We start from the raw sequence: 51,758 nt of genomic DNA on the forward strand, positions 1-51,758 counted from the left end.
GCGTCGTGGCGGCGCGCCGCCACGTTTCCCTGCGCCGGCTGGTCACGCCGGGACCGGACGCGGCGCAACTGCAGCGCATCGTCGGGATGGCGGCGCACGCGCCCGACCATGGGCTGCTGCTGCCGTGGCGCTTCATCCTGATCCCGCAAGAGCGGCGCGACGCGCTGGGCGAGGTGTTCGCCGGGGCGCTGCTGCAGCGCGACCCGGCGGCCGCCCCCGAGGCACTGGAGGCGGCGCGCGCCAAGGCCTTCCACGCGCCATGCCTGCTGGTGGCGCTGGCGCGCGACAACCCGGACGCCACCACCATTCCCAAGAACGAAAAGCTGGTCTCGCTCGGCTGCGCGATCCAGAACGTGCTGGTCGGCGCGCAGGCGCTCGGCTTTGCCAGCGGCCTGGCCAGCGGCGCCGCCATGGACAGCGCCGGCATGCGGCGCCTGCTGCGGCTGGAAGCGCACGAGCAGGCGGTGTGCTTTATCGGCGTCGGCACCGCGGCCTCAAACAAGGCGCCGCGCGCGCGTCCGTCGGCGGCGCAGTACTTCTCCACTCTCTGACCAATCGGCGCGCGGTTTGGCACGCAGCGGCTTCGTCGCTGGAAGACGCCAGGCGGCGCATCCCGGGCGATGTGCTTAGTTTGCGTAGGGAAGTTAAGGTGCGGGCCGGCGATAATGCCCGAGCAATATCCGCTGCCGTTTGGCTAGCGGCCGGAAAGCACCTGGCCGAGCGACGCCGCAGCGGGCGCGTATTGCTGCATGCCCCAGCCTGCGCCGGCGGCCACCAGCGCCGTCAACAGGAACGGGATCGCGGTATGGCGCAGCGCAGCCACCATCCAGTGGCGCTGGTCGAGCAAACGCAAACGCCGGTACAGGCCGGCGGCGAGCAGGGCGTCGACCAGGATCTCGGCGAACAACACCGGGGCCGACCAGATCACGAACAGCGACGACAGCGCAATGCCGAGCACCAGCAGCAGCACGGCCAGCGGCAGTGCGGCTTCTTCAGCTTGCCCGATGGCTTCGAGCGGCTTCTCGGCGATGGCGCCGATGCCACTGTCGCTTGCACTGAAGTCGACGTTCGCACTGGCGCCGCCGCCATCGAAACTGCCGCCGCCGCCGCTGAATCCGGCCGGCCCGTGTGCTGTCCCGGTGTCCCCGCCAGTGCCGCCGGATGTGGCGACGTCGAGATAATCCGCCGCGCTGGTGTGAAGCCACAGCCACAGCAGCAGCAGGAACACGACATACGCCACCCCGACCGACAGCAGATAGCGCAGCGCCATCGTGTCCATGCCAGCGGCGAGCAACGCCACCGATGCGCCGAAGCCGGCCAGTGCGGTCAGCGACACCAGGATGAACATCTGGATGCGCGGAAAACCTTCGCGCAGCAGGCGAGCACGCATATCGTGCACGGCCATGGCGCGGGTCAGCGCACGCGGCGCGGAACCAGACCCGGCCCGGGAACGGCTAAGCGGTTTGCGCATCGCGCATCCTCCCAGGAAGAAATGATTGAACAATTCTCCCATGCAATGCGTTCAAAAAACCACCTGCAGCACGGTCCGAAGGAAAAAAACCGCGACGACGGCCGCCGCGCAATTCCGCTCCGTCGCACGGGGCTGCCGGTCTTTGCTCGCATACGCGCGTCCCGCTTGAATACCATCACCCATATCGCCGGCTGGCGCGAACGCATCTTCTCTTCGCTGCTGTCGGTGGTGCTGCTGGTTGGCGCGCTCTCGACGAACTGAGCGTGCCGGGGTGGGGCGACGCGCCGCTCAAGGCCTCGCCGGCGGCCGCGATCAACTACAGCACCGTGAGCGTGATCCTGGCGCTGACCTGCAGCACGCTGCTGCGGCCTGGCGCGTTCGCTGGGCGAACTCGAGCTGGCTTTGGCCGCGGTGGCGCGCCTGGCGCAGGCGATGGTGGGCGGCGCCTCGGCCAAGGCCGAGATGATGACGCGCACCCGGGCCGGCGAGGCGTTCTGGGTGGAGCTCGAAGTAATGCCCTTCATACGCAGCGGCGAAAGTGACAGCCACCGGGTGGTGGTCAGCCGCGACATCAGCGAAAGGCGCACGGCGCAGCAGTCGATTCACCGGCTGGCGTTCTAGGACGTGCTGACCGGGCTGCTCAACCGGCGCTTGCTGATGGAGCGCCTCGGCGCCGTCGCCGTTACCTGAGTAGCCGCCCCGGACGCATGGTCAGCGCCTGCCAGGCGTGGCGCAGCGTCGCCAGCAGCGTCACCAGCGCCACCCCGCACAGCGCCAGCCACGGCATCGCCTGCACCAGCGGCGCATGCTCGACGAAGCCGGCCTGGTAGCGGGCGATGGCGATGAAGGCCAGCGGCAGGCCGAGCACGGCGGCCACGGCTATCAGCATGCCCAGTTCGCGTCCCAGCAGCGCGGCGATGCGGGCGCGCCCGGCGCCATACAGTTTGCGCAGCACGATCTCGCGCGCGCGCCGCTGCACGATCGAGCCCGACAGCGCATACATGCCGAAGGCGGTGATCGCCAGCGCAATCAGGGTTGCGAGCAGTAGCAGCCGCGCCAGGCGGGTGTCGTCGGCATAGTTCGCGCCCAAGACCTCGCCGGCGCGCTCGGTGTGCATGATCGCGTCCGGGAAATAGCGGTTCCACAGCGCCGCCACGGCGCGTTCGGCGTCGCGCACCGCGGTCGTGCTGCGCACGCTCAGCACGCTGGCCCAGTCGGTATTGAGCACGTACAGCGTGGCGCGCGGTTCGTCGCGCAGCGAACGGAAGCGCAGTTCCGGCGCGATGCCGAGCACCCGGTACGGCACCAGCTTGCCGTCCTCGCCCGGATGCAGCAGTGTCTGTCCGACCGCGGCCGAGGGCGTGGCGAAACCGAGCTGGCGCGCGGCGATGGCGTTGATCACGACCGGTCCAATGGCATTTTCCCCGTCCAGGCGCGGATCGAACAGGCGTCCCGCCACCGGCTTCAGCTTGTACACCTCGAAGAAATTGGTGTCGATCATCTTGGTTTCGGCCGAGACGCTGGCGCCGCCGTCGCGCTTGATGTCCTGGATCAGGCCATTGCCGGTGCGCCCGACCACGTGCTCGGACAGCACTAGGCTGTGCACGCCCGGCTGCTGGCCGAGTTCCGCCATGAAGCCGCGCACCGCCTCGTTCTTCTTGCCGCGTTGCGGCAGGTCGACGATCAGGAGCGGCGCGGCGTCGAAGCCGGGCGAGGCGTTGACCGCGAAGCGGGTCTGCAGCGCGATGGCCATGGCCAGGCTGGCCAGGCCGACCGCCGTCGCGATCTGCAGCACGGTGAGCGCCTTGCGCAACCGGGCGCCGGCGCGCGATTCGGTGTTGGCGCGCCCGGCCAGGGCCTGGGCCGGACGCACCCGCAGCGCGGTCCAGGCCGGCTGCAGGCCGGCCACCAGGCCCAGCACGACGCCGATGAGCAGCGCCGCGGCCACGTTGGCCGGCGCGAACAGGTGCTCCAGCTTGCGGTTGACCAGCTCGGCGAACAGCGGCAGCGCCAGCCAGGCCAGCAGCAGGCCCAGCACCGTGGCCAGCAGCGCCACCAGCAGCGACTCGGCCAAAAACTGCAGCACGATCTGGCGCGCGCTCGCGCCCAGCACTTTGCGCATGCCGATTTCTCGCTGGCGCCGCAGCACCCGCACGGTGGCCAGGTTGACGTAGTTGATGGCGCCGATGGCCAGGATCAGCAGCGCTACCAGCGCCAGTCCGGTGACGGTGGCGCGGTCGCCCCGGTCGCCTGGCGGCGAGACCGGGTTGCGCGCCACGTCGCGGTCGAAATACGCTTCGCGCAGCGGCGACAGCGCCAGGTCCATCACCCGGCGCCCGCCCAGGCGCGCGCGCACGTCGGGCGGCACGCCCTGGACCGCAGGGGCGGTATCGAGGGTGCGCTGCAGCGCCGCCGCCACCTGCGGCACGGCGTCCGGGTTGTCGATGCGCAGCAGCAGGCGGCCCCAGGCGCCGCGTTCGCCGGTCTGCAGCTCGCTGCGCATCACGGGATCGTTCAGCACCGAGTTCACGCCATACAGGGCCTCGAACGGAATCGTGGTGTTGGCCGGGGTGTCCGGCACGATGGCCGCCACGCGCAGCGCCTTGTCGCCGATCTGCACCGTGCGGCCGAGTGCGCGCGGCGTGCCGAACAGGCGCTGCGCGGTCGTCAGGGTCAGCACCAGGCCCTCGGGCCGGTTCAATGCCGCGTCGAGGTCGCCCTCGAGCGCGCGCAATCCGAGCACCTCGGCGAAGCGCGGCAGCACCAGCAGGCTCGGCATCTTGTGCAGGGTGCTGCCGACTTTCACGGTAGGGACGTCGGCGCGGAAGAAGGCGGTGGCGTCGACCACGCCCGGGGTCTTCAAGGCGGTCGCGCGCAGCAGCAGCGGGGCCTGGTCGAACCAGGGCGCCACCGGGTCGACGTTGAAGCGCTGCTTGACCACGTAGATCTGCTCTACCCGCGGCACGTGGGCATCGTAGCGCCACGAATACTGCACGTAGCCGAGCAGCAGCAGGCAGGCGGCGAAGGCGACCGACAGGCCGAGGATGGCGATGGCGCTGTAGCCGGGCTGGCGCACCAGGTGGCGCAGGCCGATGCGGAAGTCGTCGGGTCTCATGGCGCCACCTGCGCCAGGGCCGCGGTGGCGCTCGGGGCCGCGCTCGGGGCCACGGCGTCGGCGACGATGCGGCCGTCGAGCAGGCGCACCGTGCGTCCGGCCTGGGCGGCGTGCCCGGGTGAGTGGGTGACCATCACCACGGTGGTGCCTTCGTCGTTGATCTGGCGCAGCAGGCGCATTACCTCGTTGCCGTGCGCGGTGTCGAGGTTGCCGGTCGGTTCGTCGGCCAGCAGCAGGGCGGGGCGCGCCACCAGCGCGCGCGCGATCGCCACCCGCTGCTGCTGGCCGCCCGACAGCTGTGATGGGCGGTGCCCGGCGCGGTGGCCGACGCCGAGCTTGTCGAGCATCGCCGCCACCCGCGCGCGCGCGATCGCCACCCGCTGCTGCTGGCCGCCCGACAGCTGTGATGGGCGGTGCCCGGCGCGGTGGCCGACGCCGAGCTTGTCGAGCATCGCCGCCACCCGCGCGCGCCGCTGCTGGCGCGGCACGTTGGCATGGCTCAGCGCCAGTTCGACGTTCTCGGCCACGCTCAGCTCTTCCAGCAGGTTGAAGTCCTGGAAGATGAAACCGATGCGCCCGCGCCGCAGCTCGTTGAGCTTCATCTCGCTCCAGCCGGCGATGTCCTGGCCGTCGAACCAGTACTGGCCGCTGTCGCCGGTCTCGAACATGCCCAGCACCGACAGCAGGGTCGACTTGCCGCACCCGGAAGGGCCGGTGACGGCAACGTATTCGCCGGCCGCGATCTCCAGCGAAACGCGGTCGAGGGCGGTCGTCCTGACCTCGCCCGCAGTGAATGACTTGTTGAGGCTGACAAGCTTGAGCATGCTATCTCCTTTGTTATTGGAATACGAAGCGGACGGGCTGCTGGGCTGAAAGCTGAATCGACGCATCTTTCAAATGTGTCTAGCTAGATTAGCATGTTCCTTCTTCGTGATAGCAAGTCAAATTACCTGTCTATAGAAATGAATATGCCTTTTTGAAGTAATAATGCATTCCACATAAATTCCGCGATTCCGCCAGCTAGTTGTTGCTCAGCGCGCGTTGTACTGCTCGTCGCTGACCTTTTCCAGCCATTCGACGCCCTTGCCGTCGGCCATGCCGGTCACGGCCAGGTGGGTCATGCGCGTGCCCGGCGCGGCGCCGTGCCAGTGCTTGATGCCGGGCGGGCACCAGACCGTGTCGCCGGCGTGGATCTCTTGTACCGGCTTGCCCCATTCCTGCACCAGCCCGGTGCCGGCAGTTACCAGCAGGCGCTGGCCCGACGGATGGGTATGCCAGGCCGACCGCGCGCCCGGCTCGAAGCTGACGTAGGCGCCGGAGGCCTGGCTGCGCTCATTGCTCGGCCACAGCATCTCGACTTTTACCCGGCCGGTAAAGTTGGCCTCCGGCCCGGCGCTGGACGCCTGGCTGCCGGCGCGCACCACCTGCTGCGCCTCCTTGCGTTCGGCGGCATCGGCGCCGCCGGCGGCCAGCAGGGTGGCCGCGGCCAGGGCCTGGGTGAGAGGAGTTTTCATGGGTTTCCTTTCATGGATCGTTGGTGACGGGACCATTCTAGGCGCGCACGATTACCCCGATAAGCTGCTAAGATCGGGATGTTCCTATGATCCGGATTCATGAATGCGCCAAGATTTCAACGACCTGATCGCCTTCCTGACCGTGGCGCGCGAAGGCAGTTTCACGCGCGCCGCGGCCCAGCTGGGACTGTCGCAATCGGCCCTCAGCCACACCGTGCGCAAGCTGGAAGCGCGCCTCGGCATCCGCCTCCTGACCCGCACCACGCGCAGCGTGTCCCCGACCGAGGCCGGCATGCGGCTGCTGCAAACGGTGGCGCCGCACGTCGACGGCATCGAGGCCGGGCTGGCGGCGCTGGGCGAGTTCCGCGACCGGCCGGCCGGCACGGTGCGCATCACCACCGCCGAGCACGCGGCCAACTGCGTGCTGTGGCCCAAGCTCAAACCCTTCCTGGCCGCCTACCCGGACATCAAGGTCGAGCTGACCATCGACTATGGCCTGACCGACATCGTGGCCGAACGCTACGACCTGGGCGTGCGCCTGGGCGACCAGGTGGCCAAGGACATGATCGCGGTGCGCATCGGTCCCGACCTGCGCATGCTGGTGGTCGGCGCGCCGGCCTATTTCGCCGCGCATCCGGCGCCGCGCACGCCGCACGATCTGGTGCGCCACAACTGCATCAACCTGCGCCTGCCGACGCGCGGCGGCTTGTATGCCTGGGAGTTCGAGAAGGAAGGGCAGGCCCTGAACGTGCGCGTCGACGGCCAGCTGACCTTCAACAGCACCACGCCGCGCCTGCGCGCCGCGCTCGACGGCATGGGCGTGGCGCTGCTGCCGGCCGACATGGTGCAGGAATATATCGAGGCCGGACGCCTGGTGCAGGTGCTGGCCGACTGGTCGCCGACCTTTCCCGGGTACCACGTGTACTACCCGAGCCGGCACCACGCCTCGCCGGCGTTTTCGCTGCTGGTCGATGCGCTGCGTTACGAAGCCCCGCGTAAAGCAAGTCAGGAAGCAAGGCGGCGCTAGCGCTGGTCAGCGGCGCGTCGCCAGCCGGCACAGGATCGGGCTGGCGCACACCAGCGCCGCCGACAGTATCACGTCGTGCTTAGCCTGAGCGACGCGCGCAGGCCCGGATAGTTGTCTTCCAACACCAGCGCGCCGCCGTGCAGGCGCGCCACCGCCGACACCACGCTCAGGCCCAGGCCCACGCCCGGCGTGCCGCGGCTGGCGTCCATGCGGTAGAAGCGCTCGATCACGCGCGTGCGTTCGTGTTCGGGGATGCCGGGGCCGTTGTCGGTCACCACGATCTCGACGGTCTGGGCATTGACCCGGCGCGCCCGGATCGCGATCGCGCCGCGCACCGGCGCATACTTCAGCGCGTTGTCCACCATATTGCCCAGCGCCTGGGCCAGCAGCACCGGGTCGCCCACGGTCGGCAGGCTGGCCGGGCCGTCGAAGCCGAGCGTGATGTCCTTCAGCTCGGCCACCGGCGCGTAGAACTCGGTGACTTCGGCGGCCAGCGCCGCCAGGTCGACCGCCACGAAACCGCCGCGCCGGCTGCCGCTGTCGATCTCGCTGAGCCGCAGCAGGGCGTTGAAGATGCCCATCACGCGGTCGACGTCGTCGATGGCGGCGTCGATCTCGGCGAAGGTTTCCTCGCTCGGGGGCCGCGCCACCGACAGTTCTTCCAGCCGCGCGCGCAGTTCGGACAGGGGCGTCCTCAGGTCGTGCGCGATCGCGTTCGAGACGTCCTGCACCCCGGTCACCAGGTGCTCGATCTGGTCCAGCATGCGGTTCACGGTGCGCGTCAGCTGCTGCAGTTCGTCGCCGTCGTGCGGCTCGGCCAGGCGGTGCGAGAGTTTGCCCTCGATGATCGAGGCGCTGGTCTGGCTGATCGATTGCACCCGCGCCAGCAGCGCACGCCGGATCAGCACTCCGCCCAGCGCCGCGCTCAGCAGCACCGCCAGTCCGCAGCCCAGCAGGCCGTAGGCGAACAGGCGCTCGAGTTTCTGGAAGCGGTCCAGGTTGCTGGCCACCAGCAGCAGGTAGCCGTCTTCCAGCGTGGTGCGCACCAGCTCGACGTTGCGCTCGACGCCGTCGACCCGGATCGTCACCTGGCACAGGCCGTCACGGTTGGGCACGCCCTCGGGCCACTCCGGCAGGTTGCCGGCCAGGCGGGTGCCGTCGGGCGCCATGAACAGCATGATTTTGCGCACGCCGTCGTTGACGCCGTGCACCTGGCTGTCGATGGCCGCCGCCAGCGCCGGCGGGCCCTGGCGTTCGAACAGGTTCGACAGGTGGTGGGCATCGGCGCGGATCAGCTCGGTACGTACCTGCTGGATATTCGTGTGCCACACGTACCACAGGGGCGCGGCGAACATGCCCAGCACCAAGAGGGTGACGATGGCGTAGCCGATGGCGATGGTGCGCGCCGAAAAGCCGGGCAGACGCAACAGTCGCAACAAAAATGGACGGCGCACCGGCGCCGCCTTGGCATCCAGAACGGCGCTCATGGCTGGTCGGTCAGCATGTAGCCGGCATTGCGCACGGTGCGCAGCAGCGGCATGGCGAAGCCGGCGTCGATCTTCTGGCGCAGCTTGCTGATGTGGACGTCGATGACGTTGGTTTGCGGGTCGAAGTGATAGTCCCAGACGTTTTCCAGCAGCATGGTGCGCGTCACCACCTGGTTGGCGTGACGCAGCAGGTACACCAGCAGCTTGAATTCGCGCGGCTGCAGCGCCACCGGTTTTCCGGCGCGGGTGACGCGGTGCGCCAGCATGTCCACGGTCAGGTCGCCCAGCGTCATCACCGTGTCCACGCTCTGCACCTGCGAGCGGCGCAGCAGCGCGTCCAGGCGCGCCAGCAGTTCGCCGAAGGCGAACGGCTTGGTCAGGTAATCGTCGCCGCCGGCGCGCAGTCCGCGGATGCGGTCGTCGACGCCGTCCAGCGCCGACAGGATCAGGATCGGGATCCGGTTGCCCTGCTGGCGCAGGGCTTCGATGATCGACAGGCCGTCGATGCCGCCCGGCAGCATGCGGTCCATCACGATCGCGTCGTACGGCTCGCTGACCGCGTGGACCATGCCGTCGCGGCCGTTGTCGGCATGGCGCACCGTGTGGCCGGCTTCGCTCAAGCCCTTGGTGACGAAGCGCGCCACACGCTCATTGTCTTCGACGAGTAACAGTTTCAAGGCATCCTCAAGGCGTTACCGGCATTCTATCCTCGGCTGGGGCTTGCTTGCCTTCCGGTTGGTCCGACGCATCCGGCGCATCCGGATGGACCGGCGGCTTGCTGCGCCCCGCGATCAAGACGTAGAACAGCGGAATCAGGAAGGTGGCCAGGAAGGTTGCCGTCATCATGCCGCCGATCACGCCGATGCCCAGCGCGTTCTGGCTGCCCGAGCCGGCGCCGCTGGACAACGCCAGCGGGGTCACGCCCAGCACGAAGGCCATCGAGGTCATGATGATCGGGCGCAGCCGCACCTTGGCCGCTTCCAGCGCCGCCTCGACCACGCCCATGCCCTGCATCTGCAGTTCGCGCGCGAACTCGACGATCAGGATCGCGTTCTTGGCCGACAGGCCGATGGTGGTGAGCAAGCCCACCTGGAAGAACACGTCGTTTTCCATGCCGAACAGGGTGGCGGCGGCCAGGGCGCCGAGCACACCGATCGGCACCACCATGATCACCGAGATCGGGATCGCCCAGCTTTCGTACAGCGCCGCCAGGCACAGGAACACCACCAGGATCGACAGCGCGTACAGCAGCGGGGCCTGGGCGCCGGCCTGCGACTCCTGCAGCGAGATGCCGCTCCATTCGAAGCCGATGCCTTGCGGCAGCTGGCCGACCAGGCGTTCCATGATTTCCATCGCTTCGCCGGTACTGTAGCCGGGCGCCGGCTGGCCCTGGATCTCGGCCGACTCGATGCCGTTGTAGCGCGCCATCGCCGGCGAGCCCCAGGCCCAGCGCGCCGTGGCGAAGCTGGAGAACGGCACCATTTCTCCGGCGCCGTTGCGGGCGTACAGGTGGCGGAGGTCGTCCGGGTTCATGCGGAACGGGGCGTCGGCCTGGACGTAGACGCGCTTGATGCGGTTGTCGGTATCCAGGAAGTTGTTGATGTAGCGCGAGCCCCAGGCGATCGAGAAGGTCTGGTCGACTTCGGTCAGGTTGACGCCCAGCGCCGCCGCCTTTTCGCGGTCGATCTCGATCTTGTAGGTGGCGTTGTCGGACTGGCCGGAAAAGCGCACCCGCTGCAGCGCCGGTTCGTTGCGGGCCAATTCCAGCAGGCGTTCGCGCGCCTCGGCCAGCGCCGTGTGGCCGAGGCCGCCGCGGTCCTGCAGCTGCAGGTTGAAGCCGGTGGCCGAACCGAGGCCGCGGATCGACGGCGGCTCGACGGTATTGATCACCGCGCCCTGGTAGTTGGCGTAGCGCGCCGAGACCCGGCTGGCCAGCGCGGAAACACTGAGATCGTCAGACTTGCGCTCGTCCCAGGATTTGAGGCGCACGAACAGGCGGCCCTGGTTCTGGCCGCGTTGCGGCTGCGAAGCGCCGTTGGTCATGAAGGTGGCGTCGACCATCGCCTTCTCGTCATTCAGCAGGTACTGGCTGATCTCCTCCAGCACGCGCCCGGTGGCTTCCTGGGTGCTGCCGGCCGGGGTCTGCACCTGGACGAACATATAGCCCTGGTCTTCCTTGGGCAGGAAGCCGCTCGGCAAACGCACGAACAGCAGCGCGACGATGCCGACCATCGCCAGGTAGACCAGCATCCACAGGCCGCGCCGGCCGAGGATGCGGGTGACGCCGCCCAGGTAGCGGTCGCGGGTGCGGTCGAAGCCGCGGTTGAACCAGCCGAAGAAACCTTTCTTTTCGTGATGGTTCGGGTCCACCGGTTTGAGCATGGTGGCGCACAGCGCCGGGGTCAGGGTCAGGGCGATGAAGGCCGACAGCAGCATCGAGGCCACCACCGTCAGCGAGAATTCGCGGTAGATCGCGCCCACCGTGCCGCTGGAAAACGCCACCGGCACGAACACCGCCGACAGCACCAGCGCCACGCCGACCAGCGCGCTGGTGATCTGGCCCATGGCCTTGACGGTCGCTTCTTTCGGCGGCAAGCCGTCTTCCTGCATCACGCGCTCGACGTTCTCGACCACCACGATGGCATCGTCGACCAGCAGGCCGATCGACAGCACCAGCCCGAACATCGACAGCGTGTTCACGGTGAAGCCGAGCGCCGACATGATGCCGAAGGTGCCGAGCAGCACCACCGGCACCGTGATCGACGGAATCAGGGTGGCGCGGAAATTCTGCAGGAACAGGTACATGACCAGGAACACCAGCACGATGCCCTCGATCAGGGTATGCGCCACGCCTTCGATCGAGACTTCGATGAACGGGGTCACGTCGTTCGGGTACACGGTGCGCAGGCCGGGCGGGAAGAATTCGCCCAGCTCGGCCAGGCGCGCGCGGACGCGTTCGGCGGTGTCGAGCGCATTGGCGTTGGGCGCCAGCTGGATGCCCAGGCCCGAAGCCGACTTGCCGTTGTAGCGCACGTCGACGTTGTAGTTTTCCGGACCCAGGGCGACGCGGGCGACGTCCTTGACGCGCACCGACGAGCTGTCCGGCTGCACCTTCAGCAGGATCCGGTTGAACTGTTCAGGCGTGCGCAGCATCGTTGCCTGGTTGATGGTGGCGCTCAGCGCCTGGCCTTGCACCGCCGGCGTGCCGCCCAGCTGGCCGCCGGAAATCTGGACGTTCTGGGCGCGGATCGCATCGGCCACGTCGATCGGGGTCAGCTGGTATTTGGTGAGCTTGACCGGATCGAGCCAGATACGCATCGCGTACTGCGTGCCGAACAGGTTCATGCTGCCGACGCCGGGGATGCGGCTGAGCGGATCCTGGATGTTCGAGGCCACGTAGTTGGCGATATCGAACTTGGTCATGCTGTCGTCGTCCGAGACGAACGCCGCCACCATCAGGAAGTCGCTGGTCGACTTGGTCACGCGCAGGCCGGATTGCTGGACTTCGCTCGGCAGGCGCGGCACGGCCGACTGCAGCTTGTTCTGGACCTGCACCTGGGCGATGTCCGGGTCGGTGCCGGCGGCGAAGGTCAGCGAGGTGGTCGACTGGCCGGTATCGTCGCTGGTCGACTGCATGTAGAGCAGGTTGTCGATCGCCGTCATCTGCTGCTCGATCACCTGGATCACGGTGTTCTGCATGGTCTCGGCCGAGGCGCCCGGGAAGGTGGCCTGGATCTGGACCGACGGCGGCGACACCGGCGGATACTGTTCGACCGGCATCTTCCACAAGGCGATGCCACCGATCAGCATGATGAGAAGCGAGATCACGATCGCGAAGATCGGACGCTGGATGAAGAACTTTGGCATTGTCGCTTATCCCTGCTGGGCTCCGGCGTTGGCGCCGTTCCGGGCATCGGCGGCAGTGGCCGGGGCCGCCGGCGCGGCCGGATTCTGCGCCGCCTCCGGTCGTACCTTGACTGCGATGCCGGGCTTGAGTTTCTGCACGCCGCTGACCACCACGCGTTCGCCGTCCTTCAGGCCTTCGCTGATCAGCCAGTAGCCGTCGACCAGCTGGCCGGTCTTGACGGGGCGCACGATCGTCTTGTTGTCGGCGCCGACCAGCATCACGGTGGCGCTGCCCTGGGGCGTGCGCGTCACGGCCGGGACCGGCACGCGCATCACGTCCTGGCGCACGCCCTGGCTGACGCTGGCGCGCACGAACATGCCGGGCAACAACAGATGCTCGGGATTCGGGAAGCGCGCGCGCAGGGTCACCGAGCCGGTGGCCTGGTCGACCGTGACGCCGCTGTATTCCAGCGTGCCGCTGCGGGTGTAGGTGGTGCCGTCTTCCAGCTGCAGTTTCACCTGCACGGCCTGGCCGTCCGCGCCGTCCATGCGGATGCGGCCGGCGGCGATCTCGCGGCGCAGGGCCAGGCCCTCGGCGCTCGACTGCTGCAGGTCGACGTACATCGGGTCGATCTGCTGGATGGTGGTCATCAGGGTGGCCGAACCACCCTGGACGTAGGCGCCCTGGGTCACCGCCGACACGCTCGAGCGGCCGGTGATCGGCGCGATCACGTTGGTGTAGCCGAGGTTGATGCGCGCGCTTTCCACCGCGGCCTTGGCGGCGGCGACTTCGGCGGCGGCTTCCAGTTGGGCGGCTTCGGCGTTTTCGAATTCCTGCTTGCTGACGGCGTTCTCGCGCACCAGCACGCGGTTGCGGTTGAGTAATGCCGCGTTGCTGCGCAGCGTGGCCTGGGCCCGCTGCAGCTGGGCTTCGGCGCTGGCCAGGGCGGTGCGGTAGGGGGCAGGGTCGATCAGGTACAGCGGCTGGCCCTTGCGCACGTCGGCGCCCTCGACGAAACGGCGCTCCTGGACGATGCCGTCGACCCGCGCCCGCACTTCGGCCAGCAGGAATGGCGCTGTGCGTCCCGGCAGCTCAATGCTGAGCGGCACGTTGGCGGCGCGCATCGTCAGCACGCTGACTTCGGGAATGGCGGGGGCGGCGGGTTTCGGATCGGAACCGCAAGCGGCCAGCAGCAGGGCAGCCAGGGTGGCGCCGGCGGCCAGCGAGCGGCGGCGCGGAAGGGGTGTCGAGGGCATGTTAATGGAGTCCGGTTTGCGAGGTTGGGAACGTATTCTTCCCTACCTTGGACTATGCCCGTCGCCAGCTTAAAAGTGGGTGAGAGATTGATTAATTTTCGTTAATGTTGAGCGCGGGTTAAGCAGGAGCGCGGCAGTTTCAATGAACGCACGCCTGTCTCTGGCGCTGACGGCGTCATTGCAACAGCAGAAATTTATTTATGTTTGTTAATTTAGTTTTGTTAATATTTGCAAGGCCGAGCTCGCTTCGCGGTGTGCAGAATTTTGTTCGACGTGATGGCGATGGGACTGCATTGTGCAATGCAAAATTGATGCGCTGCGTCATATAGCTGAGCGATAGATTTCCCCGTCAAACACTTTACGGATGAGCGATAGCTTTTCGTAAAAAGCCCGTTTATAGCTGAGCTATAGAAGCTGCCTATCCTGGCGTATGGATGAGCGATAGCATTGTGCATGAATGCACAGTCCGGGTCTGAGCTGACCGTTTGACAACGGCCAGCTGTATGCTGAATCCTTGTTTATCCGACGGTTTCTCCTCGTGCAAAGGCGAGCAGGTCAGCATTCACCCGATCCTTGTGCGTTTCAGTCAAGCCATGTGGCGCGCCTCGGTATTCGACCAGCTTCGCGCCCTGGATCAGCTTGCCGGAGGCACGTCCGCCGACGTCGATCGGCACCACCTGGTCGTCGTCGCCATGGATGATCAGGGTCGGCTTGTCGAACTTTTTCAAGTCTTCACGGAAATCCGTTTCCGAAAATGCGGCGATCGAATCGTAGGTGTTCTTGTGTCCGCCCAGCATCCCCTGCAGGAACCATGACTGCACCAGCCCCGGCGACGGCGTGGCGCCGGGCCGGTTGAAGCCGTAGAACGGCCCCGACGGCACGTCCAGGAACAGCTGGGCGCGGTTGGCATGCTGCTGGGCGCGCAGGTCGTCGAATACCTGGCGCGGCACGCCACCCGGATTGTCGGGCCGCTGCACCATCAGCGGCGGCACCGCACTGATCAGGGCCAGGCGCGCGATGCGTCCGGTGCCGTGGCAGCCGACATAGCGCGCCACTTCGCCGCCGCCGGTGGAAAAGCCGACCAGGAACACGTCGTTCAGGTCGAGCAGTTCCATCAATTGCGCCAGGTCGTCGGCGTAGTGGTCCATGTCGTTGCCGTCCCACGGCTGGCTGGAGCGCATGTGGCCACGGCGGTCGTGCGCCACTGCGCGGTAGCCGTTGTTGGCCATGTGGAACATCTGCGATTCCCAGCTGTCGGCGCCCAGCGGCCAGCCATGGCAGAACACCACCGGCCGGCCGCGGCCCCAGTCCTTGAAATAGATCTCGACGCCGTCGCGGGTGGTGAAGGTGCTGGCGCTGCGGCGCGCGCCCACCTGCAGCGTTTCGTGGGCCAGGGCGCCGGGCTGGATATCGTTGGCCATCATGTTTCCTTTCATTCATGAAAGGCCGTGGCGCAGCGGCCGCATGGGGCGCCGGCATGCGCCATCCCGCCAGCGCCCGCGCCGCCCGGCAGGGTTGCCGGACACCTCGATTGTCGATCAACGATGTGTAGCCGATGTCGATCCGATCAATATCGCTCGGCGCCGATGAGCGGGCAAATGTGCTATGGCGGCCACGATTTCGCAGCCGCCATCGACGTTGAATGCACAAACGCCATCTTCTGGCTACGTGTTATTGCTTAGCTGTGGCAGGCAGGCTACGCAACAAGTTCTCGTGTGGAAACTCTTCACGTACAATCGCTTCATCACACATTTCTGCAAATATAGTTTCGCGAATGCAGACCGTCAGAACATTGCCTCGCCGCCTGCTGCCCCGCGGTCTGGCCGGCTATATGGCGCTTGCCACCTCGGTCCTGTGCGCCATCCTCACGATCGTCCTGGTCACCCTGGTACAGAACGAGGCGCGCGACCACGTCGAACAGAGCATCGGTTTCGGCCTGGGCGAACTGGCCCAGCAGGCGGCCGACAAGCTCGACCGCGGCATGTACGAGCGCTATCGCGAAGTCAACCTGCTGGCGCGCCGCATCGGCGACCTCGGCCCCAACCCTACCTTCGAGTCGCAGCGCCGCATGCTGGAAGACGCCCACCGCAGCTACGGCTACTACAGCTGGCTCGGGCTTGCCGGCCTGGACGGCACGGTGCAGGTGTCGGCGCGCGGTCTGTTGCAGGGCTCCAATGTATCCGCACGCCCGTGGTTCAAAAATGCCTTGAAAGGCACCCACATCGGCGACGTGCACGAGGCCGCGCTGCTGGCCAAGCTGCTGCCGGCGCCCGGCGGCGAACCGCTGCGATTCGTCGACGTCGCCTTCCCGGTCGATGGCCCTGACGGCAAGCCGCGCGCGGTGCTGGGCGCCCACCTGTCCTGGCAGTGGGCGCGCGACGTCGAACGCTCGGTGATCCAGCCGCTGCAGGTCGGGCGCGCGGTGGATGCGCTGATCGTGGACGCCAACGGCCTGGTGCTGCTCGGGCCGCAGGGCTTGCAGGGCGAGACGGTCGACACCCACAGCCTGCGCCAGGCGCGCAGCGGGCGCGGCATCGGCTATGTTTTAGAGAAATGGAATGACGGCAAGGAATACCTGGTCGGCTACAGCCAGACCGCCGGCTATTCCGATTATCCCGGCATGGGCTGGACCGTGCTGCTGCGCCAGGAAGCCGCCAACGCCTACGCGCCGGTGCATCGCATGGGCCAGTACGCGCTGTGGACCGGTGTCGGCCTGGCGGTGTTGTTCTCGATCGCCGGCGCCCTGGTGGCGAACTGGATCACCCATCCGATCAAGAGCCTGCAGGAATATGCCGACCAGATCCGCAGCGGCCAGGTAGCGCCGCTGGTGCCGCACGAGCGCGCCTACGACGAGGTGCGCAGCCTGGCCAGCGCCCTGAACATGATGATGGGCGAGATGATGGGGCGCAGCCGCGAGCTGGAAGAGCTGAACCGGACGCTCGAGCACCGGGTGCACGAGCGCACTCACGAGCTGGCCTCGGCGCTGGCCACCGTGCAGCAGAACGCCCAGCACATCAACACCATCATCGAGACCGCCCACGACGCCTTCATCGGCATGGACCTGGACGGCATCGTCACCGACTGGAACACCCAGTCCGAGCGCATGTTCGGCTGGCGCCGCCATGAAGCGATCGGCCGCCCGCTGGCCGAGCTGGTGGTGCCGGCGCGCTATCACGATTCGCTGCGGCGCGCGATCCGCGAATTCCGCACCACTGGCCACACCGGAGCGCTGAACCGCCGCGTCGAGCGCACCGTGTCCAACCGCAAAGGCGAGGAGTTCGCGATCGAAATGACGACCGGCATCGCCGGCATCGGCGAGCGCACCTTCTTCAGCATCTTCTTGCACGACATTTCGCTGCGCAAACGCGTGGACCAGATGAAGAACGAACTGGTGGCCACCGTGTCGCACGAGCTGCGCACCCCCTTGACCTCGATGCGCGCCTCGCTCGGCCTGCTCAAGAGCGGTGCGGCGGGGCCGATCGACGGCGAGATCCAGGAACTGGTCGACATTGCCCATCGCCATTGCGAACGCCTGGTGCGGCTGGTGGGCGACATGCTGGACGTGGAAAAGATCGAATCGGGCCGCCTGTCGGCGCACCCGAGGCCGCAGCCGCTGTATCCGATCGTGGACGACGCGGTGGGCGCGATGCGCGGCCAGGCCCAGGACGCCCGGGTCGGCCTGCACAGCGGCTGCGCGCCGGGGCTGGAAACGGTGGACGCTTGCGTCGACCGCGACCGCATCACTCAGGTCCTGATGAACCTGGTGTCGAACGCGATCAAGTTCGCGCCGCCGCAAAGCGCGGTGGAAGTGACGCTGGCGCAGCACGGACAGGCCCTGCGCATCACGGTGGCCGACCGCGGTCCGGGCATCCCGCCCGCTTTCCGCGAGCGCATCTTCCAGCGCTTCGCCCAGGCCGACGCCGGGGCCGACCGCAAGGCCAGCTCGGGGCTGGGGCTGGCGATCAGCCGCCAGATCGTGGTCGAGCACGGCGGGGAATTGTGGTTCGAGGACCGGGTGGGAGGCGGGACGGCGTTCCATGTGGATCTGCCGCCGCAGGTGTGATGCGCAGGTGTGATGGTGGGCGCCGCTTGCGGCGCCGCTAACGTAGCGCGCGAGGCTGGACGCGGCGCGCCGCTTCTACCCCTCCAGCAAGCCCTTCGCCGCCTCCAGCAGCACTTCCGGACTGAACGGCTTGACCATGTAGTAGTCCGCCCCCGCCGCCATGCCGGCGGCGATGTCGCTCTGCTGGCCGCAGGCCGACAGCAGCACGATCTTCACGCCCGCCGTGCGTGGATCGTCCTTGATCTGGCGGCATAGCGCCAGCCCGCTGATGCCTTCGCCCAGCCACACGTCCAGGATCAGGAGATCCGGCGCCTTCTCGTGCAGCAAGGCCAGCGCCGATTCGGCGCTGGCAGCCTGTGCCACCTCGCCCAGCGCGCGCAGGCTGAGGCGGATCAGCAGGCGCAGGTCCTGCTGGTCGTCGACCACCAGAATCCGGTTCAACTTGCCGGTCATCACGTCCTGCGTCATCGCGCCGCACCGCCTTCCGTTGCCGGCAGCCACAGCGCCACCTGGCTGCCGCCGCCCGGCGTCGAGTCGATCTCGACCACGCCGCCGTGCAGGTCGACGATCTCGCGCACGATGGTCATGCCAAGGCCGTTGCCGGCGACGTCGGGCAGGGCGCCGGCGCGCCAGAAGGCGTCATAGACCTGCTCGCGCTGTTCCGGCGTCATGCCGATGCCCTGGTCGCGCACGGTCGCCAGCACGCCCGGACGGCCGTCGCGCGAGTCGAGCGAGAGCGCGATCGCGACCCGGCTCTCGGGCGCTGAATAAGCCAGCGCGTTGCTGACGATATTGTGCAGCGCCTGCTGGATGCGCAGCGGGTCGGCGAACACGCGCGGCAGCGCCGGGCCCGGCTGCAGGTCGAGGCGCGCGGCCTGGGCCCGGTCTTCCAGCGCGGCGTGCATCTTGGCCAGCACCTCGCGCAGGTCGAGCGCGGCCGGGTGCAGCTGGCTCGAGCCGCCGGAGTCGATGCGCGCCAGGTCGAGCATCTGGTTCACCAGGCTGATCAGGCGGGTAGCCTGGCGGTGGATGATGTCCATCAGCTCGCGCCCGGTGGCGGCGTCGAAGTCGCGCTTGAGCAGCAGTTCCGAAAAGCCGAGGATGCTGGCCATCGGGGTGCGCAGCTCGTGGCTGGCGGTGCGGAAATAATTGTGGCGGCGCTCGTTGGCGGCGCGCATCCGTTCCTGCTCGGCGCGGTAGGGTGCGACGTCGTGCACCGCCACCGCCAGGTGGGTGCGGCCGTCGAGCGGCATGGCGGCGATCGTGATCTCGGCCGCGAACAGGGTGCCGTCGGCGCGCCGGCCGCTGCCGTCGTGGCGCTTCACCGGGGCCGGCTCGAAGCCGATCAGGCTGGCCGCCGGCTGGCGCGCCAGCACGGTGCAGGGAGCGCCGAACATGCGCTCAGCCGCTTCGTTGCAGGACACGATGGCGCCGCTGTCGTCGAGCAGCAGCACGCCGTCCGGCAGGTGGTCGAGCAGGGCGCGCACCGCGTGCTCGCTGCGGCGCTGGCGCTCGGCCGCAATGCCCAGTTCGATGGCGGCGACTTCGTTGCCGACGATGCCGGCCAGGTCGCGCAGCAGGACGCGTTCCTCGTCGTTGAATTCGCGCGGCACGCGGTCGAGGATGCACAGGGTGCCGATGCGGTGGCCGTCGCCGGCCGCGATCGGCGAACCGGCATAGAAGCGCACCGGGTTGTCGCCCTGCACCATCGGGGTGTGGGCGAAGCGTGCGTCTTCGCAGGCATCGCGCACCACCATCACGTCGTCCTGCAGGATGGCATGGGCGCAGAACGAGGCGGCGCGCGGGGTTTCGGGAAGCGTCATGCCGACGCGCGACTTGAACCACTGGCGCTCGGCGTCGATCAGGCTGACCAGCGCCGTCGATACCCCGAACAGGCGCGCCGCCAGGCGCGTGATGCGGTCGAAACGGGCGTCGGGCGGCGTGTCGAGCAGGTTCAGGTCGAGCAGGACCTGGAGGCGCTGCGCTTCGTTGTCGGGTAGTGGAGCAACTGCGGGAGCGGCGGCGGCGGCTGAAGCGGCAGGCTCGGCAATGGCGGTCGCGGGCTGGATGGCATGCGCGGTCATGGTTTGTCTCGTCGGGTGGCGCCTTGGGCGTTGTGTTGAACCGGTCTCAGGCCGCCTTCGGCAGCGCCGACGTGACCGCCGCGCGCAAAGCCGCCAGCGGCGCCGGCTTGGTGAAGAAAGTCACGTCGGCGGGCAGGCCCATCGACAGTACGGTTGGTTGGTCCAGGCCGCTGATCACGACCAGCGGCAAGGTGGCGGTGGCCGGGTCGCCGCGCAGGGCGCGGATCATGCCGAAGCCGTCCAGGCCGGGCATGTGCAGGTCGCTCAGCAGCACGTCGGGACGGGCATGGCCGACCTGGGCCAGCGCTTCGATGCCGTTGCTGGCCTTGCGCACGGCGATGTTCATGTCCCAGGTCGAGATTTCAAGTTCGTACAGACGCAGCAGCATGGGGTCGTCGTCGACGATCAGGACCGAGCGCGGCGCTTCGACGGCGGGCGCAAGCGTGGTGGCGACGATGGACGCGACAGGCGTGGCGGCCTCGGGCACGGCGGCGATGGCCGCGCTGGAAAAGGCGGCCGCGGCGGCGGCGACGACGGCGGCGCGCAACGCGGCGCTGGAAGCGGAACCGGCCCCTGCGGCGGCGCCGTGCCCGGCCAGCGCGTTGCGCCGGCCTTCGAGCAGGCACTCGACCGAGTCGTTGGCGATGCGGCGGTGGCCGCCGGCGGTCTTCCAGGCCCGCAGCGTGCCGTTCTCGACCCACATCTGGACGGTGCGGTGCGAGACGCCGATGCGCGCGGCCGCCTGGCGGGTGGTGCAGAACGCGGCGCGGTCGTAGCCGGGCTGTTCCACTGCTTCGTGATCGGCAATTTTCATATTTACCGATTTTACTGTTTCACATTTGCCTGTCAAGGCAAACCCGCAGCGCCAAGAAATTACTGTCGAGCAAGCGCCGAGCGGCGCGGTTTTTGTGGCGCGGGCGGTACACCCGCGCTCGCCAGACTGCCCGATCAGCCCGCTACCGGCAGGTAGACGGTAACTTCGGTGCCGACCCCGACCGCCGATTCGACGACGATGCGGCCGCCATGCAAGTCGATGATTTCTTTCAGGATTGTCATGCCCAGGCCGCTGCCGGGCACGCTCGAGTCGCGGTCGGCGCGGTAGAACGCGTCGAACACCTGGCTCTGCTGGGCGGGCGTCATGCCGTAGCCGCGGTCGCGCACCCGGATCGCGATCTCGCGCCGGCCCTCGCCGGTTTCCAGGCCGGCCGCCAGCACGATCGGGGTATCCGGGGCCGAATACTTGATGCTGTTGCTGAGGATATTGGTCAGCGCCTGCTGCAGCTTCTGGACGTCGGCCGTCAGGCGCGGCAAGCCTTCGGCCAGCTCGACGCTGACGCGGTGCGCCTGGCCCAGGCCTTCCAGCCCGGACAGGGTCCTGGCCACCAGCGCCTGCAGCGTCACCGGGGCGATCTTGAGCTGTTCCTTGCCGCCGGCCTCGATGCGCGCCAGGTCCAGCAGCTGGTTGACCAGCTCGACCAGGCGGCTGGTTTCGCGGTGGATGATCTCGACCAGCTCGCGCTGGGTAGCCGGATCGAAGTCGCGTTTGAGCAACAGTTCCGAAAAGCCCAGCACGCTCGACATTGGCGTGCGCAGCTCGTGGGTGGCGGTGGCGAAATGGTGCCGGCTGCGCTCTTCCAGCGCGCGCCGCGCCGAGATGTCGCGCACGGTGGCGGCGAACATCGGGCGCCCGGCCCACAGCAGGGCGCAATACGACAGTTCGATCGGGAACGGGGCGCCGTCCAGGCGCCGCGCGCCGGTCTCGCACGGCGCGCCCTCGGGCAGGCGGCCGTGGGCGCGCAGGCGCGCCGGGTCTTCCTCGAGCAGCGTATGCACCGGCCGCCCGATCAGGGCGCCGGCGCCGGCGTCGGCGCCGAAGATGTCGGCCGCCGCGCGGTTGGCGGCGACGATGGCGCCGTCGGCGTCGAGCATCAGCACGCCGTCGGCCAGGTTGGCCACCAGCGCCCGTTCCCAGCCCGAGGGCATGGCCCCGGCCGGGCCCAGCACCGGGCGGCCGGTGGCGCCGGCGCGCAATTCCTCGCCGGCGATCGCGGCCAGGTCGCGCAGCGCGCGCAGCTGGCCTTCGTCGAAGCGGCGCACCGCGCTGTCGATCACGCACAGGGCGCCGACCCGGCTGCCGTCGGGCGCGGCCAGCGGGATGCCGGCGTACGAGCGCACGTGCGGCGCGCCCTGCACGAACGGGTTGTCGCGGAAACGCGGGTCGAGCAGGGTGTCCTCGATCGTCAGGCCGTGTTCGTCCTGGATGGTGTAGGTGCAGAAGGAATCGGCGCGCGAGGTTTCCTGCAGGTCGAGGCCGGCGCGCGACTTGAACCACTGGCGCTCGGCGTCGACCAGCGCGATCAGCGACACCGGCACGTCCAGCAGGCGGCAGGCCAGGCGGGTGATGCGATCGAAGCGTTCCTCGGGCGGAGTGTCGAGCAGGTGCAGCGCCTGCAGGGCGCGCAGACGCACAGTTTCGGGCTGCAAGATCGCGGGCTGCAACATCGCAGGCTGCAATACCGCAGCTTGCGCGACGGCTGGCTGCAGGGGCAGGGGAGAGGCGGTACGGTGCGTGCTGTCCGGCTCGTTGTTCATGTTGTTTTTATCCTGATTGCTGCTCGCCTGCCTCCGCGCCGGCTCCGAAGATCTGTTCCACGGTCTTGCGCAGTTCGGCGAACCGCACCGGCTTGGAAAACACCGGAATGTCTTCCGGCAAGCCCATCGAAGCGATGGTAGCGCGGTCGAGGCCGCTGATCACGACGATCGCCATCTTGCCATAACGCGGATCGGCGCGAAGCGTGCGTACCATGCGGAAACCATCCATCCCCGGCATGTTCAAGTCGCTGATCAACAGGTGGGGACGCGCCTCGCCGATCCGGATCAGGGCGTCGAAACCGTCGCGCGCCTTGATCAGCTCGGCGTCCAGGCCCCAGCCCGAGATTTCCAGCTCGTACAGGCGCAGCAGGGTGGCGTCGTCGTCGGCCATCACGATGCGGCGGCCGGCGGCGGCTTCCGGCTCGGGCGCCGCCGCAGCCGGCGCGTTGGCCGACACCGCCTGGTTGCGCTGCGCCACCAGCCGGTGCACCGACGACAGCAGGATGCGGCGGTGGCCGCCCGCGGTCTTCCACGCCTGCAAGACGCCGCTCTCGACCCACAGCTGCACCGTCCGGTGCGATACGCCCAGCAGGCTGGCGGCCTCCTTGGTGGAGCAGACTTCGGAAGAAGCGGGGTCGGATTGCTGTGCCGAGGGCGAATTACTGTGCGATGTCATGGATGTTCGTGTGCATAGGTAAATAGCCCTAGCGCCATGCCGGATTGGTCATGGCGCACGATGCATTACGCGATCCGGCAAGCGGCAGCGCGGGTGAATACAGCTGGGCAAGTCAACAATCTATCAAATTATCACGTTTCGCGATAGTGAAAGGTGGTAACTAATTTCTGGATTGTAACTTACGGTCGCTGATCGTGGCGCACTATTGCACGGTCACGGTAATCGTGACCTGTCCCGACGCCCCCGGCGCCAGGGTTCCGGTGAAGCCCCACTCGACCTTGCCGTTGGCGCCGGGTTCCGGTTTTGCCGACACCGAGCAGGTCGCCAGGCCCGCCGGCAGCGCGCCGCAGCTGCTGTCGGCGTAGGTGGTGAAGGCCGGTGTGCTGTCGCTGATCTTCAGGTCGTTGAGCGTGGTGGTGCCGGTGTTTTCGTACCTGATGGTGTAGACGATGGTCGCGCCCGGGGTGGCGTTGGCCTTGTCCGCGGTCTTGCTCAGCTTGAAATCGTCGCACGACTGGCCGATGCCTTCCACCGTCACCACCATCTGGCCCAGGCCGATGCCCAGCAGTTTCAACAGCGGATCGGCGACGCCGCTCAGCACCGGCGCGATCACCGGCGTGATGGTCTTGGTGACCAGGGTCTTGACCAGCGGTTCGACCACGCCCTGCAGCAGGCCGAGCAGGGGCATGCTGTCGATCTGCAGGTTGTTGACCAGGCTGTTGGCGGCGTTGGTGACGAACACGGCGCTGGTGCTGACGGTGCGGGTCTGCGGGAAGCTGCCCGACATCGTCACGCTGCGCGAGAACGGCGCATCGCCGCGCACGATGCTCTTGACCTTGAGCGGGATGTTGACCGACGCCAGGCCCAGCGCCAGGGTGGCCTGCAGCTGGCCGATGGTGCCGAAGCCGACGTCCGAATCCAGGATGCGCTTCGAGCGGTTGAAGAATACGCTGTCGTCGATGCTGCCGATGTAGATGTCGGCCACGCCCGGCGCCACCTGCAGGGTGACGCTCTTGGCCACCGCGTCCACGGCGCCCAGGCTGCCTTCGCCGCGCGCCACGTCCACGTAGACGTCGAGCTTGCCGATCGCGATCGAGGCCGATTGCAGCAGGCCGAGGCCGACCAGGGTGTCGGTGACCGGGGCCAGCGTGACCAGGTCGAGCTTGAGCTTGACGCGGATCGCCGCCGAATGGAAGGTCGAGCCGGTCGGGCCGCAGACATACGACGGCGGTTCGATCGCCTGGGCGTACAGCTGCAGGCTGTTGACCACGCCGGCTGCGCCGAGCAGGCCGCCCGAGATCCCGATCGGGGCCGGGGTGGTCAGCACGTTGCTGCGGTTGTACAGCTGCACCAGGCCGGTCAGCATGTCGAGCGCGTTCACGGTGGTGGTGCCCAGGCTGCCGGTGTCGACGGTCAGTTTCAGCAGGTCGCCCAGGCGCACGGTGCCGCCGGCGCCGTTCAGCGCCGAGGCCAGGCCGGACAACGCCGAGGCCAGCTGCGGCTTGGCCTCGGCCTGGGCCTCGAGCGACAGCGCGGTGGCGATCTGGGCCAGGGTGACGTTGGCGCCCAGCGCTTGCGACGGGCTCGACAGGTTGAGCTGGGTCTGCAGGATCTTGAGCGTGTTCAGCAGGTTCAGGTTGCCGCCCGCCAGCGCGTTCCAGTCCAGCGCATTGAGCGAGACGCCGGTGCCGAGCAGGCCGCCCAGCAGCGGGCCGAGCAGGGCGCTCTGGCTGGTGTCGACGCTGGCCAGGCGCGGGCCGGCGGTGATGCAGGCGCCGGTCGTGGTGCAGGCCGCCTGCGACGGCGCGGCGCCGAACAGGCCGGCCGCCAGCAGCAGGCAGGTGATGATGAAATGGTTCAGCCAGACCAGGCGCGGGAGATGATGTTTCATGTCGAATCCAGTGTGTTCTGTTTTATTTCAGTGCATCGCCCGACAGCAGGCCCTGCAGCGTGTTTTCGTCGAACTTCATGCGCACCCGGGCGAACACGCCCTTGGCGGTGGCGTCGGCGCCGGCCAGGTCGCGCTCCTTGAAGCCCATGAAGTTGTAGCCGGCCGAGACCCACATGTTCTTCTGCAGCTGGTAGCCCGCTTCGACGCCGGCGGCGTACTGGCGCCCGCGCGTGTCGCGGTCGAGCAGCACCTGGGCGGTGGCGCCGATGTCCCAGTCTTCGTTGATCTCGTAGGTGGCGCGGCCGGCCACCAGGTGGCTGACGGTGCGGCTCGACAGGCCGCCCGAACGGTCCGTCGCCAGCTTGGCGGCGTAGCGTGCGCTCAGGATCGTGTCGCGGCGCGGCTGCCAGTTGGCGTTGACCGACACGGCGTGCACGGCACGTTTCAGGTCGGCGATACCATCGTCGCGCTCGAGCTTGTACTCGTACTTGGCCAGGCCGTTCACGCCGATCGACTCCAGCGCGCGGTAGGCGACGCCGCTTTGCAGCACTTCGGTCACGCGCATGGCGCGGGTCGAATTCGAACGATTGGCGGCCAGGGTGTTCTTGCCAAGGAAGGTCCAGCTTTCGTCGATCTTGTACGCCAGGCCCAGGGTGCTCAGCACGCCGTCGCTGTCTTCGGCGTGGCGCAGTTCGAGGCGGGCGTTGCCGCTCCAGCGCGGGTGGCGGTTGACTTCGATGGCGCCGGTGACGGCGATCGCTTCGTTGGCGCTCGAGCCCGACAGCACTTTCACGCGTTCGAGGCTGGTGTTGGCGCGCACGCCCTGGCCCAGGGTCCACAGGTTGCGCAGGCCGAGGGCTGCCTCGGCCTGGCGCTCGCCGGTAATCGATCCAGCCGGGGAGGTGCCGCCGGCGCGGTATTCGGAGAACACGCGGCCGTCCTGCATGTAGTCGGTGTCGACGCCGATCACGGTGGCCTGGCGTTCCTGGCCCTGGTTCAGGGCGTAGGTCGAGCCCAGGCTGCTGATCAGCTCATGGCGGCCATAGATGCGGCTGCCGCCGGCGAAGCGGTAGTCGCCGCCCAGCGCCAGCATGCGGCGGCCGCTGTCCTTGACGTCCTGCTCGGCTTCGACGAACACGCCGGCCTGCGGCAGGCCCGGGATCTGCATCGCGACCTTGGCGCGCACGCTGGTCAGGTCCGGGTTGGCCAGCACGACGGGGTTGCCATTGACTTCACCAGCCTGCTCCCTGGCGTGGCGCACGCCGGCTTCCACCTGGATGCCGTTGGCGAAGGTGTAGCCGCCGAACACTTGCACACCGTTACGCTTGGCATCGGTGGCCAGGTCGGCCGTGTGCAGCGCTTCCAGGCCAGCGCTGGTGCGCTCGTCGAAGCGGTAGCGCACGCGGGCGCCGCCTTCGGTGCGGCCTTTCGGCAGGGTGCTCGACTGGTTGTCGAACCCGGCGTCGGCGCGGCCGAAGTAGGCGTGGCTTTCCAGGGCGCCATCGTTGCGGGTGGCGTCGATGCGGGCGGCGCGGCCGGTCTTTTCCAGCCTTTCCATCTGCGCCGCTTCCACGATCACGACCGTCTTCTCGTCCGGCTTGACGGTGGCGTTGATGCTGGCCAGGCGGCTCAGGGCGGCCGGGTTGCGGTCTTCGACCACGGCGGCGCCGACTTCGACGGCCTCGTTGATCTTGTACTGGGCGGCGGCGCCGCCGACCCAGAAGCGCGGGCTGCCCTGGTCGACTTCATAGCTGATGCGCAGGCTGACCGGGTTCAGGTCCGGGTCCAGGCTGGCCACCGGAGCGCGCAGCAGGATGCGGCCGGTGAGCGGCTCGATGTCGTAGTCGACGTAGCGCACCAGGGCGCGGCGCGACAGCATCAGGCCGGTCTGGTTGCGGTCGCGCACGACGATTTCGACGCGCTCGCTGTTGATGACCATCATGCCGCCACCGGTGAGGAAGGGGCCCGAGGTGCCGTTGGCGGCGATTTCTTCCACCATCTGGCGCGTGCTGTCGTAGCTCAGGAACGACTCGAAGGTCAGGCCGCCAATGTCGGCGTGCTGGCGCAGGCCGGTCAGGTTGCGGGTGTAGGCGCCCAGGTTGCGCGCCGGGGTGGCCGACGGCGGCACGAAATCGCCGTACATGACCCACGAACGGTCGCGCTCGGCGCGCACGAACAGGCGGCTGGTCGACTGCGCCTCGAAGCCGCGGCGCGATTCGTCGCCGTAGGTCGGGTAGTAGGCCAGCGGGTCGATGTCGCGGAACAGTTTCGGTTCGGTGTCCTTGTCCGAGTCGTACGCCATGGTGAGCAGGGTGTTGTCGCCGACCTGGCCCTTGGCGAACATGGCGGCGCGGGCGCCGGTGGCCAGGCCCTGCTTGTCGTCGCTCTCGGCCATCTGGCGCAGGCGGTCTTCGAAACCGTCGAAGTCGCGGCGCGGATTGGCGGTGTTGCCGCGCGCACGGTTGAAGCTCACCGCGCCTTCGATCACGCCGGCGGCCACCAGCGGACGCAGGTCGGGCACGAAGCGCAGCACGCTGTCGGCCTTCAGGTCGCCGCTGGCGGCGTGCAGGCGTGCCTCGGCAGACTGGGCCGGGGCGCGCAGGGCGAATTCGCCATTGCCGCCTTCGATGAACACCTGCAGGCCCGGCTCGCGCGGATCCAGGTCGGCCTGGTCCCATTCGCCGGCAGTCGCGTCCAGGGTGACGGCGGTACGCTCGGCAACCGGCACGCCATGCGCGTCTTCCAGCTTGACCCGGACCATGACCTTGCGCTGGCCGTCGGCCGGCGCGGTTTCGCTTTGCGGGCTCACCTGCAGGCGCGCCAGGGCGCCCGGGGCGATGACGGTGATGCTGGCGTTGCCGCGGGCGTTGCCGAAGGCGTCGCGCTGGGCGACTTCCAGGGTGTTGCGGCCCGGCTTGAGGGTGACGCCGACGAAGTCGCGCACTTCCAGCTGGCGCTCGGCCACCACGGCGCTCTGGCCGATGTTCTTGTCCGACACCGGCTCGCCGTTGACGCTCAGCGTCACGCTCGATTCGGCCGTGCCTTTGACGCGCACGGTGGCCTGGGTCGAGGCCAGCACGGCGCCATCGGCCAGGTCGACGAAGCCGAGGCTGTTGTCCATCGCGGCCAGGTCGGCCTTGGCGGCGGCTTGCGGCGCCTCCGGGGCCGAGGTACCGAACTCGGCGGCAGCCCTGGCGGCTGCGCGCAGGGCCTCGGCGCGGGCGGCGATGGTCTCGTTGATGGCGGCGCTGCAGCCGGCGATGGCGAAGTCGGCCTTGGCCAGTTCGCCGTCCTTGAGGTCGACGAAGCGGCTGCCGGCGTCGCCGGCGTTGCGGTTCGACAGGATCGCCAGCTGGCTGCCTGCCGGCAGGGTGTTGGCGTCGACCTTGGCCACGTGGGACCGCGGCGAGACGTCGCTGAAGCTGTAGCGGCCGTCGGCATCGGTCTGCGAGAAGCTGCCGTCTTCGAGCCAGACGCGCACGTCCGGCACGCCCATTTCACCCTTGTCGCGCAGGCCGTTGGCGTTGCAGTCGGCAAAGATGTTGCCAATGATATAGCCCTTTTCGCTGAACACGCCGGCCGAGACTTTCACCTTGGCGGCGGCCACGGCGCTGGTGAAGGCCAGCGGCGCGGCGCTGCTGGCCTGGGCGCGGTTGATGCCGTCGCCCTGCAGCGCGCCGGCGCCGATGCGCACGCGGTAGCGCAGCACGTTGACGCCCTTGGCGGCGACGCGGCCGACCGGCACGCGCAGCACCGGGCCGCGGTTCTCGAACCCACCCACCGGCGCGCCGTCCAGGCGCATGGTGCCCGGCACCAGGCTGAAGCCGGCCGGCAGGGTGTCTTCGACCTGCACGCCGACCAGCTCCTGCTCGGCGGTGTTGTGGACGCGGATGGTGTAGTCGAGCACGTCGCCGACTTCGACCTGGGCGCGCGAGGCGTTCTTTTCCAGGTACAGGGTGCCCGGGATCGGGTCGAGCGGGACGTCGATGGTGACCACGCCGCTGGCTTCGCTGACAGTGAAGTCGCCGCCGTAGGAGCCATACAGATTGGTTTCGCGGCTGGCCGGCAGGTCGCCCGGCTTGACCTTGGACGGGAAGCCGTAGTTGGTGGTCGGGATCACCACCAGGCGGTACAGGCTGGGGGCGACCAGCGGGAAGTGGTACATGCCGCCCGGGTCGGTGATGTCGGTGCTCGGCATGCGGGTCACGCCGTCGACGTTGAACACGACCGCCGGGCCGCCCGGGTTGCCGCCATTGCCGGCGCCGGTGACGTCGATCAGGGTCACGGTGGCGCCGGGGATCGGCTGGTTGGTGGCGCTGTCGTAGACGATGCCGATCGGGTCGACCAGCACGGTGGTCGAGATCGGGCCGCTGCCGCAGCCGTTGATGGCGGCGGTCAGGACGTCGTTGGGAAGCACTTCGACCTTGCCATTGCCGCTGCCCAGGCTGGCGGCGCTGCTGGTGGTGGTGCTAGTGCGGACGATATTGGGTTTGCCTTCGGTGTCCTCTGCATCCATGGCAGCTTGCTCGGCTGCTGCGGCGGCCGCGGCAGCGGCTTGCACCGCGCGGCGGTCTTCAGCGGTCGCGCTGATGCGGAAGGTGCCGGTGTCCATGCCGGTTTCGGTGGCGGTGTACTGCTCGCTGTCGCCGGTCATCTTCGAGGTGATCGACACGCTGATGTTTTCGACGGCGCTCGGGTTGACGGCGCATTCGGCGGCTTCGATCTGCACGTACAGGTCGCCGCTGGTGCGCACCGCGCGCGCCACGCTGCTGAACGACGCGCTGGTGTAGTAGGTGATGGTGTCGCGCTGGGTGGCGCGGACAGTGTTCGATTGCACGGTGGCGCTGGCGCCGGCCGGGTTGGCGAAGCTGGCGCTGGCCTGGTTGACGATGGCGGCTCCCGCGTTCAGGGACAGCAGCGCGACGGCGCTGATCAGGAACTGGATGACGTGTCGGAAGAGAGAGGTCATGGTGCGCGGGAGTCTTCGTTGGTATTCGGGGCCGCGCCCGCCTGTGGCGGGCGCGGACTTCGTGCTGCTTGGGTGTTGCTACTGCGTGATTACTGCGTGATTACGGGTTGATCTTCACGCCGAACTGCATCGTGTTCGACTGGCCCGGATTCAGGGCGCCGACGTTGGCGCTGACCGAACCGACCAGGCCGTTCAGCGGGGCCAGCACGCTGCCCAGCAGGGTCGAGGCGGCGGCGGCGTCGTGGTACACGGTGTTGGCCGGGATGTTGTCGGTCATGACCACCGCGGTGATCTGGGTCGCGCCTTTGTTGGTGGCGGTGATGCGGTAGCGGATGCACGCGCCCGGCACGGCGCCGCCCGTGATCGGGTCCTTGGTGAAGGCGCCTTCGATGGCGCCGTTGCAGTCGGCGTCGAGCGCCTGTTCCTTGACCAGTTCCAGCAGCGAGTTGGCGGCGGCGATGGTGACCGCTTCGCGGATCTTGTCGGTGACGCCGGTGGTGCCCGAGATGGCGCGGAAGTAGATGTCGGTGGTGCCCACGGTGGCGCCGGCCGACGGGGTGACTTCGGCGTAGATCACCGGATGCGCGCCGGCGGCCACGGTGGCGGCGGTAATCACCTGGTTGTTGGCGTCCTTGAACACCACGGTCCAGCCTTCCGGCAGGGTCTGGGCGCCGAAGCTGCCGTCGGTGCTGGCCTGCAGGTTGAAGGTGTCCTGGGTGCCGCCGTTGTTGCTCAGGTACAGGGTGAAGCGGGTCATGGTGCCGGCCGTGGTGGTCTTGTTCTCCAGCGCGGCGCCGCCGTCGACGTAGGCGCCGTAGCCCAGGGCCGTCGAGCCGAAGCCGTTGGCGGTCATGTCGAGCGCGGCGCCGGCGGCGACGGTGGTGTTGTCGATGGCGGTCTGCGAGACGGTGTTGGCGAACACGCTGGCGGCCTTGACGGTCAGGGCGTTGGTGGCGCCGGTGGCGGCGCCGGCCGGCAGGGTGGCGACGGCCACGAATTTATAGGTGCCGCCCACGGCCACGCTCGGGGTCACGGTGATGGCGGGCGCGCCGTCGTCGGCGATACCGTCGCCGTTGGTGTCCGGGAAGAACTGCACATTGGCCATCTGGAACACGCCGGCGTTGGTCTGCGACAGGGTGAAGCTGTCGGCGGCGTTGCTGTTGTTGGTGATGGTGTGCGGGTACGAGACGGTGGCGCCGGCGGCGCCGCTCTTGCTGGTGCCGGCCGACAGGCTCAGGCTGGCGACCTGCTGCACGGTGGTGACCACGGTATTCGATTCGACGGTCTTCACACCGGTCGAGTCCGAATAGGTGGCGCTGGCCTTGTTGATGATCTGGGTGCCGGCGGCGGTGGCGGCGTAGGCGCCGTTGGCGGTTGCCATGATGGCGACGGCAGCGACGAGAGTCAGGCGGGTTTTCATGGTGCGGGTCCTTCGAAAAGGGAGTGGTTAATTATTAAAAACTTCAGGTTTTGCACGTACGACGGGCGTGACGGGGCCCGCGCTGGACGCGCCATCAAAAAAGAACTGCGGAAACAGCGGCTAAAGAAGCCGCTTCTGACGGAAGGTCAGGAGCGGGCGCCGGCCACGCGCATGCGCGAGGTCACGGTCGCGGCCTGGCCGGGCGCCAGGTCGCCCAGTTCCCAGCGCAGGAACCGGTATTCGGCAGGCGGAACCGTCTCGATGACGCGCTTGCCGGCGCGCGTGACTTCGCGCGTCAGGGGAATCTGGGAAAACTGCTTGCCGTCGAGGCTGGCCTTGATCGCCTTCGGGGCGGCGCTGCCGTCGAGGTAGGCCATCGCGCCTTCCGGCACCGGCAGGGTGGCGGCGACCGCCTTGGCCGGCAGCTTGCCGTTGTTCTGGTACGTCACCTGGTATTCGATGGTGTCGCCCGGGTTGGCGACGGTGGCAGGGACCAGCTTTTCGGCGCCGTCCTTGGTGGCGGCCACCACCTGGAAGGCCTGCAGGCGCACATCGACCGGCTGGACGGCATCGGCGGCGAAGGCACGCGTGCCGGCCAGGACGATGAAGAAGAACATGAAGATATTCAGGACACGGGTGAACATGGAATGCCTTTCTTGCGAGCGGTGGTTCGGAGGGGTCATCATGGTGTTTCGGATTTGCTGAATTAGTTGATGGATCGCATTTTATCGAATTTGCGGAGTTTCTCAAGAAAAATCTTTCACTTCTACTGTTTTTCTTTTTGCCGGGAAACATCACAGCAGATTGCTATCGTTGATACAGCGCCAATTGACGGCTTGTATAGCTGAATCGAGCGCTGACAGATTGATCACTGTTGTCTAAGGACAACAGCATAAGCAGAAGTCATACCTTTCGACTTTGCCGGATTTACTGTTTGCCGGTTTTGCGGCATCATCTGTTCTGAATTTGAAATCGACGTCGGCACCGCGTCCTGGCGCCGCAACCTCCACCTCACATCGGACATATGGAAACGATCTATCTGGAATCGGGCAGCGACCTGCAAGACCTGCGCGCCATCTACGCCGCGCTCGACAGCGCACAAGCCATCATTGAATTCGACCTGAACGGCAACATCCTGCGTGCCAACGACAACTTCCTGTCGGTGACCGGTTATACGGACGATGAATTGGCAGGCCGACATCACTCGATGTTTTGCGAGCGCGCCCTGATCGACTCGCCGGCGTATGCCCGTTTCTGGCAGGAGCTGGGCGCCGGCAAGGCCGAGCGCGCCGAATACAAGCGCATCGCCAAGGGCGGGCGCGAATTCTGGATCAATGCGTCCTATAACCCGGTGCGCGACGACAGCGGCCGCGTCTGCAAGATCATCAAGTTTGCCACCGACGTCACCTGCGAAAAAATGCGCGCCGCCGAAACCAGCGGCCTGGTGTCCGCCATCGGCAAGGCCCAGGCCGTGGTCGAGTTCGACATGAACGGCATCGTGCTCGACGCCAACGCCAATTTCCTCGACCTGCTCGACTATGCGCTGGAAGACGTGCGCGGCGAACACCACCGCGTGTTCTGCGACGACGAGTACGCCGCCAGCGCCGCCTACCGCCGCTTCTGGGGTAAGCTCAACCGTGGCGAATTCGACGCCGGCCGCTACAAGCGCCATGGCAACAACGGCAAGACCGTGTGGATCCAGGCCACCTACAACCCGATCTTCGACGCCAACGGCAAGCCGTTCAAAGTGGTCAAGTTCGCCACCGACATCACCGAGCAGGTGATGCTGGAACAAGCCTCGGTCGAACGCGCCGAAGCCGAGCGGCGCAAAGTCGATTGCCTGCTGGAGCAAGTGGCGCGCGCCGCGCGCGGCGACCTGACCGGTGCAATCGACACCTCGGGCGACGAGCCGCTGGATCAACTGGCGCGCGGCGTCATGAAGATGATCGGCGACCTGCGCGAAGTGATCGGCGACGCCGTCTCGGCCGCCGGCAAGCTGAACGACTCGTCGCGCACCATCGCCGACCGCTCCAACACCGTCGCCGCCAGCGCCCAGGCGCTGGGCGCCACGGTGGAACAGATGAACGCCTCGGTCGACGGCCTGACCGCCTCGATCAGCACCATCGCGCGCAGCACCCAGGACGCCAACGGCCTGGCGCAAGCCACCCGCAACGAAGCGGAAATCGGCGCCAAGGCGATCGCCCGCTCGATCGAAGCGATGGCGGCGATCAACCAGTCGTCCGAAGACATCGGCGAAATCGTGAAGGTGATCGGCGAGATCGCCGGCCAGACCAATATGCTGGCCTTCAACGCCGCGATCGAAGCGGCGCGCGCCGGCGAACACGGCCTCGGTTTCTCGGTCGTGGCCGACGAAGTGAGGAAGCTCGCGGAACGCTCGTCGCAGGCGACCAAGGAAATCTCGAAATTGATCAACGAATCGGTGCGCCGCGTGGCCCAGGGCAGCGAGATCTCGCGCCAGGCCAGCGAAGCGTTCGACCGCATCACCGCGGGCGTGGCCAAGACCTCGCTGGCGATCGCCGACATCACCACCAGCGCCAACGAGCAGTCTCTGACGGCCAAGGAAGTGGCGGCCGCGATCCTCTACATCGCCCAGGAAACCGAGCGTTCGGCCGGTTCGTGCGACAGCATCGCCCGTTCCACCGAAGGCCTGAACGAGCACGCCGAGCACCTGAGCAGCACCGTGGCCCGCTTCGTGGTCTGAGACGGCAAGGAACCGGAAACATGGAACTGTGCGACGACAACCTCACCGCGATCATTGGCCTGGTGCGCAAGCACACCGGCATCGCAATGAACGAGCACAAGCGCGTGCTGCTGCAGGGCCGCCTGCTGCCGCGCCTGCGCGCGCTGGGCTTGAGCTCCTACCGCGCCTACATCGAGCGCCTGGCCACTGACCGCGCTGAAGTCGCATCGTTCATCAATTCGGTGACCACCAACGACACCGCCTTCTTCCGCACCCCGGCCGTGTGGCGCTGGCTGGAGCGCGAGTTCCTGCCAGGCTGGGTAGCCCGCGGCGAAACCCGCCCGCTGCGCATCTGGTCGGCGGCCGCGGCCACCGGCGAGGAGTCGTACTCGCTGGCCATGACCTGCCTCGAGTTCGCGCAGCGCGCGCCGGACCTGCGCTTCGAGATCATGGCCACCGACATCTCGACCGACGCCCTGGCCACCGCGCGCGCGGCGCTGTACCGCGGCCGCAGCGTCGAGCGCTTCGAGCAGGACTATCCGGCGCTGTTTCGCAAGTACCTGCGCCCGGTGGCCGGCGGCTTCGCCTTCGGCGCCGACGTCACCGGCCACGTGAGCTTCGGCGAGCACAACCTGTTGCAGCGCCCGCCGCGCGCCGGCTGGTTCGACCTGGTCATGCTGCGCAACGTCCTGATCTATTTCGATCACGAGAACCAGGAGCGCGTCCTGGCCGGCGCCCACGCCGCGATGCGCCCGGATGCGCGCCTGGTCCTGGGCGAACAGGAATCCATCACCCGCCTGCAGACGCCGTTCGCGTTCGAGCAGGCCCACGTTTATCGCATTGGCGGAGAAAAATAATGAATATGCAGAGCCTGAACCAGATGTCGTATGTGCTGTCCGGCCAGATGGAGATCGGCCAGGGCGAGCAGGTCCTGACCGCGCTGCTCGGTTCCTGCGTCGGGATCGGCATGATCTGGCGTAAGGAGCGCCGCTGCGGCCTGGCCCATTGCTTCCTGCCCGAAGGCGTGGAGAGTGGCGAGGATTCGGCGCGTTACGTCAGCGCCGCCGTGCCGCGCCTGCTGGCCAGGCTGGGCGTGCGCCGCGAGCAGTACGAAGAGGTCGACGTGATCGTCGCCGGCGGTGCGCGCATGCTCAACCTGCGCAATGCCGACGGCACTGTCGGCTCGCGCAACATCGAGGCGGCGCGCGTCCAGCTGCTCGAACGCGGCCTGCAGGTGATGTTCCAGGACGTGGGCGGCTCGCACGGCCGCCGCCTGTCGATCGACTGCGAGCGCCAGACCTTCAGCGTGGTGCGCATCGTGCGCGACCAGCAGACCCCGCGCCTGCCGCAGCCTTATCAGCAGCCGTCGCAGTTGCCTCAATATCAGCGCCAGGCGGTGTTCGCATGAGCGCGCAGTTCTCCCTCTCTAGCGCCGGCGACGAGCGCATGGTGGGGCGCCCCGAAGTGCAGGCCGCGCTTGCCCAGCGCGAAGCGCAACACGCCGACGCCGCGCGCGTGCTGCGCGAAGCGGCCGGCATGGAAACCGTCGGCACCTTCTTCCTCAACGGCCAGGAGTTCGCGCTGCCGGCGGCCGCCGTGCGCGAAGTGGTGGGCATGCCCGAGCGCGTGACCCCGATCCCGCTGTCGCCCGACTGCCTGGAAGGCATCTTCACGCTGCGCGGCGCCGCCATTCCGCTGCTGAACCTGGGCCGCATCTTCGAGACCGATGCGCCAAACGCGCATGCCGGCCAGCGAGTAGCGATCATCGACCACGACGACATCCAGGTCGGCCTGCTGTTCGACGCCACCGGGGAAGTGCTGCGCGTGCGTCCCGAGCAGCGCGCCAGCCTGCAGTATGACGCCGCGCAGGCGAAGTGCGTGGTGGCCGGCGCCATCACCCTGGACGACGGCGCGCGCATCGTTCAGATGCTGGACGCCGCCGCCCTGGTCCGGATCGACAACGTGCCGCAGGTGCGCGCCCACGCCAGCGTGCAGCGCGACGCCTGGCGCATGCGCTTCCTGCGCCAGGCGCAGGGCCGCAAGTGCATCTCGTTCACCGTCGGCGGCCTGCGCTTTGCCCTCGCCATGGAAGCGATCCAGGAGATCATGCGCGTGCCCGAGCTGCTGCCCTCCGTCATGCTGGGCCGCCTGTGCAAGGGCTGGATCAACCTGCGCGGGGCGCCGGTCGGCGTGGTCGATTTCGGCGCCATGCTGCAGTGCGCGCCGGGCCTGGGGGAGGAAGAAGAGCGTCGGATCCTGGTGGTACGTGTGGGCGGCGAGCAGCTTGGGCTGCTGGTCGATGCGGTGGACGACATCCGGCCGTACTTCGACACCGACATCCTGCCGATCCCGCTGCTGGGCACCGCGCGCGGCGCCATGTACCGCGGCTGCCTGCCGAACGTCGAGCTGGGCGACAGCCTGTTCCTCGACCACGAGCGGCTGTTCTCGGATGCCGAAGTGGCCGAGATCTGCGCCGGACACCGCCGCCTGTATGCGCAAGAGGCCAGCGCCGCCAGCGCCGCCGCCAAGCGCGCCACCGGCCGCCGCGTCTACCTGGCGTTCTCGCTGGAGACCGGCTGGGCCGCCGACATCAGCCAGGTGCGCGAGCTGGTCGACTTTGCCGGCCCGGTGACGCGTCCGCCGGGCATGCCCGACTGCGTGCACGGCATGATGCAGGTGCGCCAGCAGATGGTGTGCGTGATCGACCTGCGCCGCCTGTACGGCATGGCGCCGCTGGAAGAGCGCAGCGCCTGCCGCATCCTGGTGCTGGAGCACGAGGGCGAGCGCTTCGGCCTGATCGTCGACCGCGTCGACACCATCCTGTCGCTGCCAGACAGCCAGCGCCGCCCGTCGCCGCAGCTGCTGCGCGTGAACGGCCCGCAGGACATGCGGCGCGACAGCGCCGAGGTGCTGGAAGTGCCGGGGATCGACGGCAAGGAAGACGTGCTGACGCTGTTCGACAAGGAGCGCTTCATCGCGTCGCTCAAGGAGCAGCTGGGAGGGCAGGTGGCGGCTTGAGCGCCGTGCAAGACCGCTTCAGCCGATAATCACAGTGAGTCCATCGACGTCATCCCCGCCTTCGGGGGTGACGTTTTTTTTTAAGCCAGGCGCTCGAGCAACGCCCCCAGCTGCCCCGCATCATAGGGCTTCCCTAACCACGCATCCGCCACCTCCGGGCGCTCGCTCCCGCCCGACACGATCGCCACCCGCGTCGCCGGCAGCCGTTCCTTCACCAGCCGCGCCAGCGCTTCGCCGTGCATCCCGGGCAGCTGCAGGTCGGTCAGCACGATGTCCGGCCTGCGCGCCAGCAGTTCCAGCGCGGCTTCCGCGCAATCGGCCTCCAGCACCTCGTAGCCCAGCAGGCGCACCAGTTCCGCCGTGTTGTCGCGGATGTCGGCGTCGTCTTCCACCAGCAATACGCGCGCCTTGTACCCATCAGCTGCCGGCGGGGCGGAAGAGGCCACAGGAGCCTCGGAAACGCCCGCCACGGCCCGATTCTTCTGCTGCTGGTTGCCCAGCACGTGACGCACCTTGCGCGCCAGCGCGTCGCGCGTATACGGCTTGCCGAGCAGTTCCACGCCCGGATCGAGCCGGCCGCCGTGCACGATCGCGTTCTCGGTGTAGCCCGAGGTGAACAGCACCGCTACTTCCGGCAGCCGCGCGCGCGCCTTGCGCGCCAGGTCCGGGCTGCGCAGGGGGCCGGGCATGACCACGTCGGTAAACAGCAGGTCGATGTGCACGCCGCTGTCGATCACGGTCAGGGCCGCGCTGGCGTCGCCCGCGCGCAGCACGCGGTAACCGAGGTCGGTCAGCATGTCGACCACGGTCAGGCGCACCTGCTCGTCGTCCTCGACCACCAGCACCGTCTCGTGCCCGCCCGCGACCGGCTGCGCCAGCTGCTCGCCCGGGTGGTCTTCGGCCCCGTAGGAGCGCGGCAGATAGATCTTGACCGTGGTGCCTTCGCCGACCTCGCTGTAGATCTTGACGTGGCCGCCCGACTGCTTGACCAGGCCGTACACCATCGACAGGCCCAGGCCCGTGCCCTTGCCCTCGGGCTTGGTCGAGAAAAACGGCTCGAAGGCCTGGTCGATCACGTCCTGCGGCATGCCGCTGCCGGTGTCGCTCACCGCCAGCAGCACGTACTGGCCGGGCGCCACCTCCGGGTGGGTGGCGCAGTATTGGTCGTCGAGCGCAGCGTTGTTGACCTCGATGGTCAGCTTGCCCGCGCCATCCATCGCGTCGCGCGCATTGATCGCCAGGTTCAGGATCGCGTTCTCGATCTGGGCCGGATCGACCTCGGTGGTCCACAGGCCGCCCGAGACGATCGTCTCGATGTCGATCTCTTCGCCCAGCGCGCGCCGCATCATGTCTTCCATGCCGGCCAGCAGGCGGCTGATCTTCACTGCGCGCGGCTCGAGCGGCTGGCGCCGCGCGAACGACAGCAGCGAGCTGGCCAGCTTGGCGCCGCGCTCGACGCCGCTCATGGCGCTGTCGACGCGCTTGCGGATGTCGGGCATCGGCTCTCCATGTTTATCGAGCGTGCGCCCGATCAGCTGCAGGTTGCCGCCGATGACCTGCAGCAGGTTGTTGAAGTCGTGCGCCACGCCGCCGGTGAGCTTGCCGATGGTTTCCATCTTCTGCGCCTGCTGCAGCGCCGCCTCGGTGCGCCGCATCACGTCCAGCTGCTGCAGGTCGGCGCTGATGTCGCGTCCCACCGCGTGCACGTAATCCTGGTCGGGCGAAGCGGTCCACGACAGGTGGCACCACGAACCGTTCTTGCGCCGCCAGCGGTTCTCGAAGCGGTACACCTGGCCGCCGGCCTGCAGCTCGGCCACCTGGCGCCGGGTCTGCTCGCGGTCGTCCGGATGCACCAGTTCGAGGTAGGACGCGCCCAGCATCTCGGCTTCGCTCCAGCCCAGGATCTGGGTGAAGGCCGGGTTCATCGCGTACAGCGTGGTCTCGTGGTCGGCCACCATCATGATGTCCTTCGACAGGCGCCACATGCGGTCGCGCTCCGCGGTGCGGCGTTCGACCCGCTGCTCCAGGCTGGCATTGATGCTGGCCAGGGCGTCGCTGGCGCGCTTCTGGTCTTCGATGTCGATGCTGCTGCCGATCCACAGCGCGGCGGCGCCGGCTTCGCGCCCATCCTCGCCTGGCGAGATGCGCGCGCGCACCAGGTGCCAGCGCCAGGCGCCGTCGGCGCGGCGCAGGCGCGCCTCGATCTCGAACGGGGTGGCGCTCGAGACGCTGGCCTGCCAGTGCGCCTGGTAACGCGCGGCGTCGTCGGGATGCAGCAGGCGCGTCCAGCCATGCCCGAGGAGGGCGTCGGGCGCGAGGCCGGCGTAGTCGAACACCTGGTCGTTGAACCATTCGGCGCTGCCGTCGGCGCGCGCGGCCCAGACGTGATTCGGCATGGCCCGGGCGAAGGTGCGGAAGCGTTCCTCGCTGGCGCGCAGCGCGCGTTCGGCGGTGACCCGTTCGGTGACGTCGTTGCCCTCGACGAAGGTGGCGAACACGGCGCCGGTGCTGTCCTTCAGCGGCTGCAGCACGAAGTCGATGTAGCTGTGGGTGGCGCCGCCCTCGGGCGCGCGCAGGGTCAGCGGCGCGCCTTCGGCGCGCACCGCCTCGCCGCTGTCGAAGCAGGCGTCGAGCGCCTCGACGATGCCTTGCTCGGCCAGCTCCGGCACCGCCTCGTGCACCGGCAGGCCGAGCAGGGGACGGGCGCCGACCAGCTTGCGGTAGGCGCCGTTGGCCAGCGCGTAGCGGTGCTCGCGCCCCTCGAGCAGGCAGATGAAACCGGGCGCCTGTTCGAACATGGTGTTCAGGCGCTCGCGTTCGGCGCGCACGCGCCGTTCGGCCTTGACCTTGCTGGAGGTCTCGACCACCACCGACATCACGCCGGCGATGTCGCCGTCCTGGTCGCGGATCGGCGAATAATCGAGGTTCATCCAGACCTGTTCCGGCGCGCCGCTGCGGTGCAGGGTCAGTTCCTGGTCCTGGTAGCTCAGCGTGCCGCCCGCCAGCCCGACCCGCATCACGTTGTCGTTGAAGTCGGCCACTTCGGGCCAGCCTTCGCGCACCTTGGAGCCGAGCAGCCGGGGATGGCGCCCGCCGGCGAACACGCGGTAGGCGTCGTTGTAGATCATGTAGCCGTCTTCGCCCCACAGGGTGACGATCGGGGCCGGGGTCGCCATGATCAGGGCCACCGTGGTCTTGAGCACCGCCGGCCAGCCGTCGATCGGGCCCAGCGCGGTTTGATCCCACGGGAAGGCGAGCAGCAGGCGCGAAGTTTCGTCAAGCGCGGGCAGGAAGGGAAGACTGGCTTGCGGCATCGGGATACAATGAAAAATGGCGGTGTGGGCATTTTACACTTGAGCTCGAGGCGTTCGTCTCACCGACCGCGGCTTGTTTATATTTGGCAACAACATTTCAGCAAAAACATGTGCGTCAACTACCGTCCCCCGACCCCGGAACAATTCAACGGCCGCATCGGCGCCTTCAGCGAGCTGCCGCGCGACTGGCACTGGCCGGAAGAGACCTGGAAGGACTACGTGGCGCCGATCCTGCGCGCCGCCCCCGGCATGCGCGCCCAGGCGGCGCTGGCCAGCTACGGCATGACCCCGCGCCGCCACATTCCGCCCGGCGTCAAGCCGTTCGACACCATGAATGCGCGCGCCGAGTCGCTCGGCGAGCGGCGCTCGTTCTCGCCATTCTGGCGCCGCCTGCAATTGTGCGCGGTGCCGATGCAACACTTCTACGAGCCGTGCTACGAGAGCGGGCGCGCGGTGCGCCACGCAATCGGGATGGCCGACGATGCGCCGTTCTGGGTGGCCGGGCTGTGGCGCGAATGGCAGGAAGCGGACGGCTCGATTGCGACCGCGTTCACCCAGATCACCATCAACGCCGACACCCATCCGCTGATGCGGCGCATGCACAAGCCGGGCGACGAGAAGCGCACGCTGGTGGTGCTGCCGGAGGACGAAGTGCGCTCGTGGCTGGCTTGCGATGACCTGCAGGTGGCGCGCAGTTTTTTGCGGCACTATCCGACCGAGTTGATGAAGGACTGGGCCGCGCCGAAGGCGGCGACGGCGCGGGTGCCGCAGCCGCAATCGCCGCCGCTGCCGGTGAACGGCGAGTTGTTCTGAGGAGGTGCGGCCTGGCGCGGGCCGCCGGAGCCAATGCTAGATGTAGCGCCGCTCGAAACGGCTGCCAAGACGCGTCAGCACTTCGTAGCCGATGGTGCCGGCCTGCGCCGCCACGTCGTCCACCGTCTGCTGCGCGCACAACAGGTCCACGGTATCGCCCGGCGCCAGGCGGCCTTCGGGCAGGGCGCTGACGTCGAGCGTGACGCTGTCCATCGACACCGTGCCCACGAACGGCACGGCGACGCCGTCGACCCAGGCATACGAGATGCCGCTCAGCGCGCGCAGCCAGCCGTCGGCGTAGCCGATGCCGATGGTGGCGATGCGGCGCGGGCCGGGCGCGACGTAGCGCGCGCCGTAGCCGACGATGTCGCCGGCGCCGATGGTGCGCAGCTGCACCACGCGCGCACTCAGGGACACCGCCTGGCGCAAGGGGTTCGGCGACCCGGGCTGCGGATTGATGCCGTACAGCGCGGCGCCAGGGCGCAGCAGGTCGAAGCGGTAGCCGTCGCCCAGGAACACCGCCGACGAATTGGCCAGGCTGGCCGGCACGCCGGGGAAGTGGGCGCGCGCCGCCTCGAAATTCAGGCGCTGGCGTTCGTTGACCGGATGCTGCGCTTCGTCGGCGCAGGCCAGGTGGCTCATCACCAGCCGCAGGTCGATGCCCGCCAGCCAGTGCGGATCGGCCGCCAGGCGCGCCAGGTCGGCCGGGGCCAGGCCCATGCGCGACATGCCGGTGTCGACCTGGATCGCGGCCGGCAGCGCGCGGCCCAGCGTGCGCGCCAGCGCGCGCCATTCGGCGATCTGGCCCGGGTCGTTCAGCACCGGAATCAGATCGTGGTCGACGCAGGCGGCGGCGTGGCCCGGCATCGGGCCATGCAGCACGTAGATGGTCGCTGCCGGCGGCACCAGGGTGCGCAGGCGGATGCCTTCGTCCAGGTGGGCGGTGAAGAACGCCGTGCAGCCTTCGGCCACCAGCGCCGCCGCCACTTGCGCCATGCCGAGGCCATAGGCGTCGGCCTTCAGCACGCCGGCGCACACCGCGCCGGCGCCAGTCGCACGCAGCAGGCGGTAGTTGGCGCGCACCGCCTCCAGGTCGATCGTCAGGATCGCCCCGGCGCGGGTGCTCGCGACGCTGCAGGAATCGTTGGTCGAACTATCGCGCATCATCGGCCGCCTCAGGCGCGCGCAGGATCGGCGGCTTGCGCCGCGGCGGCGCCGGGCGTGCCGGCGTAGCGGAACACGGCCAGGTCGTCGGCCCGGATCGCCGGCGCCTTGCCGCTCACCAGGTCGGCGATCACGCTGGCCGAGCCGGCCGCCATGGTCCAGCCCAGGGTGCCGTGGCCAGTGTTCAGGAACAGGTTGCGCAGCGGGGTGGCGCCGACCACCGGGGTGCTGTCCGGCGTCATCGGGCGCAGGCCGGTCCAGAAGCTGGCCTGGCGCGTATCGCCGGCGCCCGGGAACAGGTCGTTGACCACCAGTTCCAGCGTCTCGCGCCGGCGCGGGTTCAGTTTCAGGTTGTAGCCCGAGATCTCGGCCATGCCGCCGACGCGGATGCGGTTGTCGAAGCGGGTTACCGCGATCTTGTAGCTCTCGTCGAGGATGGTCGATACCGGGGCGCGGGCGGCGTCGTGGATCGGCACCGTCAGCGAATAGCCCTTGAGCGGGTAGACCGGCACCGGGAACCAGCGCTGCAGCAGCAGGCGCGAATAGCTGCCGAGCGCCAGCACGTAGCGGTCGGCCGTGAATTCGCCCTTGTCGGTGACCACGCCGGCGATGTCGCTGCCGGCTTCCTTCAGGTAGCGGACCGTCGTATCGAAGCTGAACTGTACGCCGAGCTCGCGCGCCATCGCGGTGAGGCGGGTGGTGAACAGCTGGCAGTCGCCGGTCTCGTCGTTCGGCAGGCGCAGGCCGCCCACCAGGCCGGCGTTCGCGCCCAGCGCCGGCTCGGCGCCGGCCAGCTGGCTGCCGCTCAGGAGTTCATACTCGACGCCGGCCTGGCGCAGCACCTCGATGTCCTTGGCGGCGCCGTCGAACTGCTGCTGGGTGCGGAACACCTGCAGCGTGCCTTGCTGGCGACCTTCGTAGGCGATGCCGGTATCGCGCCGCAGCGCGCGCATGCAGTCGCGGCTGTATTCGGCCAGGCGCACCATGCGTTCCTTGTTGACGGCGTAGCGTGCGGCGTCGCAGTTGCGGAACATCTCCCACATCCACTGCAACTGGAACAGTGTGCCGTCGGGCTGGATGGCGAGCGGCGCGTGGCGCTGGAACAGCCATTTGGCGGCCTTCAGCGGCACGCCGGGCGCGGCCCAGGGCGAGGCGTAGCCGGGCGAGATCTGGCCGGCGTTGGCGAAGCTGGTCTCGAGGGCGGGCCCGGGCTGGCGGTCGATGACGGTGACCTCATGGCCGGCCTGCGCCAGATAATACGCGGTGGTGACGCCCACCACGCCGCTGCCCAGAACGATGACGCGCATAGCTTCCTCGAAAATAAGTCGGAATCAGTAAAGGTTGCCATATTAACGGCAGCAGGGCGATAATTGTTTCTGTTAATACGGTGATTTTCGGGATTATTTTTTGGAGTGAACGCATGCGCGTGCAAAAGGCATCGAACCGCACCCTGGACCGGATCGACCTGCACATCCTGTCGGTGTTGCAGGAGGATGCCAGGATCGTGATGAAGGACCTGGCCGAGCAGGTCGGACTCTCGCTCACGCCCTGCATCGAGCGGGTCAAGCGCATGGAGCGCGACGGCGTGATCCAGGGCTACCACGCGCGCATCAACCCGCTATCGGTGGGGATGCAGGTGCTGGTGTTCGTCGAGATCACCCTCAACAACAAGTCGGACGCCGCCTTCGAGCGCTTCCGGCGCGCGATCCTGTCGATCCCCGAGGTGATGGAGTGCCACCTGGTGTCGGGCGACTTCGACTACATGATCAAGGCGCGCATCCCGGAGATGCAGGAATACCGGCGCCTGCTGGGCGAGATCCTGCACGTGGCCGATGGCGGGCAGTCGAAGAGCTATGTGGTGATGGAGGAGTTGAAGGAGACGCTGGCCTTGTCGATCGGGCGCTAGGCTTCGGCCGGCCCCAAAATTCCGGCCGCCGCCGGGCGCGACCGTATAATCGCGTTTTCACCTGCGGACCCCCAGTACCCCTATGCGCCAAGACGCCGGCCCGGCCCTCTCGCTGCGCCATCTGCTGATCCTGCTGACCGCGATCGGCCTGCTGCCGCTGGCGCTGCTGGGCGCATGGACCATCCACGGCGCCGCGCGCTACCTCGAGCAGGAGCAGGAGCGCCTGATGATCGGCCACGCACGCGCGCTGTCCAGCGCGGTCGATGCGGAACTGGACAGCACCGTGGCCGCCCTCAGCGGCATCGCCAAGAGCCCGGCCCTCGCGAGCGGCGACCTGCGCGCCTTCCACGAGACCGCGCGCCGCCTGGCGCGGCCCGACTGGCTGGGCGTGATCCTGAGCGACGCCGACGGCCATCCGATCTTCCGCACCATGGCGCCGTACGGCGCGCCGCCGGCGCGCACCGCCGATCCGGACAGCCTGCGGCAGGCGCGCGAGCAGCGCCGTCCGGTGGCCGGACGCGTGGCGCGCGGGCAGGGCGGACGGCCGGCGGTGCCGGTGCGCATCCCGGTGAATGGTCCCGACGGCCAGCCCTGGGTGCTCACCGCCGCGCTGCAGCCGGACCGCTTCCTGGAGGTGATCGCGCGCCAGGAGATCCCGCCCGATTCCGTGATCGGGGTGCTCGACGGCGCCGGCAATATGGTGGCGCGCTCGCGCGACCAGGAACGCACCGTGGCCGGCGCACCCAGCCCCTCGCTGGCGGCGCTGATGCGCGCCTCGGGCCCGGAAAGCGTCGGCGCCACCCGCGCACTCGAGGGCGACACCCTGGTCAGCGCCTACACCACCTCGCCGCGCTACGGCTGGGTGGTGGCGGTCGGCGCGCCCAGCGCCGGCTTCGGGGTCGGCCTGTTCCAGCGCTACGCGGTGTACCTGGCCGGCGCCGCGCTGTCGCTCGGCTTGTGCTTCGCCATCGCGTCCTGGCTGTCGGAGCGCATCGTGCGCCGCATCCGCGGCGTGCAGGCCGGCGCCGAAGCGCTCGGTAGCGGCGCAGGCGTGCGCGTGGCGCCGTCGCGCATCAAGGAGATCCGCCAGATGGGCCAGGCGCTGGAAGCGGCCGCCGCGCGCCGTGCCGCGCACGAAGAGGAGCGCTCGCGTCTATTGGCTTCGCTGGAGGAAGCGCTGGGCGCGGCGCGCCACGCGGCCGAGGCCAAGGACGCCTTCCTCGCCATGCTCGGCCACGAGCTGCGCAATCCCCTCAGTCCGATCCTGACCTCGCTCGACCTGATGGACCTGCGCGCCGAACCGGGCAGCCAGCGCGAGCGCGCCGTGATGCGGCGCCAGGTGACCCACCTGCGGCGCCTGGTGGACGACCTGCTCGACGTGTCGCGCATCGCCTCCGGCAAGCTGGCGATCGACCCGCGTCCACTCAACCTGGCCGACACCGTGCGCCATGCGGCGGCGGCGCGCGCCGGCGAACCGGTGAGCGTCGAAGCGCCGCCGGCGGTCTGGGTGGCGGGCGACGAGACGCGGCTGGGCCAGGTGCTGGGCAACCTGCTGTCGAACGCGGCGCGCTTCGGCAGCACCGACACCCGCATCGTGCTCGCGGTGGCGGACGGGCAGGCGCGCATCACGGTCTCCGACAACGGCGCCGGCATGGCGCCGGAACTGCTGGCGCGCGTGTTCGAGCCGTTCTACCAGGCGCCGCAGCCGCTGGCGCGCCGCACCGGCGGCCTGGGACTGGGGCTGGCGATCGTGCGCGAGATCGTCACGCTGCACGGCGGGCGGGTGGCCGCCTTCAGCGACGGGCCGGGTTGTGGAAGCTGCTTCGAAGTGATGCTGCCGCTGGGCGCCGCCGCCGATGCCAGCGCGCCGGGTGTGACATTGGATGTGCAGCAGGCGCAGTCGATCCTTCTGGTCGACGATAACGAGGACGCGGCCGGCGCCACCGCGCTGCTGCTGCGCGAACTGGGACACCGGGTGCGCGTGGCGCACGATGCGGCCGAGGCGCGCGCGCTGGCGCTGGTGGAACCGGCGGCGGTGGCGATCCTCGACATCGGCCTGCCCGATATGGACGGCTACGCGCTGGCCGGGGTCCTGCGCGAGGACATGGGGCGCGCGGACAGCGCCGGCCCGCTGCGCCTGGTAGCCCTGACCGGCTACGGCCAGCAGGCCGACGTGGCGCGCGCGCTGGCGGCCGGCTTCGACGTCCACCTGACCAAGCCGGCGACGCTGGACGCGCTGCGGCGGGCGCTGGCGCCGCCGGGCGGCTGACGGCGCACCAATCGTCCGCCGGTTGCCGCCTGCGGCTGCCACAATATGGCCGTGTTCATCACGGGAGCCGCCATGCCACGCACCGCACGCAAACAGCCGCTGCCGCTCGACCAGGTGCGGCGCTACCTGGAGCCGGGGCCGGTGGTGCTGGTCTCGTCCTGCCACGCGGGCGAACGCGACGTCATGGTGATGGGCTGGCACACGATCATGGAATTCAGCCCGTCGCTGATCGGCTGCGTGATCGCCTCAGGCAACCATAGCCACCGCCTGGTCCGCGCCAGCCGCGAATGCGTGATCAACCTGCCCACCAGCGACCAGATCGAGGCGGTGCTGGGCGTCGGCTCCACCACCGGCGCCGAGATCGACAAGTTCGAAGCGTTCGGCCTGACGCCGGAACAGAGCAGCTGCGTCGGCGCGCCTTCGATCCGCGAATGCCACGCCCAGTTCGAATGCCGGCTGCACGACGACAGCATGGTCGGCCGCTACGATTTCTTCATCTGGGAAGTGGTGGCGGCGCGGGTGCAGGCAAGGCCGCGCCATCCGGAGACGCTGCATTACAAGGGCGACGGCGTGTTCATGGTGTCGGGCGAGGTGATCCGGCGCCGGCGGCAGGGCCTGAAGTAGCCGTCCGTCCGATCCGGGCGGCGGATTGTAGCGACCTCAGTGCGGCCGGGCGCGCGACCCGGGAGGCTGCAGCAGGCGCGGCACGCGCGGGCGCAGGCGCGCCACTGGCGCGCGCGGCGCCACCGCCAGCACCAGGTCGGTGCTCAGGCGGTGCAGCGACAGCAGGTCGTGCAGCGCTTCCACCAGTTGCCGCCCGAGCGCGATGTCGCCATCCTCGACCAGCGGCATGGCGCGGTGCAGGGCGGCCAGGATGGTGGCGTTCTCGGCGCGGTGTTCGTGCAGCAGTGCGTAGTCGACCGTTTCCATCACCAGTTCCTCGTGCCGGAATCCAGCTTCCACCGCCGTCACCAGGCCAGGGAAGGCCTGAGCGAAACAGTCGTCCGGGGTGCAGTCGGCGTCGGCGCAGTCGGCCAGGCGTGCGCACAGGTGGCGCCGGGCATGCCGGATCGCGGCGCCCAGGGCGCCGGCGCCGGATTCGGGGAAGCGGCGGAAGGTCATCGGCGGAGTCACTTTCTGGACAGTGGATAGATGGAGGGGATTCAGTGTGCAATCAGTGTGCGATCAGTGTGCGATCAGTGTGCAATCAGCAGCGGCGCCGGCGCATGGTCGAGCATCTCGCGCGTGACGCCGCCCAGGATCCATTCGCGGTAGCGGCTGTGGCCGAACGCGCCGGTGACCAGCAGGCCCGCGTGGCAGTCGCGCGCCATGTCCATCAGCGCCTCGGCTTCCGGCGCCCGTGTGCGCTCGACGTCGACGTCGACCCGCACGCCATGGCGCGCCAGGTGCAGCGCCATGTCGGCGCCCGGCTGGTCGCCGTGCAGGCCGGGCTGGTCGTCGGGATTGATCACCGCCAGCCTGACGCTGCCGGCCGCGCGCAGCAGCGGCAGGGCGGCGTCGATGGCGCGCTGGGCCGGCACGCCGCCGTCCCAGCCGACCAGCACGTTGGCGGCCAGCGGCTGGCCGCGGTAGCCGGCCGGCACCACCAGTACCGGACGCACGCCGTGCAGCGCCAGGTATTGCGGCAGGCCGCGCAGCGCGCCGCGCAGTGCGCCTTCTTCCAGGCCGGGCTTGGCCGCGCCGTCGCCGTCGTCCTGGCTCAGCACCACCAGGTCGGCGTAGCGCGACTGCAGCAGCAGGCCGTCGCGGGTGCTGTCCTCGACCAGGCGGGTCTCGGGCGCCTGCAGACCGAGCCGGGCGGCCTGGTCGACGAAGCCGTCGAGCAGGGCGGCAGCCTCAATGCGCAGGTCCTGGAATTCGCGGTTCGACACCGGCATCGCCATCGAACCGTTCAGCACCGCGTAGCTGGCCATCGACATGCCGGTGGCGGCGCTGCCGACCACGTGGCCGCCGTGCGCGTCGGCCAGCAGCGCGGCGGCGAGCAGCCGGCTTTGCTGGCGCGCACTGCCGTCGACGTGGACGAGGATGGTCTTGTACATGGTGGCATCTCCGCTCGGGGTGGCTTGCCGGGTTGGCCCGCAACAGGCGGACCGGTCGCATGGCGATCCACTATACGCCGCGCCATCGGCGGCGTCAGACGAGCGTTTGATCTCAATCAACTCACGATCGAATAATCCCGAAGACTGGGGGGCTGCTCATTGCCACAGGACCGCCGCCAGCACCAGCACCAGGCCCGCCAGCGATACCAGCCACACCAGCGAACGCACCATCGGGATGCCGGCCGCGTACAGCGGCACGTAGACGATGCGCGCCACCAGGTACAGCCAGCAGCCCCACAGCGTCAGGTCGCCTTCGCTGCCCGAGACGTGGGCGATCAGGACCGCCGCCGCGAACAGCGGCAGCGTCTCGAACAGGTTGGCCTGGGCCCGCTGCAGGCGCGCCGTCACCGGCCGCGGCGGCGGAGCGCCGCCGTCGCGCGGCCCCGCGTTGTACTTGACGCCGGTTTCCTGGGTGCGCAGGCTCGATGCCAGCAGGATCTGAATTAGGGCCAGCACGAGGGTCCAGCCGAGAAGCGTGAGTTCTGTCGTCATTTGTTCTTTCTGTTGGTTTATATCGCGTGTGGTTCGGAAGCAGGCGCCGGCCGCGTTTGCGGGGCCGGGCCCGGCTTGTCGAACACAGTGTCGCGCTTTCGCCAAAGCATGCGCGCACCGCTGACGTGCGACAAACGCGCACCGGCGCCGCCTTCTAGTCTGGGTGGACACACGTGCCCACGCCCAGCCATGTCCAGCGATCCCGCCGCCACCGAGCAAGCCGGGCCGAATCCGGCCGGTGAGCCCATGCCTGCGCCCATGCCTGCGTCCATGCCCGCAACCGTGGCCGGCAGCGAGCCCGGCCGGCCGCGCGTCAGCGTCATCATGCCCACCTTCGAGCAGGCCGCCTTCATCGGCCGCGCGCTCGACAGCCTGCAGGCGCAGACGCTGGCCGAGTGGGAAGCGGTCGTCGTCGACGACGGCTCCGCCGACGAGACCGCCGCAGCGCTGGCGCCATGGCTGCACGATCCGCGCATCCGCTGCCTGCGCCTGGCCCGCAACGGCGGCCTGGGCCGCGCGCTGAACACCGGCCTGGACGCCGCCCACGCGCCGCTGCTGGCCTATCTGCCGAGCGACGACGTGTTCTACCGTGGACACCTGGAAGAACTGGCGGCCTTGCTCGACGCAACGCCCGGCGCCGTGCTGGCACACGCCGGCGTGCGCCATCACTACAACCGCCACGCCGCAGGCGCCATCCCCGGCAGCTGCCTGCAACTGGTGCAATGCATGCACCGCCGCATCGGCCTGCGCTGGACCGAGCGCGCCGAGCTCGAAAGCGACGACCTCGACCGCCTGTTCTGGACGCGGCTGCGCGCGCTGGGCGGCGTCGCCGCGAGCGGGCGCGTCAGCTGCGAATGGGTCGACCATCCGGCCCAGCGTCACAAGCTGATGCGCGAGCCGGGCGGCGGCATCAATCCGTTTCGCCAGCACTACCGGGTCGCCACGCCACTGCGCTTTCACTCCACCACCGGCAACGCGATCGACGAACTGACCCAGTACGCCCACCTGCGCGGCATGCCGCCGCGTGCGCCGCCGGCCGCGCCGGGCCCGGATGCCGGCCCGGGGCCAGGGCATGGACAGCGCAGCCTGCGCATCGTGCTGGCCGGCGAACTGGCCTACAACGCCGACCGGGTGCTGGCGCTGGAAGCGCTGGGCCACCGCCTGTACGGCCTGTGGATGCGCGAACCGGGCTGGTACAACACGGTCGGTCCGCTGCCGTTCGGCCACGTCGAGGACTTGCCGCACGACGACTGGCGGTCGGCGCTGGCCCGCATCGAGCCCGACCTGATCTACGCCCAGCTCAACTGGCAGGCGGTGCCGTTCGCGCATGAGGTGATGCGTGCCGCGCGGGGCATCTCCAGCGGCCTCCAACGCGCAAAGCCGGGCGGCAAGCCGGAAGGCATCCCCTTCGTCTGGCACTTCAAGGAAGGCCCGTTCATCTGCATGGAAAAGGGCAGCTGGCCGCTGGCGGCGGCGCTGTGCCGCGAGGCGGACGGCTGCATCTGGAGCACGCCCGAGCTGCGCGACTGGTTCGCCACATCGGTGCCGGGTGCACGCGCCGGGCCGCAGCACGTACTCGACGGCGACCTGCCGCGCCGCGAATGGTTCGCGCGCACCCGCGCGCCGCAGCTGGCATCGCGCAGCGGCGCCGTGCATACGGTGGTGCCGGGGCGGCCGATCGGCCTGCATCCGCCGATGGTGGCCGAGCTGGCGCGCCACGACGTACACCTGCATTTCTATGGCGACTTCAGCCATGGCCTGTGGCGCGACTGGATCGCCACCACGCGCGCCCTGGCGCCGGCGCACCTGCACCTGCATGCGCACGTCGGCCCCGAGCGCTGGGTCGAGGAATTCTCGCGCTACGACGCCGGCTGGCTGCACGTGTTCGAGAGCCGCAACGGCGGCGAGATCCGGCGCGCCGACTGGGACGACCTGAACTATCCGGCGCGACTGGCGACCCTGGCCGCCGCCGGCCTGCCGCTGATCCAGCGCGCCAATCCCGGCGCCATCGTCGCCACCCGGACCCTGAGCGCGGCGCTCGGCATCGGCCTGTTCTTCGACACCATCGACGACCTGGCGCGCCAGCTGCGCGACCGCCCGCGCATGGCCGCGCTGCGCAGCCGCGCCTGGGACGCGCGCCTGCGCTTCTGCTTCGACGAACACGTCCCGGCGCTGATGAATTTCTTCCGCGACGTCATCGCCCGCAAGCAAGCAGCCCACCACTCATCGCCGCCGTCCAGCTGACACCTTCGAGCGGCAACCCACCGCGCCACGTTCATCCGTCAGCCGGCACGCTTGGCCGCTCCGCCGCCAAAGCGTTCCACCAGCGCATCCATCCGCTGCGCCCATCACGGCACGAGCCATCCTCTCTCTATCGATCCCAGACGCAGGGTCAGTGCCGAAAAGTGGACACGGACTGAACAGTTGACGGCGAGCCTGTGGCGAGAAATGGTCAAATCACACCATGGCATGAACGTCCAATGTTCAGCTCGTGTCCACTTTTCGGCACTGAGGTAGTCCGGGTTTCTCGGACATCTAATTAAGCACAC

Annotated in this window: 38 protein-coding genes; 14 read left to right on the forward strand and 24 right to left on the reverse strand. The window is 68.7% G+C overall.

Annotated features, from left to right (window positions below; translation table 11 throughout):
• A partial coding sequence (locus tag QPK27_RS11765) for a nitroreductase family protein (RefSeq protein ID WP_290418420.1) occupies positions 1–551 on the forward strand: 551 nt, incomplete at its 5' end.
• Between the two features lie 143 nt (positions 552–694).
• Here the strand turns inward: QPK27_RS11765 and QPK27_RS11770 are convergent.
• Positions 695–1,471: a hypothetical protein gene (locus QPK27_RS11770; RefSeq protein ID WP_290418421.1), complete on the reverse strand. Its 777-nt coding sequence runs from the start codon at positions 1,469–1,471 to the stop codon at positions 695–697.
• Positions 1,472–1,492: 21 nt separating this feature from the next.
• Here QPK27_RS11770 and QPK27_RS11775 point away from each other — a divergent pair, with 21 nt between their 5' ends.
• Together QPK27_RS11775 and QPK27_RS11780 are read left to right on the forward strand one after the other, a co-directional pair.
• Complete coding sequence (locus tag QPK27_RS11775; RefSeq protein ID WP_290418422.1) at positions 1,493–1,732, forward strand: hypothetical protein; 240 nt, start codon at positions 1,493–1,495, stop codon at positions 1,730–1,732.
• Positions 1,733–1,873: 141 nt separating this feature from the next.
• A complete protein-coding gene (locus QPK27_RS11780; RefSeq protein ID WP_290418423.1) occupies positions 1,874–2,092 on the forward strand; it encodes a hypothetical protein in 219 nt (72 codons plus the stop codon).
• A gap of 61 nt (positions 2,093–2,153) precedes the next feature.
• Here QPK27_RS11780 and QPK27_RS11785 read toward each other — a convergent pair whose 3' ends face one another.
• The 3 genes from QPK27_RS11785 to QPK27_RS11795 all read right to left on the reverse strand — a co-directional run bounded on the left by QPK27_RS11785 (position 2,154) and on the right by QPK27_RS11795 (position 6,100).
• Complete coding sequence (locus QPK27_RS11785; RefSeq protein ID WP_290418424.1) at positions 2,154–4,586, reverse strand: FtsX-like permease family protein; 2,433 nt, start codon at positions 4,584–4,586, stop codon at positions 2,154–2,156.
• Positions 4,583–5,410 (reverse strand): ABC transporter ATP-binding protein, encoded by an 828-nt coding sequence (locus QPK27_RS11790; protein WP_290418425.1) that lies wholly within the window; start codon positions 5,408–5,410, stop codon positions 4,583–4,585. The genes QPK27_RS11785 and QPK27_RS11790 overlap by 4 nt, the downstream gene beginning before the upstream one ends.
• 207 nt (positions 5,411–5,617) lie before the next feature.
• On the reverse strand, positions 5,618–6,100 hold the full coding sequence (locus QPK27_RS11795) for a cupin domain-containing protein (protein ID WP_290418426.1): 483 nt from the start codon (positions 6,098–6,100) through the stop codon (positions 5,618–5,620).
• Positions 6,101–6,203: 103 nt separating this feature from the next.
• Between QPK27_RS11795 and QPK27_RS11800 the strand changes: the two genes are divergently transcribed.
• The gene (locus QPK27_RS11800; protein ID WP_290418427.1) at positions 6,204–7,127 is read left to right on the forward strand and encodes a LysR family transcriptional regulator; all 924 of its coding nucleotides are present in this window, start codon (positions 6,204–6,206) and stop codon (positions 7,125–7,127) included.
• Positions 7,128–7,195: 68 nt separating this feature from the next.
• Here the strand turns inward: QPK27_RS11800 and QPK27_RS11805 are convergent, their stop codons facing one another.
• The 5 genes from QPK27_RS11805 to QPK27_RS11825 form a co-directional block, all read right to left on the reverse strand.
• Positions 7,196–8,614 carry a HAMP domain-containing sensor histidine kinase gene (locus tag QPK27_RS11805; RefSeq protein WP_290418428.1) on the reverse strand — a complete coding sequence of 473 codons (1,419 nt, stop codon included), beginning with the start codon at positions 8,612–8,614 and terminating at the stop codon, positions 7,196–7,198.
• A complete protein-coding gene (locus QPK27_RS11810; protein ID WP_290418429.1) occupies positions 8,611–9,291 on the reverse strand; it encodes a response regulator transcription factor in 681 nt (226 codons plus the stop codon). The genes QPK27_RS11805 and QPK27_RS11810 overlap by 4 nt, the downstream gene beginning before the upstream one ends.
• 7 nt (positions 9,292–9,298) lie before the next feature.
• Positions 9,299–12,481, reverse strand: coding sequence for an efflux RND transporter permease subunit (locus tag QPK27_RS11815; RefSeq protein ID WP_290418430.1), 3,183 nt, complete (start codon positions 12,479–12,481; stop codon positions 9,299–9,301).
• Between the two features lie 6 nt (positions 12,482–12,487).
• Positions 12,488–13,717, reverse strand: a complete 1,230-nt coding sequence (locus QPK27_RS11820) for an efflux RND transporter periplasmic adaptor subunit (protein WP_290418431.1) — start codon at positions 13,715–13,717, stop codon at positions 12,488–12,490.
• Between the two features lie 518 nt (positions 13,718–14,235).
• On the reverse strand, positions 14,236–15,138 hold the full coding sequence (locus tag QPK27_RS11825) for an alpha/beta fold hydrolase (protein ID WP_290418465.1): 903 nt from the start codon (positions 15,136–15,138) through the stop codon (positions 14,236–14,238).
• Positions 15,139–15,548: 410 nt separating this feature from the next.
• On the opposite strand from QPK27_RS11825, the gene QPK27_RS11830 reads away from it, so the two are divergent.
• Positions 15,549–17,780, forward strand: a complete 2,232-nt coding sequence (locus QPK27_RS11830) for a sensor histidine kinase (RefSeq protein WP_290418432.1) — start codon at positions 15,549–15,551, stop codon at positions 17,778–17,780.
• Between the two features lie 75 nt (positions 17,781–17,855).
• On the opposite strand, the gene QPK27_RS11835 is transcribed toward QPK27_RS11830, so the two are convergent.
• From QPK27_RS11835 to QPK27_RS11875, 9 genes are all read right to left on the reverse strand, one after another.
• Positions 17,856–18,233, reverse strand: coding sequence for a response regulator transcription factor (locus QPK27_RS11835; protein ID WP_290418433.1), 378 nt, complete (start codon positions 18,231–18,233; stop codon positions 17,856–17,858).
• A gap of 11 nt (positions 18,234–18,244) precedes the next feature.
• Positions 18,245–19,864, reverse strand: coding sequence for an ATP-binding protein (locus QPK27_RS11840; RefSeq protein ID WP_290418434.1), 1,620 nt, complete (start codon positions 19,862–19,864; stop codon positions 18,245–18,247).
• Between the two features lie 46 nt (positions 19,865–19,910).
• Positions 19,911–20,678 (reverse strand): response regulator, encoded by a 768-nt coding sequence (locus QPK27_RS11845; RefSeq protein ID WP_290418435.1) that lies wholly within the window; start codon positions 20,676–20,678, stop codon positions 19,911–19,913.
• Positions 20,679–20,812: 134 nt separating this feature from the next.
• Positions 20,813–22,348, reverse strand: a complete 1,536-nt coding sequence (locus QPK27_RS11850; protein WP_290418436.1) for an ATP-binding protein — start codon at positions 22,346–22,348, stop codon at positions 20,813–20,815.
• A 115-nt stretch (positions 22,349–22,463) separates the two neighbouring features.
• Positions 22,464–23,132, reverse strand: coding sequence for a response regulator (locus QPK27_RS11855; RefSeq protein WP_290418437.1), 669 nt, complete (start codon positions 23,130–23,132; stop codon positions 22,464–22,466).
• A 202-nt stretch (positions 23,133–23,334) separates the two neighbouring features.
• Positions 23,335–25,023 (reverse strand): hypothetical protein, encoded by a 1,689-nt coding sequence (locus QPK27_RS11860; RefSeq protein ID WP_290418438.1) that lies wholly within the window; start codon positions 25,021–25,023, stop codon positions 23,335–23,337.
• A 22-nt stretch (positions 25,024–25,045) separates the two neighbouring features.
• Entirely contained in the window at positions 25,046–29,992 is a 4,947-nt protein-coding gene (locus QPK27_RS11865; RefSeq protein ID WP_290418439.1) for an SdrD B-like domain-containing protein, read from the reverse strand.
• Between the two features lie 100 nt (positions 29,993–30,092).
• Positions 30,093–31,412 carry a hypothetical protein gene (locus tag QPK27_RS11870; protein ID WP_290418440.1) on the reverse strand — a complete coding sequence of 440 codons (1,320 nt, stop codon included), beginning with the start codon at positions 31,410–31,412 and terminating at the stop codon, positions 30,093–30,095.
• Between the two features lie 146 nt (positions 31,413–31,558).
• Positions 31,559–32,056: a hypothetical protein gene (locus QPK27_RS11875; protein WP_290418441.1), complete on the reverse strand. Its 498-nt coding sequence runs from the start codon at positions 32,054–32,056 to the stop codon at positions 31,559–31,561.
• Between the two features lie 380 nt (positions 32,057–32,436).
• Here QPK27_RS11875 and QPK27_RS11880 point away from each other — a divergent pair, with 380 nt between their 5' ends.
• From QPK27_RS11880 to QPK27_RS11895, 4 genes are read left to right on the forward strand one after another with little or no spacing between them, the layout of a single operon-like run.
• Entirely contained in the window at positions 32,437–34,134 is a 1,698-nt protein-coding gene (locus tag QPK27_RS11880) for a PAS domain-containing methyl-accepting chemotaxis protein (protein ID WP_290418442.1), read from the forward strand.
• Positions 34,135–34,154: 20 nt separating this feature from the next.
• Positions 34,155–34,970 carry a protein-glutamate O-methyltransferase CheR gene (locus QPK27_RS11885; RefSeq protein WP_290418443.1) on the forward strand — a complete coding sequence of 272 codons (816 nt, stop codon included), beginning with the start codon at positions 34,155–34,157 and terminating at the stop codon, positions 34,968–34,970.
• Positions 34,970–35,521: a chemotaxis protein CheD gene (locus tag QPK27_RS11890; RefSeq protein ID WP_290418444.1), complete on the forward strand. Its 552-nt coding sequence runs from the start codon at positions 34,970–34,972 to the stop codon at positions 35,519–35,521. Before QPK27_RS11885 ends, QPK27_RS11890 begins: the two co-directional genes overlap by 1 nt.
• The gene (locus QPK27_RS11895; protein WP_290418445.1) at positions 35,518–37,131 is read left to right on the forward strand and encodes a chemotaxis protein CheW; all 1,614 of its coding nucleotides are present in this window, start codon (positions 35,518–35,520) and stop codon (positions 37,129–37,131) included. The genes QPK27_RS11890 and QPK27_RS11895 overlap by 4 nt, the downstream gene beginning before the upstream one ends.
• Positions 37,132–37,211: 80 nt before the next feature.
• On the opposite strand, the gene QPK27_RS11900 is transcribed toward QPK27_RS11895, so the two are convergent.
• Complete coding sequence (locus tag QPK27_RS11900; protein WP_290418446.1) at positions 37,212–40,445, reverse strand: PAS domain S-box protein; 3,234 nt, start codon at positions 40,443–40,445, stop codon at positions 37,212–37,214.
• Between the two features lie 108 nt (positions 40,446–40,553).
• Here QPK27_RS11900 and QPK27_RS11905 point away from each other — a divergent pair, with 108 nt between their 5' ends.
• Positions 40,554–41,258: an SOS response-associated peptidase family protein gene (locus QPK27_RS11905; RefSeq protein ID WP_290418447.1), complete on the forward strand. Its 705-nt coding sequence runs from the start codon at positions 40,554–40,556 to the stop codon at positions 41,256–41,258.
• Positions 41,259–41,294: 36 nt separating this feature from the next.
• On the opposite strand, the gene alr is transcribed toward QPK27_RS11905, so the two are convergent.
• Together alr and QPK27_RS11915 are read right to left on the reverse strand one after the other, a co-directional pair.
• On the reverse strand, positions 41,295–42,425 hold the full coding sequence (gene alr, locus QPK27_RS11910; RefSeq protein ID WP_290418448.1) for an alanine racemase: 1,131 nt from the start codon (positions 42,423–42,425) through the stop codon (positions 41,295–41,297).
• An 8-nt stretch (positions 42,426–42,433) separates the two neighbouring features.
• The gene (locus QPK27_RS11915) at positions 42,434–43,729 is read right to left on the reverse strand and encodes a D-amino acid dehydrogenase (protein WP_290418449.1); all 1,296 of its coding nucleotides are present in this window, start codon (positions 43,727–43,729) and stop codon (positions 42,434–42,436) included.
• 113 nt (positions 43,730–43,842) lie between these two features.
• Between QPK27_RS11915 and QPK27_RS11920 the strand changes: the two genes are divergently transcribed.
• From QPK27_RS11920 to QPK27_RS11930, 3 genes are all read left to right on the forward strand, one after another.
• Positions 43,843–44,328 (forward strand): Lrp/AsnC ligand binding domain-containing protein, encoded by a 486-nt coding sequence (locus tag QPK27_RS11920; RefSeq protein WP_290418450.1) that lies wholly within the window; start codon positions 43,843–43,845, stop codon positions 44,326–44,328.
• An 82-nt stretch (positions 44,329–44,410) separates the two neighbouring features.
• Positions 44,411–46,597 carry an ATP-binding protein gene (locus QPK27_RS11925; protein WP_290418451.1) on the forward strand — a complete coding sequence of 729 codons (2,187 nt, stop codon included), beginning with the start codon at positions 44,411–44,413 and terminating at the stop codon, positions 46,595–46,597.
• A 72-nt stretch (positions 46,598–46,669) separates the two neighbouring features.
• A complete protein-coding gene (locus QPK27_RS11930; RefSeq protein WP_290418452.1) occupies positions 46,670–47,221 on the forward strand; it encodes a flavin reductase family protein in 552 nt (183 codons plus the stop codon).
• A 36-nt stretch (positions 47,222–47,257) separates the two neighbouring features.
• Here QPK27_RS11930 and QPK27_RS11935 read toward each other — a convergent pair whose 3' ends face one another.
• The 3 genes from QPK27_RS11935 to QPK27_RS11945 all read right to left on the reverse strand — a co-directional run bounded on the left by QPK27_RS11935 (position 47,258) and on the right by QPK27_RS11945 (position 49,209).
• Complete coding sequence (locus QPK27_RS11935; protein ID WP_290418453.1) at positions 47,258–47,719, reverse strand: bacteriohemerythrin; 462 nt, start codon at positions 47,717–47,719, stop codon at positions 47,258–47,260.
• Positions 47,720–47,793: 74 nt separating this feature from the next.
• Complete coding sequence (locus tag QPK27_RS11940; RefSeq protein WP_290418454.1) at positions 47,794–48,657, reverse strand: universal stress protein; 864 nt, start codon at positions 48,655–48,657, stop codon at positions 47,794–47,796.
• A gap of 156 nt (positions 48,658–48,813) precedes the next feature.
• Entirely contained in the window at positions 48,814–49,209 is a 396-nt protein-coding gene (locus QPK27_RS11945) for an MAPEG family protein (protein ID WP_290418455.1), read from the reverse strand.
• Between the two features lie 270 nt (positions 49,210–49,479).
• On the opposite strand from QPK27_RS11945, the gene QPK27_RS11950 reads away from it, so the two are divergent.
• Positions 49,480–51,453 (forward strand): glycosyltransferase family 2 protein, encoded by a 1,974-nt coding sequence (locus tag QPK27_RS11950; RefSeq protein WP_290418456.1) that lies wholly within the window; start codon positions 49,480–49,482, stop codon positions 51,451–51,453.
• Positions 51,454–51,758 lie beyond the last annotated feature (305 nt).

This window comes from Massilia sp. YIM B02443 (genome assembly GCF_030411955.1).
Taxonomy (GTDB): domain Bacteria; phylum Pseudomonadota; class Gammaproteobacteria; order Burkholderiales; family Burkholderiaceae_D; genus Telluria.

Coding starts and splice junctions, on each gene's coding strand:
- QPK27_RS11770 (WP_290418421.1), bottom strand. CDS start 1,471: ATGCGCAAACCGCTTAGCCGTTCCCGGGCCGGGTCTGGTTCCGCGCCG.
- QPK27_RS11775 (WP_290418422.1), top strand. CDS start 1,493: ATGATTGAACAATTCTCCCATGCAATGCGTTCAAAAAACCACCTGCAG.
- QPK27_RS11785 (WP_290418424.1), bottom strand. CDS start 4,586: ATGAGACCCGACGACTTCCGCATCGGCCTGCGCCACCTGGTGCGCCAG.
- QPK27_RS11790 (WP_290418425.1), bottom strand. CDS start 5,410: ATGCTCAAGCTTGTCAGCCTCAACAAGTCATTCACTGCGGGCGAGGTC.
- QPK27_RS11795 (WP_290418426.1), bottom strand. CDS start 6,100: ATGAAAACTCCTCTCACCCAGGCCCTGGCCGCGGCCACCCTGCTGGCC.
- QPK27_RS11800 (WP_290418427.1), top strand. CDS start 6,204: ATGCGCCAAGATTTCAACGACCTGATCGCCTTCCTGACCGTGGCGCGC.
- QPK27_RS11805 (WP_290418428.1), bottom strand. CDS start 8,614: ATGAGCGCCGTTCTGGATGCCAAGGCGGCGCCGGTGCGCCGTCCATTT.
- QPK27_RS11815 (WP_290418430.1), bottom strand. CDS start 12,481: ATGCCAAAGTTCTTCATCCAGCGTCCGATCTTCGCGATCGTGATCTCG.
- QPK27_RS11820 (WP_290418431.1), bottom strand. CDS start 13,717: ATGCCCTCGACACCCCTTCCGCGCCGCCGCTCGCTGGCCGCCGGCGCC.
- QPK27_RS11825 (WP_290418465.1), bottom strand. CDS start 15,138: ATGGCCAACGATATCCAGCCCGGCGCCCTGGCCCACGAAACGCTGCAG.
- QPK27_RS11830 (WP_290418432.1), top strand. CDS start 15,549: ATGGCGCTTGCCACCTCGGTCCTGTGCGCCATCCTCACGATCGTCCTG.
- QPK27_RS11835 (WP_290418433.1), bottom strand. CDS start 18,233: ATGACCGGCAAGTTGAACCGGATTCTGGTGGTCGACGACCAGCAGGAC.
- QPK27_RS11840 (WP_290418434.1), bottom strand. CDS start 19,864: ATGACCGCGCATGCCATCCAGCCCGCGACCGCCATTGCCGAGCCTGCC.
- QPK27_RS11845 (WP_290418435.1), bottom strand. CDS start 20,678: ATGAAAATTGCCGATCACGAAGCAGTGGAACAGCCCGGCTACGACCGC.
- QPK27_RS11855 (WP_290418437.1), bottom strand. CDS start 23,132: ATGACATCGCACAGTAATTCGCCCTCGGCACAGCAATCCGACCCCGCT.
- QPK27_RS11860 (WP_290418438.1), bottom strand. CDS start 25,023: ATGAAACATCATCTCCCGCGCCTGGTCTGGCTGAACCATTTCATCATC.
- QPK27_RS11865 (WP_290418439.1), bottom strand. CDS start 29,992: ATGACCTCTCTCTTCCGACACGTCATCCAGTTCCTGATCAGCGCCGTC.
- QPK27_RS11870 (WP_290418440.1), bottom strand. CDS start 31,412: ATGAAAACCCGCCTGACTCTCGTCGCTGCCGTCGCCATCATGGCAACC.
- QPK27_RS11875 (WP_290418441.1), bottom strand. CDS start 32,056: ATGTTCACCCGTGTCCTGAATATCTTCATGTTCTTCTTCATCGTCCTG.
- QPK27_RS11880 (WP_290418442.1), top strand. CDS start 32,437: ATGGAAACGATCTATCTGGAATCGGGCAGCGACCTGCAAGACCTGCGC.
- QPK27_RS11885 (WP_290418443.1), top strand. CDS start 34,155: ATGGAACTGTGCGACGACAACCTCACCGCGATCATTGGCCTGGTGCGC.
- QPK27_RS11890 (WP_290418444.1), top strand. CDS start 34,970: ATGAATATGCAGAGCCTGAACCAGATGTCGTATGTGCTGTCCGGCCAG.
- QPK27_RS11895 (WP_290418445.1), top strand. CDS start 35,518: ATGAGCGCGCAGTTCTCCCTCTCTAGCGCCGGCGACGAGCGCATGGTG.
- QPK27_RS11900 (WP_290418446.1), bottom strand. CDS start 40,445: ATGCCGCAAGCCAGTCTTCCCTTCCTGCCCGCGCTTGACGAAACTTCG.
- QPK27_RS11905 (WP_290418447.1), top strand. CDS start 40,554: ATGTGCGTCAACTACCGTCCCCCGACCCCGGAACAATTCAACGGCCGC.
- alr (WP_290418448.1), bottom strand. CDS start 42,425: ATGATGCGCGATAGTTCGACCAACGATTCCTGCAGCGTCGCGAGCACC.
- QPK27_RS11915 (WP_290418449.1), bottom strand. CDS start 43,729: ATGCGCGTCATCGTTCTGGGCAGCGGCGTGGTGGGCGTCACCACCGCG.
- QPK27_RS11920 (WP_290418450.1), top strand. CDS start 43,843: ATGCGCGTGCAAAAGGCATCGAACCGCACCCTGGACCGGATCGACCTG.
- QPK27_RS11925 (WP_290418451.1), top strand. CDS start 44,411: ATGCGCCAAGACGCCGGCCCGGCCCTCTCGCTGCGCCATCTGCTGATC.
- QPK27_RS11930 (WP_290418452.1), top strand. CDS start 46,670: ATGCCACGCACCGCACGCAAACAGCCGCTGCCGCTCGACCAGGTGCGG.
- QPK27_RS11935 (WP_290418453.1), bottom strand. CDS start 47,719: ATGACCTTCCGCCGCTTCCCCGAATCCGGCGCCGGCGCCCTGGGCGCC.
- QPK27_RS11940 (WP_290418454.1), bottom strand. CDS start 48,657: ATGTACAAGACCATCCTCGTCCACGTCGACGGCAGTGCGCGCCAGCAA.
- QPK27_RS11945 (WP_290418455.1), bottom strand. CDS start 49,209: ATGACGACAGAACTCACGCTTCTCGGCTGGACCCTCGTGCTGGCCCTA.
- QPK27_RS11950 (WP_290418456.1), top strand. CDS start 49,480: ATGCCCGCAACCGTGGCCGGCAGCGAGCCCGGCCGGCCGCGCGTCAGC.